This is a genomic window from Flavobacterium adhaerens (genome assembly GCF_040045115.1).
Classification (GTDB): Bacteria; Bacteroidota; Bacteroidia; order Flavobacteriales; family Flavobacteriaceae; genus Flavobacterium; species Flavobacterium adhaerens.
Genome location: NZ_JBDLZX010000001.1, coordinates 419,508 through 477,178, shown reverse-complemented (window position 1 = coordinate 477,178; position 57,671 = coordinate 419,508). Strand labels below are relative to the sequence as shown.

General features: G+C 33.2%; 43 protein-coding genes, 1 tRNA gene and 1 pseudogene (1 of these 45 only partly in view). 21 read left to right on the top strand and 24 right to left on the bottom strand.

The features are described from left to right. The 5 genes from ABEB18_RS02005 to ABEB18_RS01985 all read left to right on the top strand — a co-directional run. Window positions 1–389, top strand: partial view of an outer membrane beta-barrel protein gene (locus ABEB18_RS02005; RefSeq protein WP_348797331.1) — the 3' portion only. Its footprint begins 313 nt before the window's first position; the window shows 389 of its 702 coding nt (coding positions 314–702); its start codon lies off the left edge, out of view; it ends in the stop codon at window positions 387–389. Window positions 390–512: 123 nt separating this feature from the next. Beyond that, window positions 513–1,244 (top strand): outer membrane beta-barrel protein, encoded by a 732-nt coding sequence (locus tag ABEB18_RS02000; RefSeq protein ID WP_348797330.1) that lies wholly within the window; start codon window positions 513–515, stop codon window positions 1,242–1,244. 41 nt (window positions 1,245–1,285) lie between these two features. After that, window positions 1,286–3,250, top strand: a complete 1,965-nt coding sequence (locus ABEB18_RS01995; RefSeq protein ID WP_348797329.1) for a T9SS type A sorting domain-containing protein — start codon at window positions 1,286–1,288, stop codon at window positions 3,248–3,250. Window positions 3,251–3,295: 45 nt separating this feature from the next. Further along, on the top strand, window positions 3,296–13,162 hold the full coding sequence (locus ABEB18_RS01990) for a SpvB/TcaC N-terminal domain-containing protein (RefSeq protein WP_348797328.1): 9,867 nt from the start codon (window positions 3,296–3,298) through the stop codon (window positions 13,160–13,162). A gap of 1 nt (window position 13,163) precedes the next feature. After that, the gene (locus ABEB18_RS01985) at window positions 13,164–13,850 is read left to right on the top strand and encodes a hypothetical protein (protein ID WP_348797327.1); all 687 of its coding nucleotides are present in this window, start codon (window positions 13,164–13,166) and stop codon (window positions 13,848–13,850) included. 37 nt (window positions 13,851–13,887) lie between these two features. Here the strand turns inward: ABEB18_RS01985 and ABEB18_RS01980 are convergent, their stop codons facing one another. Then, window positions 13,888–14,223, bottom strand: a complete 336-nt coding sequence (locus ABEB18_RS01980) for a helix-turn-helix domain-containing protein (protein WP_298656251.1) — start codon at window positions 14,221–14,223, stop codon at window positions 13,888–13,890. A 799-nt stretch (window positions 14,224–15,022) separates the two neighbouring features. Here ABEB18_RS01980 and ABEB18_RS17450 point away from each other — a divergent pair. Continuing rightward, a pseudogene (locus ABEB18_RS17450) lies at window positions 15,023–15,346 on the top strand (RHS repeat domain-containing protein); the annotation flags it as partial. Between the two features lie 677 nt (window positions 15,347–16,023). Here the strand turns inward: ABEB18_RS17450 and ABEB18_RS17445 are convergent. Then, a complete protein-coding gene (locus ABEB18_RS17445) occupies window positions 16,024–16,341 on the bottom strand; it encodes an Arm DNA-binding domain-containing protein (protein ID WP_369077086.1) in 318 nt (105 codons plus the stop codon). 1,067 nt (window positions 16,342–17,408) lie between these two features. Between ABEB18_RS17445 and ABEB18_RS01970 the strand changes: the two genes are divergently transcribed. The 3 genes from ABEB18_RS01970 to ABEB18_RS01960 are packed head-to-tail and all read left to right on the top strand — an operon-like array spanning window position 17,409 to window position 18,788. Further along, window positions 17,409–18,167, top strand: a complete 759-nt coding sequence (locus tag ABEB18_RS01970) for a hypothetical protein (RefSeq protein ID WP_348797325.1) — start codon at window positions 17,409–17,411, stop codon at window positions 18,165–18,167. Beyond that, window positions 18,167–18,559 (top strand): DUF5675 family protein, encoded by a 393-nt coding sequence (locus tag ABEB18_RS01965; protein ID WP_348797324.1) that lies wholly within the window; start codon window positions 18,167–18,169, stop codon window positions 18,557–18,559. The genes ABEB18_RS01970 and ABEB18_RS01965 overlap by 1 nt, the downstream gene beginning before the upstream one ends. A gap of 10 nt (window positions 18,560–18,569) precedes the next feature. After that, a complete protein-coding gene (locus ABEB18_RS01960; RefSeq protein WP_348797323.1) occupies window positions 18,570–18,788 on the top strand; it encodes a hypothetical protein in 219 nt (72 codons plus the stop codon). Between the two features lie 243 nt (window positions 18,789–19,031). Here ABEB18_RS01960 and ABEB18_RS01955 read toward each other — a convergent pair whose 3' ends face one another. Then, on the bottom strand, window positions 19,032–19,211 hold the full coding sequence (locus tag ABEB18_RS01955) for a hypothetical protein (RefSeq protein WP_348797322.1): 180 nt from the start codon (window positions 19,209–19,211) through the stop codon (window positions 19,032–19,034). 29 nt (window positions 19,212–19,240) lie between these two features. Then, the gene (locus tag ABEB18_RS01950; protein ID WP_348797321.1) at window positions 19,241–19,663 is read right to left on the bottom strand and encodes a DUF6943 family protein; all 423 of its coding nucleotides are present in this window, start codon (window positions 19,661–19,663) and stop codon (window positions 19,241–19,243) included. A gap of 1,735 nt (window positions 19,664–21,398) precedes the next feature. Here ABEB18_RS01950 and ABEB18_RS01945 point away from each other — a divergent pair. Together ABEB18_RS01945 and ABEB18_RS01940 are read left to right on the top strand one after the other, a co-directional pair. Then, window positions 21,399–22,127, top strand: a complete 729-nt coding sequence (locus tag ABEB18_RS01945; RefSeq protein ID WP_348797320.1) for a DUF6088 family protein — start codon at window positions 21,399–21,401, stop codon at window positions 22,125–22,127. Further along, complete coding sequence (locus ABEB18_RS01940; protein WP_348797319.1) at window positions 22,127–23,110, top strand: nucleotidyl transferase AbiEii/AbiGii toxin family protein; 984 nt, start codon at window positions 22,127–22,129, stop codon at window positions 23,108–23,110. Before ABEB18_RS01945 ends, ABEB18_RS01940 begins: the two co-directional genes overlap by 1 nt. Window positions 23,111–23,181: 71 nt before the next feature. On the opposite strand, the gene ABEB18_RS01935 is transcribed toward ABEB18_RS01940, so the two are convergent. From ABEB18_RS01935 to ABEB18_RS01865, 15 genes are all read right to left on the bottom strand, one after another. Then, complete coding sequence (locus tag ABEB18_RS01935; RefSeq protein WP_348797318.1) at window positions 23,182–24,858, bottom strand: ATP-binding protein; 1,677 nt, start codon at window positions 24,856–24,858, stop codon at window positions 23,182–23,184. Beyond that, complete coding sequence (locus ABEB18_RS01930) at window positions 24,858–26,075, bottom strand: DUF4297 family anti-phage-associated protein (RefSeq protein ID WP_348797317.1); 1,218 nt, start codon at window positions 26,073–26,075, stop codon at window positions 24,858–24,860. The genes ABEB18_RS01935 and ABEB18_RS01930 overlap by 1 nt, the downstream gene beginning before the upstream one ends. Before the next feature lie 100 nt (window positions 26,076–26,175). After that, window positions 26,176–26,844: a P-loop NTPase family protein gene (locus ABEB18_RS01925; protein ID WP_348797316.1), complete on the bottom strand. Its 669-nt coding sequence runs from the start codon at window positions 26,842–26,844 to the stop codon at window positions 26,176–26,178. Continuing rightward, on the bottom strand, window positions 26,774–27,664 hold the full coding sequence (locus ABEB18_RS01920; RefSeq protein ID WP_348797315.1) for a transcriptional regulator: 891 nt from the start codon (window positions 27,662–27,664) through the stop codon (window positions 26,774–26,776). Before ABEB18_RS01920 ends, ABEB18_RS01925 begins: the two co-directional genes overlap by 71 nt. Continuing rightward, window positions 27,661–27,966, bottom strand: a complete 306-nt coding sequence (locus ABEB18_RS01915; protein WP_348797314.1) for a helix-turn-helix domain-containing protein — start codon at window positions 27,964–27,966, stop codon at window positions 27,661–27,663. The genes ABEB18_RS01920 and ABEB18_RS01915 overlap by 4 nt, the downstream gene beginning before the upstream one ends. A 207-nt stretch (window positions 27,967–28,173) precedes the next feature. Next, window positions 28,174–29,661 (bottom strand): hypothetical protein, encoded by a 1,488-nt coding sequence (locus ABEB18_RS01910; protein WP_348797313.1) that lies wholly within the window; start codon window positions 29,659–29,661, stop codon window positions 28,174–28,176. Window positions 29,662–29,968: 307 nt separating this feature from the next. Beyond that, entirely contained in the window at window positions 29,969–30,814 is an 846-nt protein-coding gene (locus tag ABEB18_RS01905) for a DUF3943 domain-containing protein (protein ID WP_348797312.1), read from the bottom strand. Window positions 30,815–30,934: 120 nt separating this feature from the next. Beyond that, window positions 30,935–32,956: a heavy metal translocating P-type ATPase gene (locus tag ABEB18_RS01900; RefSeq protein WP_348797311.1), complete on the bottom strand. Its 2,022-nt coding sequence runs from the start codon at window positions 32,954–32,956 to the stop codon at window positions 30,935–30,937. Window positions 32,957–32,998: 42 nt separating this feature from the next. After that, on the bottom strand, window positions 32,999–33,712 hold the full coding sequence (locus tag ABEB18_RS01895) for a hypothetical protein (RefSeq protein WP_348797310.1): 714 nt from the start codon (window positions 33,710–33,712) through the stop codon (window positions 32,999–33,001). A gap of 133 nt (window positions 33,713–33,845) precedes the next feature. Next, window positions 33,846–34,982 (bottom strand): chromate efflux transporter, encoded by a 1,137-nt coding sequence (gene chrA / locus ABEB18_RS01890; protein ID WP_348797309.1) that lies wholly within the window; start codon window positions 34,980–34,982, stop codon window positions 33,846–33,848. A gap of 54 nt (window positions 34,983–35,036) precedes the next feature. After that, complete coding sequence (locus tag ABEB18_RS01885) at window positions 35,037–35,369, bottom strand: YnfA family protein (protein ID WP_348797308.1); 333 nt, start codon at window positions 35,367–35,369, stop codon at window positions 35,037–35,039. Further along, complete coding sequence (locus tag ABEB18_RS01880; protein ID WP_348797307.1) at window positions 35,366–35,983, bottom strand: class I SAM-dependent methyltransferase; 618 nt, start codon at window positions 35,981–35,983, stop codon at window positions 35,366–35,368. The genes ABEB18_RS01885 and ABEB18_RS01880 overlap by 4 nt, the downstream gene beginning before the upstream one ends. Before the next feature lie 10 nt (window positions 35,984–35,993). Then, window positions 35,994–37,262 (bottom strand): efflux RND transporter periplasmic adaptor subunit, encoded by a 1,269-nt coding sequence (locus tag ABEB18_RS01875; protein WP_348797306.1) that lies wholly within the window; start codon window positions 37,260–37,262, stop codon window positions 35,994–35,996. An 11-nt stretch (window positions 37,263–37,273) separates the two neighbouring features. Next, entirely contained in the window at window positions 37,274–41,593 is a 4,320-nt protein-coding gene (locus ABEB18_RS01870; protein ID WP_348797305.1) for a CusA/CzcA family heavy metal efflux RND transporter, read from the bottom strand. Window positions 41,594–41,690: 97 nt separating this feature from the next. Next, entirely contained in the window at window positions 41,691–42,017 is a 327-nt protein-coding gene (locus tag ABEB18_RS01865) for a DUF6660 family protein (protein ID WP_348797304.1), read from the bottom strand. 296 nt (window positions 42,018–42,313) lie between these two features. Between ABEB18_RS01865 and ABEB18_RS01860 the strand changes: the two genes are divergently transcribed. From ABEB18_RS01860 to ABEB18_RS01850, 3 genes are read left to right on the top strand one after another with little or no spacing between them, the layout of a single operon-like run. Next, window positions 42,314–43,513, top strand: coding sequence for a di-heme oxidoredictase family protein (locus ABEB18_RS01860; RefSeq protein ID WP_348797303.1), 1,200 nt, complete (start codon window positions 42,314–42,316; stop codon window positions 43,511–43,513). A 2-nt stretch (window positions 43,514–43,515) separates the two neighbouring features. Further along, window positions 43,516–43,956 carry a Rieske (2Fe-2S) protein gene (locus ABEB18_RS01855; protein WP_348797302.1) on the top strand — a complete coding sequence of 147 codons (441 nt, stop codon included), beginning with the start codon at window positions 43,516–43,518 and terminating at the stop codon, window positions 43,954–43,956. Continuing rightward, a complete protein-coding gene (locus ABEB18_RS01850) occupies window positions 43,953–45,185 on the top strand; it encodes a hypothetical protein (protein WP_348797301.1) in 1,233 nt (410 codons plus the stop codon). Before ABEB18_RS01855 ends, ABEB18_RS01850 begins: the two co-directional genes overlap by 4 nt. 20 nt (window positions 45,186–45,205) lie before the next feature. On the opposite strand, the gene ABEB18_RS01845 is transcribed toward ABEB18_RS01850, so the two are convergent. The 3 genes from ABEB18_RS01845 to ABEB18_RS01835 form a co-directional block, all read right to left on the bottom strand. Beyond that, entirely contained in the window at window positions 45,206–45,553 is a 348-nt protein-coding gene (locus tag ABEB18_RS01845) for a hypothetical protein (RefSeq protein WP_348797300.1), read from the bottom strand. Window positions 45,554–45,642: 89 nt separating this feature from the next. Then, on the bottom strand, window positions 45,643–46,893 hold the full coding sequence (locus ABEB18_RS01840) for a site-specific integrase (protein WP_348797299.1): 1,251 nt from the start codon (window positions 46,891–46,893) through the stop codon (window positions 45,643–45,645). Between the two features lie 272 nt (window positions 46,894–47,165). After that, a tRNA-Ser gene (locus ABEB18_RS01835) sits at window positions 47,166–47,250 on the bottom strand. 345 nt (window positions 47,251–47,595) lie between these two features. Between ABEB18_RS01835 and ABEB18_RS01830 the strand changes: the two genes are divergently transcribed. The 4 genes from ABEB18_RS01830 (at window position 47,596) to ABEB18_RS01815 (ending at window position 51,240) form a co-directional block, all read left to right on the top strand. Further along, entirely contained in the window at window positions 47,596–48,435 is an 840-nt protein-coding gene (locus ABEB18_RS01830; protein ID WP_348797298.1) for a Cof-type HAD-IIB family hydrolase, read from the top strand. A 111-nt stretch (window positions 48,436–48,546) separates the two neighbouring features. Further along, the gene (locus ABEB18_RS01825) at window positions 48,547–49,137 is read left to right on the top strand and encodes a DUF502 domain-containing protein (RefSeq protein ID WP_348797297.1); all 591 of its coding nucleotides are present in this window, start codon (window positions 48,547–48,549) and stop codon (window positions 49,135–49,137) included. A gap of 147 nt (window positions 49,138–49,284) precedes the next feature. Beyond that, window positions 49,285–50,241, top strand: a complete 957-nt coding sequence (locus tag ABEB18_RS01820; protein ID WP_348797296.1) for a phosphoribosylaminoimidazolesuccinocarboxamide synthase — start codon at window positions 49,285–49,287, stop codon at window positions 50,239–50,241. A 147-nt stretch (window positions 50,242–50,388) separates the two neighbouring features. Continuing rightward, on the top strand, window positions 50,389–51,240 hold the full coding sequence (locus ABEB18_RS01815) for a CvfB family protein (protein ID WP_348797295.1): 852 nt from the start codon (window positions 50,389–50,391) through the stop codon (window positions 51,238–51,240). A gap of 701 nt (window positions 51,241–51,941) precedes the next feature. On the opposite strand, the gene ABEB18_RS01810 is transcribed toward ABEB18_RS01815, so the two are convergent. After that, complete coding sequence (locus ABEB18_RS01810) at window positions 51,942–52,790, bottom strand: DUF3943 domain-containing protein (protein WP_348797294.1); 849 nt, start codon at window positions 52,788–52,790, stop codon at window positions 51,942–51,944. A 306-nt stretch (window positions 52,791–53,096) separates the two neighbouring features. Here ABEB18_RS01810 and mnmE point away from each other — a divergent pair, with 306 nt between their 5' ends. From mnmE to ABEB18_RS01795, 3 genes are all read left to right on the top strand, one after another. Then, window positions 53,097–54,497, top strand: a complete 1,401-nt coding sequence (mnmE, locus tag ABEB18_RS01805) for a tRNA uridine-5-carboxymethylaminomethyl(34) synthesis GTPase MnmE (protein WP_348797293.1) — start codon at window positions 53,097–53,099, stop codon at window positions 54,495–54,497. Between the two features lie 238 nt (window positions 54,498–54,735). Continuing rightward, a complete protein-coding gene (locus ABEB18_RS01800; RefSeq protein WP_348797292.1) occupies window positions 54,736–55,995 on the top strand; it encodes an NAD(P)/FAD-dependent oxidoreductase in 1,260 nt (419 codons plus the stop codon). Window positions 55,996–56,120: 125 nt separating this feature from the next. Further along, window positions 56,121–56,537, top strand: coding sequence for a hypothetical protein (locus tag ABEB18_RS01795; protein WP_348797291.1), 417 nt, complete (start codon window positions 56,121–56,123; stop codon window positions 56,535–56,537). Between the two features lie 67 nt (window positions 56,538–56,604). Here the strand turns inward: ABEB18_RS01795 and ABEB18_RS01790 are convergent, their stop codons facing one another. Continuing rightward, entirely contained in the window at window positions 56,605–57,345 is a 741-nt protein-coding gene (locus ABEB18_RS01790) for an acyl-[acyl-carrier-protein] thioesterase (RefSeq protein WP_348797290.1), read from the bottom strand. Between the last annotated feature and the right edge of the window lie 326 nt (window positions 57,346–57,671).

Genomic DNA, 57,671 nt, shown 5'->3' with positions numbered 1-57,671 from the left:
AATTCGAATTAGGATTTCATTATTCCTATATTCAATTAGGCGCTACCTATCGTATTTATCCTTATGAAGGACTCAATATTGGTATTGGCGCTTTTTACGGCATCAATCTTTCTCCCAATGACATCACCTATAAGTCTAACGACGCTAATGGTATGTATGATGTGGCAACGCGTCAATTTTATAAAGATGGTTTAGACGGAGTTGGTGATTTGTCGCTTTGTTTCAGTTTAGGATACGAACTCCACAAAAGTGTTCATTTTGACCTCAGATATTATTTAGGCGTTACCGATATGGTCAAGAGTAATGCCGCTTCCTTTCAATTTATCGAAAATCAGAACAAGAGCAGCGTTTTGTGTTTATCGGTAGGTTATAGTTTTCACCAATGGTAATTAATAGGAAATGTACATAACCTAAAATAGACTCAACAAGAGGTATTACTGATATGCAGATCAAACGATAGTGTGCAAACGAAGCATTTACATAGGACCAACAAAAAAAACGAAAATCAATATATGAAAAAATATTTTACTCTTTTTATTTCTTTAACTGCATCTGTAGTCTTTGCCCAAAACGATCGTGAAATCACTTATGGTCTTTTTGCTGGAGGAATTTATTCATCGATGTCTAATTTGCCTGATGTTATTGTGCCTAAAGGAATTTATCAAGGATATAGTTTAGAAGAGAAAGCAAAGTTTGGAGGTACAGCTGGAATTTTTATCAATTGGAAGTATCCATATAACAATGTGAGTTTACTGACAGAAGTGTCATATTCTGGTCAAGGTACCGATTTAAATTATGAAGATATTGAAGGGTTGAAATACAAAATGGAATTCAATTACCAGTACATCAATCTTGGAGCGCAGTTCAAATATTATCCTATTGAAGGGTTATATGTGGGTATTGGCCCATATGTTGCCTTCAACTTTGCTGGGGATAATATCAAATACAGATCCAATGCACAAGAAGTTTTTGCTGATTCTGGAACTTATTTTGAATCGGATGCGAATGTCGAAAAAGTATTGAAGGAATCCTTAACAGGACGGAATTTTTTCTACGGGCAATTTTCAGTAGGATATGAATTTCGAAACAAATTATCCGTAGGAGCTCGCTATACTTTAGGATTAACAGATGCTTTGACTACCGAAGAAAACGGTCATAGGTATAGTGAAAACCAAAATAAAGTCAATAGCATTTCTTTAGTAATTGGGTATTCGTTCTATTTTGACGATTTAGGCAATTTCTAGAAAAAGAACGATAAATAATCCTCTTTAATCAACCAGTATATATGAAAAAGACGATTTTTAATTGGACAATGGTAACCTTGTTAGCTGTGACAACACCACTTTTTGCGCAAACAAAAGTATTGCCGGGCCAAGTTCAGGAGCCCTTATTTTGGTTAACACCAAAAGCCAATACAGATAAGTATTATTGGCAAACATTAACCCTAACCAAGGCCAAGTACCCGCAAAATTTGCAGCAAGGAAAGGAATTTAACAACAATCCAAGTATCGTTTTTGATAGCACTCAAGATTCCATCCAACTTATCCTGCCAAGTGCTGTAAAAAGAAAGCAGACCTTATTTATGGTGTATAAAGTCAAAGACAGTTTGAAAGAACAATTGTTGTACACTATTAGCGATACTAAAAAAGTAGTTTCAGCGGCAACCAATAAGCGTTTGGCCGATTTATATAGATACAATTATCAATCGTACAATAGTAAATTAAAACCTCAAAAGGCCAATATTTTATTCTTTCAGGAAAACCAAACAGATACGGTAGCAAAACCTTCTAAAATTACCATTGCACATCAAACAAATTTAGCTAAACTTCCACCAGATGAGTTACAAGGTACTTTGGGTGAAATACTAGTGTATGATCGGGTATTATCACAATTTGAAAGTCAAAAAATAGCGAGTTATTTGGCAATAAAATACGGAATTTCACTTTCGCAATTCAATTTTAAAAATTACCTCAATAGTGAGGGCACAACGATTTGGGATTATGAGAAGCATAAAAACCATTCGGGAAGCATTACTGCAGTAGGGAGAGACGATCAAAGTGGTCTTTTGCAACTCAAAAGCGGTAATATGTTTGAAGAAGGTTTGATGAGTTTTGAAATAAAAAGTGAATCGAATACCATTCCGAATAACTATTTTGCGTTTTGGAGTGACAATCAAAGAGGATTAAACCTTAAAAAACAAGAACAAGGAGAGCCAGTGGGAATTGACAGAGAATGGCAATTAGATTTTTACAATCCATCAGATTTGAGTTTAAATTGGGAATTCAATCCCAAGTTTATTAAAGGCGAATGTTTACAGAGCGACTATTATTGGTTATTAGTGGATTATAGTGGAGAAGGAAATTATGATATAGCCAGTTCTGAATATATAAAATTGGCGAGTACCACATCTAAAGAAAAAATCATTCTTAAAACTCTAGATTGGGATAAACAAAAATCGGGAAACCTAAAATTTACTTTAAAAGTTGCTCCTGAAATGTTTAGCCGTGTTACAATAGGCGAAGCCACTTGCGGGGTATTGGGTTCAGGACAATTGCAATATACCATAGAAGGAGGTGAAGCACCTTATACCATTACCCTAAAAAAAGAAGGCGAGCAAGTCATTGTAAAACAATGGAGTCAAACAGCAAAAAAAGCCAATCCAATAACGGTAAACTCAGGAACGTATGACTATATCGTAAAAGACGCTAAAGGAAGCATATATCAAGAAACTATTTTTATAGCTGATAAACAAGGTACAACTATCAATCTCAATAGTGAGTACACTCTAACCGATGGCAATGCACTATTACTAGATGGAAGCAAGGATTTGGCGATAGGCAATTATAGTTATCAATGGTTTTGCGAGGGCAATTTTATTGACAATACAGACCAACTTTTAATTGACCAAGCCGGGAATTACGAGCTTCGATTGACGAACGATCTGGGGTGTATTACCTCAAAAAAGATTTCGGTTCTATCTGATGGAAAAGAGCAAACGGATAGCAATGTAGTATTAGTATATCCAAATCCAACTCCAAACGGCCAGTTTTCAATTGCGATGCAATATCCAACTCAAACCAATGTAACCATAAGTATTTACAGTCCAACAGGAGTTTTACTAAAAGAAAAACTACTCAATCAAGTAGATACTCAGTTGTATCAGGATACAATTAAGTCTGCTTCGGGTATGTACCTGCTAAAAGTGCACTCTGATTTTGGAATCAAGATTTTTAAACTGATTGTAAAGTAAAAAATAGAGAAAAAAAATAGATTCTCCAAATTCGAAATCAAACCTATGAAAAATAAAACTGCTGTTATTGTCTTGATGCTTGGAGCTTGTCTGTTTGCAGCCAATTTAGGAAAAGAGACTATTAAAAAAGTGATTTCAAACACGGTTGACACGGTTATTTCTAATGAAGAAAAGAGATCAACAACCTTGGTTACTACAAAAAATAAAACGCTTGCCCATCAAAGCTTTTCAGCGGATATCAAAGAAGGTAGCATTGGTGTTTCATCAGAAAATGAAACCGATGATGCTTACGATAATGTATTTCACATCAACCTAAATACTTTGCCAGAAGCAGGCCAAACTGCTTATTTAGAATATGAATTGTATGGTTATGATCAGGCAGCTTCTATTTTACGAAGCATTAATAATCAGGCCAGTATTGGTGGACAATTTATATCTGAGAATGAATCGTGGAGTCATCAATCAGAGCCACTGGCCAATCAGTCACTTCGCAAAGGTGATAATGTGCTTTTGTTTACAGCCGATGAAAACCGAAAACAGCAGTATAAGATTAAGAACCTGCGTATAGTGTACAAGACCACTCCTGCAAAAAATAATTGGACTTTACTGCAATCGGGTGATAAATATTATGTAAAAGGTACCCAATTCAATACTTTTTACAAAAGGATAAACATTGGCGGAAAGGAAATTGATGTTACCCAACCCGAATTCGAATTGGTCTTGGATATTGACAAAAACACCCCATCAATTCCAGTTGAAAAAATAACCCAAAACGGGACGAAAATAAAAGAAACCCTATTACTGAGTCAATTTGAAAAAGTAACAGAATTTAGAACTTTAGACCTTGCATCAAAGAAAACGTATAAAACGATAAAAATAGCTGAAGCAGCCACTTTAAACTATGACCAATTTTCGGCAGATTTTCCGATTGGCGTACTAAAAAAGCAACTAAAAGTTTCGGTAAGTGGACTTCGAAAAATTGATGTGGCTCCTTTGAATGCGGCGATGGTCAATGTAACTGCTCTGTATTCGGGTTACCGATTGTTGCCACACGGAACCATTTTTGAAAAAGTAGTTACCCTTTCGCTTCCTTACGATACTAAAGCCATTCCAGAAGGCTATACCGAAAAAGATATTAATGTGTTTTATTTTGATGAACACAAACGTCTTTGGCAGCAGGTGATTAAAGATTCATTGGATATAAAACATGGCATCATCAAAGCCAAAACCACACATTTTACCGATTTTATCGCCGGAATTATCAAAATGCCCGAATCGCCTGATACTTCGGGATACACCCCCACAAGTATTAAAGATTTGAAAGCGGCAAGTCCACTTGTAGGCATCCAATCTATAGCGCCACCTTCGGCAAATGGTAGAGGAACCATGAGCACCGGATTTAGTATTACCATACCACAAGGAAGAAATGGTATGCAACCGAGTTTTAGTTTACAGTACGATAGCGATGGAGGGCATTCATGGGCAGGAACCGGCTGGGATATGTCGGCTCCAGCTGTCAGTATTGAAACCCGTTGGGGAGCGCCACGTTATGATGTAAATAAGGAAACCGAGAGTTATGCCATAGCTGGAGAACCTTTAATTCCAAACAGCCACCGAACTGAGTTTACAGAGCGTACCACTGACAAACAATTTTACCCAAGACGCGAGGGGGCTTTTCAGCAAATTATCCGCAAAGGATCATCTCCTAAAAATTATTATTGGGTAGTAAAAGACAAGAGTGGTGTAGCGAGTTACTATGGTGCCACCACAGTAGGATTAGAAAACAATGCTATTTTACAAGATGCCAATGGTAATATTGGGCATTGGGCCTTGTGTATGCAAATAGACTTAAAAGGCAATAAAGTTGAATACGAATACGACAAAACCGAAGGGGAATTGTATTTGAAAAAAGTGTATTACACTGGCTTTGGTGCTCAAAAAGGTAATTATTCGGTCACTTTTGTAAAAAACGGTGATTTAGGCGAAACCAACAGAGCCGATGTACAAGTATCGGCACGATTGGGATTTAAGCAAGTCAATGACCAACTGCTTAGAAAGATTGAAGTACGATACAAAAACGAAATGATTCGTTCTTATGAACTCCAATACAAAGAAGGTGCTTTCAAGAAAACCTTACTTGAATCGATATCTGAATACGATGCTAAAGGAACTCTATTTTACACCAACACGCTGGATTATTTTGATGATATTCGCAATAGTTCTGGGCAGTACAATCCGTTTGGGGGAGAGCAAATATGGAGTGTTCCAAATGATAATTTGTATAATAGTAATATTCCGCCTTTTGGAGATTTATTGTTTTCAGGAAAACATTCATTGGTTAGTAGTACTGAGGGGAGTAATGACGGAATCAGTTATAGAGTAGGTGTTGGTTTAGCGACTAATTCAGGAAGTTACAAAGGATTTACTGTAGGAGGTCATGGAGGTAATAGTTGGTCATCAACAGATACCGCAGCAATATTAGAAGATTTAGATGGTGATGGTTTGCCAGACAAAGTATTTAAAACCAAAAACGGAGTGTACTATCGTAAAAATTTAGCAGGTTCTGGACAGAATGGTTTTGGCGAAATGCATCAGATAAATATAAATGAATTGGGATACTCTAAATCATCATCCTTTAATTGGGGGGTAGATTTGAATTTGACTTATGGCAATATCGGATACAATCAGCAACGCTCAACCCAAAAAACAAAAGTTTATTTTATGGACTTTAATGGAGATGGATTGACTGATTATGTGCGAAACGGTCAAGTGTATTACAATCGTTTGGAAAACGGGATTCCGACTTTCAAAATTAGCAGTACTGGTACACCCTCACCAGTGGCGGGAGGCGGAAACATTTCGATTCCAGGTTATACTGGTATTTCAATACAAGAAATTGAAAAACAAAACCCACTTCATGATGTAGTAAGGATGTGGGTGGCACCTGCAAAAGGGATTATTTCGGTTTCGCATCAATACCAATTGATTGCACCAACAACAACCGAAAGAATAAAGGCAAGGGCAGAATATGTCACCAATGCAGGAAATGATAAGGCCGATGGGGTACAATTGTATTTTCAAAAAGGGAATCAATTGCTTTGGAAAGAAATAATTACCGCAAAAGATTATATTCAAAAAAGTAAACTGAATAATTCTATTTCAGTCGAAAAAGGTGAAAAGTTGTTTTTTAGAGTCAGTTCTATAAAAGACGGAAGTTTTGATGATATAGATTGGAACCCAATAATTTCATATTCACAGGTATCACATTATGATAGAGATAATAATGAGAATCTAGTAGTTTCGGATCTAGTGGTCAAAACAGATCAAAAAGATGCAAATCAATTTTCGTTAGCGTTGTATAACGCATCCACAGATTTTTTTAGTAGTTCTCAAGCGACCAAACCAATTGCAGTTGCTGGTAAAGTGTATTTGAAAGGAATTTTTACCAAACCCATAACTTCAGATCATATTCGATTGATAGTTACAAAAACGTATTTGGACAAATCCAATCCAGCGGTTATAGTGTTCGAAAAAACATTTTTAGGACACGAACTAGCAACCTTTGATTTAGCTACGGTGACTTTACCTGATTTCGAAGCAGAAACACAAGTGAGTATAACATTAGAGACAAAATCGAATATCAATTGGCAAAGCATATCCTTTTCACCAACTGTAATTGTTCCTGCCTATCAAGGAGGAGTAGCTGAAGAAGTTCCGATTGAAGTTTCGCATACTTTGTACAATAAAAGAGAAGGTAATTATGTAATTCCTGGAGTTCTACCTACAACAAAAGGTAAAGTCAATTTGAGTATTTTACCTCAAGATTTGGTTTTGTTACCATCTAATCCATTTGCAAATTATGATAAATATAATGGAGAAGTAGTCTTATCAGCTAAACAAAATAATATTTTGGTAGCTCGTAAGTATTATAAAATTATCGAGGGTAGCTTGGTAGAGATTAACAATACAGAAGATGCGGCTATTGTTTATCCCGAAGCAATTTTGAGTGAGCCAATTCAATTAGAAGTAACGGTTTCTAATCCAGAATCTCTTTTTCTTTTAAAAAATTATCCTAAGACTGACGCATTGCCAATTCAGATTTTAGTTACCGATTTAAAAGATGTTTTAGACATGACCGATGATGTGATTTGGACAGGTGTAAGCGATGATTTCTCTATTTACTGTCCGTTAAATGAGGATGAACGCAATTTAGGTTTGTATTATAGAAACTGGGGAGGATTTGTTATAAACGGAAATTTAGCTAGTGATATCATTGATGCAACACAATTAAAAAATTCTGATGCTTACACCACAGAACCTAATTTGAATAACAATAATCCTGATAATTTAGAAAATCAAGGTTATGAAATGGCAGATAATTATTTTGTTTCTTTAAACCCGACTTACATAAAAAATAAATGGGAAGGATTAGAATCAGGGATTTTTATTCAAGGCCAATTTATTGGAACTTCAAGATTAGGAGAAGATGATATTGCAGCCTACACCGATTTTTCACTACCGACTTTAATCGGTGGAAGCACTTCTGCTTTGGATATGGTAAATGAGAGTAAGAGTAAAAGTATATCTGGTGAAATTTCAGCAGGAAATGGAGGGGCAGGAAGTTTCGGGTATAGCAAATCGATTGATGGTAATTCGTATGTAACACAAACCATGAGTGATTTTAATGGAGATCGTTTTCCAGATTATATTCGTGGTGGAAATATCCAATTGACCGCTCCCGTTGGTAAAATTTCGGATGAAATAATAAATATTGGAGATCATTTTAGTCGTGCCTCTACTTCTTCTGAAGGAGCCAATTTTGGAGGAAGTTACAGACATGGCGAGGCTAAAACGGGATTATCATTTACAATTGCCAAGTCAAAATCACAAACGAATGCGGCAGATAAATCTGCAGATGATGAAGCATCAAAAGCCAAAGATCAATTGTCTGTAAATGCTTCTGAAGGGAGCGGTTCTGATCAATCAAAGCTAATGCATAGTGATATTAATGGAGATGGCTTACCTGATAGAATAACCGATGCCGGAGAAGTAATGTTGAGCACAGGCTATGGTTTTGTTGATGGAGGGAATTGGAATATGCAGAGTTTAAACAAAGGTTTTTCAACCGATTGGAGTGCTGGTTTAGGATATAGTATAAAACAGGGTTCCTTTTCTGGTGGTGTAAATTATGCTAGATCAGAGTCAGATGTTTACGAATCATTCTTGGATATTAATGGAGATGGGTTGGCTGATAAAATCAGCTATTTAAATGGAACAATGCGAGTTGCTTTCAATCAAGGGAGTTCTTTTGCGTCTCCTGTTACTTATCCTAAATTTTCAGAAATGAATTTAAACAAAGGGGTTAGTTATGGAATGAATGTAAATTCATCTTTTGAATTTTCGATCTGGTTCGTACGTATTGCTCCAACTTTGGGAGCAAATAAAGGATGGAGTACAAGTCGTACTGAAGGAACTTTTATGGATATCGATGGTGATGGTCATACAGATTATATCGTTTCTAAAAATGATGACCACCTTGTTGTGCGCCTATCCAACATCAAACGCACCAACAAACTCAAAAGCGTAACCAATGCCGCTGGAAACAGTTTTGTGGTGGATTACGAATTATTGAACCCATCGTATGAAAATCCTTCGGCTAAATGGGTACTAAAATCAGTAGATGTGTTTGATGGTCATACTGGTGATGGTTATGACCACGCTATAGCCCAATTCAGTTACGAAAATGGGTATTATGACCGTCGAGAACGTGAGTTTTATGGTTTTGGAAAAGTGACCCAAAAGCAAATTAATGTAGCCGATGATTCGGTATTTGCGACCACGGTACAGGAATTTTACAATCAGGATTACTTCCGTAAAAACCTTTTGAAATACAGTTATACCCTAGATAAAAATGGCAAACTGCGTCAGGAAACCGAAAACGAATACAGTTTGATTGATGCTAGTAATCAAGCCCTGATAGCCGAATCGGATTTGACTTCAGCGGTTTGTGATGCCAAACGCATTTTTATCGGACTCATTCATACTTCGCAAAAAGTGTATGAAGGCGGGAGTGATTATTTAGAAACGCACATCTTCAATACCTATGATGCCAACGGAAATATCATCAAATACGAAGATTTAGGTAACGGAACCACCAATGATAAAGTAACGGCAAAAATCAGTTACCACGAAAGTACCAGTCCGTATTTTGGTGGTATTCCAAAGCAATTGGAAGTCTATACTGTAGATGGTTTGCGCAGAAAACGTGCTACGACTATTGATAGCCAAACAGCCGAAGTAACGCAAATTAAAAATTACGCAGCAGCCGATAAAATTGCCATAACTGATATCACCTACGACTCCTACGGAAACCTTCAAAAAATAACGGGTCCGAGCAATCACAAAGACCAACGTATGACCTTGGACTATACTTATGATACCGACAACCATCAGTATATGACGACTATCAAAGATGCATTTGGGTATCAAAATACGATGGCCTACGATTACCGTTTTGGCGTACCAACGAAAACCACCGATCGCAACGACCAAAGTACTATTTATACTTTAGACGATAATGGTCGTCCAGCAACCATTAAAGGGCCTTATGAAATAGCCAATGGAAAAAGTTATACCATTGCCTACGACTATTTTCCGTTTGCGAAAGTGCCGTATGCTAAAACCCGTAATTACGATCCAGAACTCGATAAAGATATCGAAACCTACACCTATACCGATGGTTTAGGAAGAGCACTTCAGGTGAAAAAAACTGCCAGTTTGTTTGCCCAAGCCGGAGCGGCCGATAAAGAAGCGCATATTGTTTCAGGGAAAATTGTGTATGATGGACTCGGTAGACCCATTGAAAATTACGATCCCACCACAACCACAACATTGGATGCGACTTTTAGCACAGCAGTTTCAAATATTACCCCTACTAAGACTGATTACGATGAAGTAGGACGTGCTGTAAAAGTGACCTTGCCTGATGGGAGCAGTACTACAACGGCCTTTAAAATTGAAGATTATGATGGTGTTACCGTGCTGAAAACCACCCAAACCGATGCTTTAAATAAAACAACAACAACCTATACCGATGCCAGTGGCCAAAACCTAGCCAGTAAACAAAACGATTTACTCACCAAATTTGAAACCAATGCTTTGGGTGAGATGGTCAAAGTGACCGATGCCATGAACCATGAAACTTTGAGCACCTACGATTGGTTGGGACGTCGTACCGAGTACACCCATCCCGATGCCGGAACTAGTACCATGGTGTATGATTTGGCTAACAATTTGATTTCACGCACTACGCAAGATTTAAAAAATACCATGCCAGACGGCGGTGCGATACAATATGAGTACAACTACAACCGTTTGGAAAGTATCAACTATCCTAAAAACCCACAAAACAACGTGCAGTACAACTACGGAAATGCCGATGGAACCGCCAATCGAAGAGGTCGTTTGTGGTTTGTACAAGATGCCAGTGGAGGACAAGAGTTCTTTTACGGCAAACTTGGAGAAGTCGAAAAAGAAATCCGTACCCTAAGAATCACGCCAACCGATATACAAACCTACATTTCGATGTACGAGTACGATACGTGGAACCGCATTCAGAAAATGACCTATCCCGATGGTGAGGTAGTTGACTATACGTATAACCGCGCTGGAAATTTATCCAGCATGCAAGGCACCAAAGAAGGGCATACCTACGATTACATCAAACAACTGAGTTATGACGAGTTTGAACAGCGCAAGTATTTAAAATACGGCAACGATACTGAAACCAATTATACCTACGATGCCGTTATGCGAAGATTACAGCAATTGCAGGTAAAAAGCGGTACACGACAAGTAATGAACAACAGTTATAGTTATGACCTTGTTGGAAATGTGTTGGGCATCAAAAATACCGCTCCAATTGTAAACAATACGTTGGGCGGAACATCAAACCATGAATACCAATACGATGATTTTTACAGGTTGAAGTCTGCGAAAGCCATCTATCAGGGCGAGTTTACAAAAGCCAGTTATGAGCTGAATATGAGCTACAACAAAATGCACAACATCACCAAAAAAGATTTAGTGCATACCGTAAACAACGAACAAAAAGGCTATGTGTTGGATTACAATTATGACAACGAATTGCACCCCAATGCACCCAACAAAATAACCGAGATAGGGAAAACAGAACCAAGAGAATACGTGTACGACGGCAACGGAAATCCAACCAGTTATTCGGAAGAAAAGAGTTTTAGAAAAATGACCTGGGATGAAGAAAACCGCTTGTCAGGAATTAACGACAACGGAAGGATTCATCAATTTACCTATGATGCAGCAGGAGAACGTGTAATAAAAAGCTCAGGCGATTCTCAAAATGTTGCCATTAATGGTCAGACTGCTGCAACAATTGTACATACCGATGATTATACCGGTTATGTATCTCCCTATTTTGTAATAAGCAAAGGAAAGTTCACCAAACATTATTTTGAAGGTGCAGGAAGAATTGTAAGCAAGTTAGGAAATGGTTCATTTGCACAGCCATTGAAATTAACCGCAGGAGGCGTAAATTATGGTAAACTTACCGCCGAGCAACAAAAAGCCCTGGACAATTATGTAAAAACTTTAGGAGTTCCTCCAGGACCGCCAACGCAGCATGGAATTTATGCAACTCCGGAGTTTACAGGCGATCCATATCCGAGTGAGGTACTCAAACCAGTAGAAGAAAATCAGGAACCACCTGAGGGATGGCCTCGTAACCCTGTTTTTAATGCACCTGGAGATGTGCCGGGACCGCCAGTACAATTTGGTCCTCCAGTAGAACCTGAAACTGTAAAACCTAGTGAAGGTTTTACCGGAATTGGCTTGCCGGAGAATGATATTTTTTATTTTCACCCTGATCATTTGGGAAGTACTTCGTATATTACAGCCAAAAACGGAAGCATAAGCCAACATGTGGAATACATTGCTTTTGGAGAGGTTTTGTTTGAAGAACATAGTTCTAGCTTTTCTAGTCCGTATTTGTTTAATGGGAAGGAATTGGATAGGGAGACGAATCTTAGTTACTACGGGGCTAGGTATTTAGATATGAAGACTAGTTTGTGGTTGAGTATTGACCCGCTGGCGGAGAAGTTCCCAGCTTGGTCTCCGTACTGTTTTGTTATGAATAACCCACTTCGTCTAGTTGATCCAGATGGTAGAGCTCCAATGGATATTATTGTATTATCTATGAATAATACTGAATTAAGAAGAATAAAAACAGACGGTGCAGATATCTATATGAAAGTTAATGAGAGTGCATTTAATAAAGCAAGTTCTAGTTTTACATCTGATAATAAGGATTATAATACTATGCTTTCTGTTTATTCTTTAAGAAATCAAGAAAGAACAACGGGTAGAACAGATTTAATTTCTGAACAAACTGGTAATAGTATAAGTGTTACAGGCTCTATGCGGGAAGGTAGCACAAAAATAGGTGATGTTACAGTTAATACTCAAGTAGATTTTGATAACGGCTCTAGCTTCACTTTAGATAGCTTTTCAGGCGTTGCAGGTGGCTTTGGTAATGGAGCTCCTGAAAACGGCAATTATACCGTTAATAATTATCAAGATAGAAGTGAAAATGGCTGGTATAATAAAGGAATGAATAGTGATGGTGTAGGGTTCAGTTTTAATTTAAACCCTCAATTTGATACTGGAAGAAGTCTTTTAAGAATACATCCTGATGGTAATAATGAAGGAACTCTAGGTTGTATAGGATTAAGTGGTAATGGTACGGAATTAACTAGATTTAGTAATGCAGTACAAGGCTTTTTACAAAACAGTTCATCTATTCCAACAACAATAAACATTACAAATAATCCTAATAATAATGGAAGAAGTGGAATTAAAATACCTAATGTAAATGAATAATATGAAAATTTTATTAGGGTTACTTTCGATATCAACTTTGTCTTGTAAAAAGTCTGACAATATTGTAAAGAATGTAAACACAGTACAAATAGAGAATAAAAAAGATACTGTTTTAGATATAAAAAAAGATACTACTTTAATTCTAAAAGATAAATTAAAAGCAATTCAAGAATTAAATCAAATTGTACCAGATACAACAATAAATAATAAATTATTGTTATCTAATTATTCGTCTTTACCTGAATTTTACCCTAAATATAAAAGCATTGAAGCAATAGAAAGAATAAGGGAAAGTCCAGTAATAATCTTTAGCGATAAATTTAATATAGAGTATTTAATAGTTTATCAATATGAAGGAAGTACAGAAAACTCTTTTGATTGTTTTGAAATTGGTTATTTAAAAAATGAAAAAGCATTAAGTAAGGTAAATATTTACAACACTTTAGAAGATAGTTTTAAAACAGAAACTAATTTAGGATTAGGTGTTACGTTTGAAGAAATAACATCTATTAAAGGTTCTAATTATAAAAAAACAGAAAAAGAAGATTTAATAATTATATCTTATAGAAATACTAATTTTGAAACTTCTACATTTTTACAACGATACAATATGCCTGGTTATTTTATGGAATTTACTTTGAAAGAAAATAAAGTAATAAAAATAAAATTTGGTTTTGATTATCCTTAAATAGCAATAAAGCCCTCATTTGAGGGCTTTACTATTTTTACAAACTATTCAATTTAGTAGCTTTAATAAAATTATCTACGGTAAGCAGTAAGCATTGTTTATCTTTTTCGGGTAGGCTTTCAATATCTGCCATTCTTTTAAACATTACAGGGTCTTTAAATATATTTTGGTTTTCTGCTTCTCCCATTAAAAAACTAACGGTAGTTCCTAGCGATTGGGCTAACTTCTTAACTACATCAATAGAAGGCTTTACTTCGTCACGTTCGTACTTCCCAATAATAGAGTGATGTACTTCTATTTGTCGTGCTATCTCTGCTTGTGAAAAGTTTTTTGCTTCTCTAGCTTCTTTAAGTTTTTTTCCAAAAGTATCCATAGTCTGCGTATTTATGGTATTAAAAGCGTGTTTATACTGCTTTATAGTGCAAATTTAATATAAAAAATGGTATATAAAAATAAGTTATTATTTGTATCAATAATAAAATAACCCCGATCGCTCGGATATGCTCAACGATAGGGCGGAAATTCTTACCCGATGGCTCGGATATATCAACGCAACGATAGCGCAGATTTGCAATCTGTGCCCACAAAGAAAATCAAAAAAAACACTTCTATTACGGAGTGGCTTTGTTGTTTTATAAAATAGATTAAATTTTTCTTTTAGCAATAAAGGCATCAATAACAGAGAAGATATGGTTTTTGTCTGTTTCTTCAAACTTAGACACCTCTAAAATACGGCTACTGGATATGTGAGTCCGTACTTTGTAATTAACAAAGGAAAATTCACCAAGCACTATTTTGAAGGCGCTGGCAGAATCGTGAGCAAACTCGGTAACGGTGCCTTTGCACAACCGTTGGGAATCACCGCAGGAGGGGTCAATTACACCCAGCTAACAGCAGCCCAACAACGCGCTTTGGACAATTACGTAAAAAACTTGGGCGTGCCACCGGGGCCACCGACTCAGCAAGGTATTTATGCCACCCCGGAATACACTGGAGAGGCGTACCCAACCGATATATTACAAGCGGTAGAAGAAAACCAAGAACCACCCGAAGGCTGGCCACGCAACCCTGTTTTCAACGAACCGGGCGGTGTACCCGGTCCACCAGTACAATTTGGTCCCCCAGTACAACCTGAAACCGTACAGCCTAGCGAAGGCTACACCGGCACCGGCATGCCCGAAAATGATATTTTTTATTTTCATCCTGATCATCTCGGCAGTACTTCGTATATTACCACCAAAAACGGAAGTATTAGCCAACATGTGGAGTATATTGCTTTTGGGGAGGTTTTGTTTGAGGAGCATTCATCATCGTTTTCTTCGCCTTATTTATTTAATGGGAAGGAGCTGGATCGGGAGACGAATTTGAGCTATTATGGGGCTAGGTATTTGGATATGAAGACGAGTTTGTGGTTGAACGTGGATCCTTTGAAGGAGAAATATCCTAATTTTGGTGCTTACACATATTGTTTTAATAGTCCTTTACGTTTTGTTGACCCAACTGGTATGGAGGGAGAAGATGGTATTAACTCAACAGTTAAGTTACCAACTCCAAAAGAAGTCTATAAAACAGTATTAAGTTATTTACCAAAAGAGCAACGCAAAAAGATAGAAAAAATAGTTAGAATGATTGAGAAAAAAGTTGGAAATATAGATTATTCAAAATTAGCAATTGGAATTGAAAACACTGTGGGTTTTGAATCTTCAGCGGGTATTAAGACTGAGGGTAGTGCTATATCTGGAAATATTATCTTTTTGGGAGGTGAAGATGCAGGTTATGTATATGGTTATCGAGGAGGTGAAGTAGGAATTGGAGGTGAAACATCACTTAGTACTGGAGTTAATGCAAGTACATCATATTATGTAGCTTATAACCATTCGGGAAAAGGTGGTCATAAGACTTTTGATGGTGATTATTCATACAAACGCATTGGAGCTGGAGTTGATTCAGGATTGATTACAAATATAGTTGGAGTAAATGCGGGAGTTGGAATGTCTCTTACTTATGGAAGAGGTTCTGATTGGGAATTATATTCTTATGGAGGATCAATAGGAGTGTCGGCTGGATTTTCTACTAGTATTACAGGAAGTTATACTCAGGGGACAGGTAAAGTGAATTTTATAGATCGATCAAATGTAGGTAAGCCAAAGTCTTTTTATGAGACATTAGGAAGTTATTGGAAAATTCTATCAAGTTCTTTTATTTTGTTGTTGTGGTCCTGGAAGATTGGCACTAACATCCGTTTTGTTTCATTCAAACTGAATAATTCATTCTTCAGATTTTCAGAAGTAATTTTGATGTCTTTTTTGAATAATCTTTTTTCAGCTTCCAAAACTTGATTTTTCAAATAATCCAGATGGCTATTTATTGTTCTTGCTTCTTCATTAGTACCCTTGACTTTAGAGCATTCTCCCGACCATTTTTCGGGATTTACATATTTGTTGGTACTAAATTCAAATCGTTTGCTTTGGATTGTTACTCTCGTGTAAATAGGACAGATGCCCTCATTGTTGGTTTTTGATCTCTTTATGTAAAAGAGAACGGATACTGTAGTGTCATAAGTGGTAACCTTTTAGTTATTATTAAATTTAAATTTTCTAATAATTACAAACAAGATGTACATATTTTGAATATGTATTGAACAGCTTGTTGTACAGGTGGTTTTCGAGATAGGTGTCACTAGAATTTTTTATAATTAAGTGACACCTCGAAAGACACCAAAACTTTGAGATTAAATGAATAATTTGAATATCCTGTAAAAGAAAAAACCCACTAAATCGTTGAATTTAGTGGGTTTTGTAACCATTTGCTTTTCAGCTCGCGGAGAAAGAGGGAATTGTATTCCGTTTCTAAGCAACTGATATATAGATTTTTAATATCTACTCGAAAACTAGGGTCTCTATTATGCACCTGCTTTTTGCATTGCAAAACTTCGATTAACTTATAGTACAAATATAGAGATAATTAAGGACTTAAAGAAGCAATTTTAAAGAAAACAATATCAAATAATGAACTAGTTAATAGTGAGGTTAGTGAATCTGTAAAGGTTTATTTTAGTAACCTTAATTAACCAAAAATCAAATGAGCGACTTGTTCATATTTTAATCCTGCATAGGAACAAAACTCATCGATAGTTAAGAACTCATTTTCGAGCTTGTTGAGGTCAGTTTTTACTTTTTGCATTAATCTGGTACTTTGACGATAACTCTTTCCTGTTATGCGCTGTATGTCCTTTGGATAGATGCAAATCCTCTGTTTTTCTATTTTCATACATTATCTATGCCTTTGACTAGGCTTTGATTAGCTTAAACTTGCTGATAAGCAATGTTTAAGGTTAAACAAAAATAACAATTTTTGAAATATAATTTTCATTTGTGAATGATGCTTATAAATAGGTATTTATGCCTATTTAAGCCATTTGTGTCGCTTAGTGACATACGGAACTGTGCTTGCTTTTTTCTTCTGTTTTATTGGCTAAAATTTGTTCTCGAAATCAATCGGAAGATGTTGCAACAGGATGATGATTTAGACAATTTATTAATCTAAATTTTAGGAATTATGGCAAGACAGAAAGGCATAATTAAATTGAAAGGTACTATCGGAGATATTACTTTTTACAAAACCAAAGATGGTCATTTGGCACGTGAAAAAGGCGGAATAGATGCGAGCAGAATTGCGAGCGATCCTGCATTTCAAAGAACACGTGAAAATGGTTCTGAATTTGGACGTGCGGGAAAAGCCGGAAAGATTTTAAGAACGGCTTTTAGAGCTGTTCTAATCAATTCTGCGGATAGCAGAATGGTAAGCCGACTAACTCAACAAATGGTAAAGGTTATCCAAGCTGATACCACTAGCGTTAGAGGATTACGAAACGTAATTGATGGGGAAGCCGAGCTTTTGGCAGGTTTTGAGTTCAATATTCAAGGAAAACTAGGGACTAGTTTATTTGCTCCTTTTGTAGCGACAATTAACCGTGTAACGGGAGATATTACTGTCGATTTAGCTTCGTTTGCCCCATTGAATATGATTTCTGCACCAAGTGGAACAACACATTATAAAATCATTTCTGCAGGTGCAGAAATTGATTTTGAGGCCGAAACATTCGTTGTTTCCAATTCAGAAACGGCTATTTTGCCTTGGGATATCAATCCAACGGTTGCGATTAATCATTCGAATCCTGTTACACCGGCTAGTACAAAGCCTTTGTTTTTGGCTTTGGGATTGGAGTTTTACCAAGAGGTAAATGGACAAATGTATGCGTTGAAAAATGGTTCTTACAACCCATTGTCTATTGTGAAAGTAGACAGCGGTGTATAATGGTTTTATCGATAACTAGAACTTATTTCCCTGATGGAACGAACGGTAAACTCGAATGCGAGGGCAAATTCATCTGTAACACGATTGAATTACCTTGGAAAAACAACGAAACGAAAGTTTCCTGCATTCCGGAGGGGAAATATTTTATAAAAAAGCGATACAGCAAGAAATTTCAATGGCATTTGGAAATAACTAATGTAAAAAATAGAAGTTTTATTCTATTTCATCCTGCCAATAATGCTTTAAAAGAATTGAATGGTTGTATTGCTCCGGTAACGAAACTTTCTGGACCTGGTTTGGGTCTTATGTCCCGAAAAGCTTTTACTAAAATAAAGAACTTGGTTTACAAAGCTTTAGAATATGAAAGTGTAACATTAATTATTAAATCATAAAATTCTAATTATGAATGTAGTAAAAAGAGCGAAAGCTCCAACTCCAAAGTTTTTCAAAGTGCTTCGAAATGTGGGTTTGGGATTGGTCGCTGTTGGCGGAACAATTTTGACTGCGCCTGTGGCTTTGCCCGTTATTGTCACTTCGGTAGCAGGTTATTTGGCAGTTGCTGGAGGTGTTATTTCGGCAGTTAGCCAATTGACAACCGAAAAAGCCGATGGATCAAAGTAATTCAACTGTAATGGGTACCGCTAGCGGTACATTTTTGAGTGTTTTACCGAATTTACATTCGGAAGATGTTCTGAAAACGATAATTCTAGCCACTCTTGGGGCAATAGTCAGTTTTTTAATATCTTTGATACTCAAAATTTTCATTAAGAAGCACAAAACATAGTTTAACTCTCGTTGTGGTGACCTTTGGGTTAAACTAAAAATGCCCTTTCCGATGGATTGGGCATTTTTTTTGTAAAAAAATTAATTTTCTTCGAAAAGGTTCAAAGTAATTTCTTCAATTACTACTTCGGCAAATGAACAATACAGATTATTGTATTTTGCGCTGTCAATTGCCTTATGTCTACTGTCGAATACTCCAAAAACAACTCTTGATGCTTTGGATTTCCAAATGTCGGTTTGATACAAAATAAATAGTTTCATTTATGAAGATTTAGAGTTAGAAATTGGTTTTATTTTTTGGAATAGCGATACAGAATCACTCTTCTTAAATCATTGATGAGGTTGATGTTCTCGTGAAATTGTTTTTCCTTTTTTTCTAAAAGTTTGAGGGCTGTGATGTTTTTTTGATGCTCTTCGTGTTCCTGCATTATTGCACTTGCTTTTGGATTAAATTCTTTTGAAAAATCCGGAAGGCGTAAAAACGGAATGACAGAACCAACTAAATATGGATGCCAAAACTTAGTTTTCCATAAGCTGTAAGCCACAAAATAAATATTTTCGCAATCTTCCTCGTTTTGAAAAATGACCACAAAACTGTTTGTAAATGGCTCTTTTTGGGGCTTTCCGCTGTTCATCCCTTTGTTCAATATGAATAAATGAGGCTTTGTATAAGCGGTATCTTTTTGGTGGGTTTTAATGATAAAATTTGGCATACTTTCGGTTTTTAAGATAATGTGCCTCGCTGAACTCGCCACACATATAATTTTTTAAAAGAAAAAAGGAAAAAAAAGAAAGTCGTCTCTCAAGTGGAGGTTTCAAGAAAAGCAAGTTTTTTCAAGAAAATACTACCCGGCTTTATAGAATAAAGTTGTTCGGAAGTGAGGTTTTGATTTTACAGAAAATATTGAAGCGAAACGAAAACGTAGGGTGGAGATTTTATTGAAAACCGAAGGCTTGAACTTTCTTTTCTTGAAACTGGAACTTATCTTTACTTTCTTTTTATTTATTTTTTTATTTTACTCGTGACCGATGGATTTCTTATGAAATAGGATCTAAAAAAACTTGATTCGGAAGATGGGAGTTCTTCAGAAAGGGTATGGATTTTCAAAACAGAAAAAGAAATATAAAATCCATTCCGATTATTTTTCTGGTTTGAAAATCCATACTCTTTCCTGGACTTGATTTTGTGGGTGTAATAAATTGCTTTATCCAAATCTTGATTTTTAGAAATGAACTCAAAAAGCAATTTATTACACTTACAAAAACAATGAAAAAATAATTCCTAGTGCGATGAGGCAGTAGCGCAGGCAAGTGTGTGGTTTTTTATTTGCTTACCGAGGTTTGTCTGATTGTTTTTTTATGATGGCTTGATGCCTAAAATAGTATTTAGTTTGCAGAATTTAGTATTCAGAAAAGTACGTGCTTGAAAGTTACTATGGCATCGGGCCATCGTGAAAACAATTATTTCGATAGTACCTGGCAAATAAAAAACCACACTCTTGCTGTCTTTTTGGTTTTATGGGTAGAAAAATGGCTTTATCCATAGGCAAATCAACTGCAGATTAAAGCCATTTTTCTACTTATAAAAGCAATGCAAACACTACCGATTTAAACACAAAGTTGCTAAAAACAGTGACCGTGAAAGTTCTTGAAAGTAAGTAATTCCGTAAACGTCCTATGAAATAGCGAACGTTATTAAAGACAGTGGCGAAGGACGGTTTTTTTTATTGCTGGCAGGTGCGAGGGAGCAATGAAAAAAGTTGTCCTGGAGCCACTGGCTAGCGCGTTGGGTGCGGGGCTGTTTTACATAAATGATATTATAACTTCATTGCAAAAACCAAAAAACAATATAAACGCTTTGTGATGAATTATAATACTCAATTATGTAACACAGCTTTGGGAAAGTTTTTGTTGCCCTACCATTAAATTTTCTTTGGAAAGACAAACGTTCTAGGGCGTACAAAAACTTTTGGAGCGTTGGCAAAGGAGTGGCTTATGAAATGTAAAACTTCTTTTTATTAACTAGACCTATCTATTGCTATAAAATTTATAGAAATATTATAGAGAATTAGTAGTGTAATAAGGTTTTTAACGGAAAATTTGTTTTTTGGTTTTTATACAACGTATATTTGCCAAGTCATTTCCCTAGGGAAAAGGACCTGGTCGGCCACAACACCTTAGTTGTGGCATTTTTTTTATACCATAATTAAAATAATATTCTCGTTATTACAAATGGAATTAGTGAAATGAAGCAAGCAAAGAATTGATGCTAGGAATACTTGGACTAGGAGCGATTTTTGTGAAGCTGAATGAGATAATGATTATAGAGATATATCTATTGTTGCTTATAGGGATCTCTTTATTGATGTTTACAGAGATATTAATGTCAGGTAAAGTATAGAAAAAACTTGACATTTAAATATATATTAACTACCTTTGTTACTGATTATGAAAGTAACAGATAAAATAACAGCTAAAATAAATCGAATAGATACTGGTGATGTATTCGGATATGATACTCTTGGATTAACTTCTGATGAAGTTATTGCTGGTGCTAAAGCATTAAGCAGATTAGTTGATAAAGGTATTATTAGAAGAGCTAGAAAAGGGTATTATTATAAGCCAAAAGTTTCTGCATTTGGTGAACAAAAACCAAGAGAAGATGTTTTACTTGCTCTTTATCTATTTGATAAAAATAAACAAGTTGCTTATGTTACCGGAACTAGATTGTATAATAGATTGGGCTTAACTACTCAAATTTCTAATTCCATACGAGTTGCTTCATTAGATAAGCAAGTAAAAGGCAAGGTTGGTAATATGGTGGTAAAACCTGCTAAAAGTTATGTAAAAGTTACTTCTGATAACATCAAATATTTGGAAATTTTAGATGTTATGAAAGATTTGAATACTATACCCGATTTACAAAAAAGTGATGGACTTCTTTATTTAAAAAAAGTAATCTATGATTTTGATACTACTCAAATAACTAAGCTTGTGAACTATGGTCGTTCTTATCCTCCAAAAGTTAGGGCTTTGCTTGGAGCGCTTTTAGAAGCTATGAATACTAGTGCTGTTGTCTATGGAATTTTAAAAAAATCAATTAATCCGTCTAGCAGTTATGAATATGGTATTAGTTCTACATTACTTTCTACTGCTAACTCCTGGAATATAGTATAATGAATTTGCATTTAGATAAAGACAATTTTGAAGGTGCCATTGTTGCCACTGCAGAACATTTTAAAATTCCTGAAATTTTTATTGAGAAAGATTATTGGGTTACTTATGCTTTGCATCAATTGTTTCATTCTGAAGTAAAGGATTTGATTGTTTTTAAAGGAGGTACTTCTTTATCGAAATGCTATAAAGTTATTGAACGATTTTCAGAAGATATCGATATGGTTGTTGTTAAAACAGCTACTGATACAGGAAATGATTTAAAGCGAAAATTGAAAGCAGTTACGGATGTAGTTGATAACTCTATTATTGACGTTGTAGCTAATGATCCTAATACTAAAAAGCTGGGAAGTTTGAGGAAAATCGTTTATTCTTATCCAAAAGTAGGAGTGAAAGGAGTTTTTGGAGAAGTTAGAGAAAATATAACTTTGGAAGTTTCTCATTTGGGCAATTTTGAACCCAACAACATAAAACCGGTTTGTACTTTTATTGCAGATTTTATTAAAACCACGCCTAACTTAGCATTAATCCAACAATTTGGATTAGAAGATTTTGAAGTCAAAACGCTAGCCATTGAGCGTACTTTTTGTGAAAAGATAATTAGTTTGGTTCGGTTTTCTTATACTGAAAATCCATTAGATGATTTATCGAAGAAAGTCCGTCATATTTATGATTTGTATCATTTAATGCAACTTGAAGAGATAAAAAACTTTGTGAATTCTACTAAATTTGATGCAATGTTATTACAAGTTGGCATCGACGATGACAAAGCTATTCCTAATGATAAAAACTGGTTGTACCAACATCCAAAAGATGCACTTATTTTTAGCGAAACTGCTATGGTTTGGAATGAACTAAAGAAAGTTTATACTACTTCTTTTAAAGAATTGGTAACGGGTAAGCTTCCAACTGAAAATGTTGTTTTTGAAACTTTGGTATTTCTTTCTAACCGTATTGAGAAAATAGAATGGAGTATTGAGAAATAGCCTTTTTTTATAATTAACCTTTGGCAAAAACCTGCTTTTATTGCCAAAGATTAATTGTGTGTTATAATATCTTATTTATACCATTCCTCTTTAATTTTGTCAATATCCATATCTTTCCATTCTTCTTTCCATAATTCCCAATACGGAATATCATTTGAAGAAGGTTCATTCGTGCATCTGTCTATTTGAACAATTGATGGTAAAATAACGGATTCTCCAATTAATAAAGCTTCGCCTTGTTTTAGTGATGGCATTTTTTCAATTAATGAACCTAAACTATCGGGAAGTAATTTTTTTACATAACCTTGGTCAACGGGATTAGTCAATCTCATCGCAATGAAATTATTACATTGTGAAAATATAGTTTCTGATATTTCTGAAGGTCTTTGACTAGCTAATAACAAAGTAACTCCATATTTTCTGCCTTCTTTTGCAATTCTTTCAATTGATTTTTTTGAAGATCTATATTTTACTAAATCGCTATTGGGAACATATTTGTGTGCTTCCTCATAAACTAAAAGTATTGGAATGTCATTATTGATTTTTTCATTTGGATTAATATCGTTTCTCAATCTTTTATAGATATAACCATATTCAAATACAATCCTTGAAATTAAAGAAACTGTAATACTTAATACTTCAAAAGGTACTCCACTTAAATCAATTACTGTAACATTCGATTTGGAAGTTTCATTAAATCCTATAAGTTGTTTTATAGTTTCTTGAAAAGTAATCTTTTTTGATTTTTCACCTATTAAAAAATCTAATCTTTTATCATTTATTTTATTTTCAAGTCTATTAACAAAATTGGTTAATTTACCATACAAACTTCCTTGTGTAGTTTTTTCTTGCCCTTTTTTTGCTCCGGAAACGTATTCTTCACCGGTTCCAATTAATTCCGTGTTTTTATCAATTGCATATTTTAAAATGTTATTTATGTCAAAAAATAATGGAGAGTCAAAATGAATTTTGCTTTTTTCATCTTCTAGACCTACAAAATTTGATTTTCTTTCCGCTACAACAGATTCTTTAAAAATATATCTCTGGTTGTGATCATTTGCTTCTGTATCTATAAAAAACTCTTCTAGTTCTTCACTATTCAGCATCCAATATGGTAAAGTCAGGTTTTTAATATCAATAAAATTAGCATTAGGAAAAGCTGATTTATATTCGGAATGAATGTCAAAAATTATTACGTGTGAATTATTTAAACTAAAATCTCCGCTTTTAGAATTAACAGCCGTTTGTATGATAGTAGATAATGTATGAGATTTACCTGAACCTGTTGAACCAACTATTGCAATATGCTTATTGAAAAATTTATTGCCATTTACTGGAATTCTAATGTTTGCATTTGAAGATAATGAGCAAAAAGTAAATTGTTCTTTATCCTCTACAGATTCGATATAGATTTTCTTGATTTCCTCTTCTGTTGCTGGTTCGACTTTTTTGGGAGGAATGGTTAAATCGTCACCACCTCTTGTAAATTTACCATTTTTTATTATTCCCAATGGACTTGCTTCGATAATATGTGTTCTAACAGCTTCATTATTTTTCTCTGAAACATCAATCGAGAAATTTTCAATAATTGCCATTAATATAGCATTGTCATTTCCATAAATTTTGAGATAAGAACCAACTCTCAAAGATTCGTTGGCTATCCTGAAATCTTCAAGTTTGTCAACCTTGATTTTTACTTTGTTTGGGAATACTGCAATTACTTCAGCATTTAATTTGTCTTCTACCATTAGATTATATTTTTGATATCGTTAATTTCTTCTATTTGAATTTGTAAATGCTTGATACTTGCATTTGAAGTTGAAAAATATGGCGTGTCGTAATAGAAATGATAAACTTCTTTGGTTTTAGAAATTTCATTAAAGACTGATTCGATGTGTTTTAAATCATCCATTATTTTAATTTTAATTCCATTATGAAAAGTAGCTTTTTCTATAATTGATTTTGGGTTGAAACTTGATCCATTAAAATCAAAACCATCTTTAAATTTAAAATTCTCACTAATAAGTTCCGTTTTTAATTCAACTATTTCAGAATTTGATAATCCAAATATGTGTATGTATGGACAAAAAGAATCTGGATTTAATTTTGAAAGTTGTGAATATTTTTTACTAATTAAATGAATTATAGATTTTAAATCACTTCGCAAATAATTGTTTGAACTCACTTCTATTAGAAAGAATCTTTCAAATGGAGAATTATTATAATCACTGAAATATTTAGCTCTAACATCCGATAGTAATTTCTTTTTACCTTTAAATTGAATAAACCATTTATGAAAAAGTACTTGTTTAGAATTTATTTGTGTTAAAAAGTCTTTTTTTGTTATTCTTCGATTGGCTAAATCATTCTCTTTGGCAAGATTGCTAATAATTTTTAATGCGTTGTTATAGTAGAAATTTTCAGCTTCAAAATCGTCGCAATTGAAATTGTTTTGATTTTTTAAAGAAGTGAAAATTTCTTTAAGTTGTTCTTCATAAGACTTTGCATTAATTTCAATTTCTAAAGTTTCTAAAAACGACATTAATTCTGTATCACTTATTTTTAAGTCTTCATAGTGTTTGTATTCAATCTTATCTTTTTTATAAGTCAGTAAACTCGACTTTAGAAAATCTAATGTTATTGAAGATGGAAATCTTTCGTGTCCTGATTTAAAATGACCGAAGTATAAATATTTTATTCTCTTCTCTTTTCCAATTAAAACTTGCTTAAAATGGTTAAGCATAAGCCGTATTGGTTTGGCAATAGCTGAATGATTATATTCAGTTTTAGCGTGGTATTTACATTGTATTGCTATTTCTTCGGTTGCATTTTTTACATCAACATCCTCAATGCCTTCAACTATAATTTCGTGTGAGTCATCATCTAATTGCAATAATTTAAGTATAGCTAGATCAAATTGATAAAAATATCCTTTAATTGTATCAGTCGCTGTTCTGTCTGTCATTGTTTTTTAAAGGAGTTACGATTAATTGTATAAGTTTACCAAATTAGCAAATAATTCTGATTAATATTGTTTGTCTACTTTTGACTTATTAACCTACTTATCAAACTCTTTTATCCATAATATTTCTTTCAAACCCAATCAAATTAAGCATTTCTCTTAACCTGCTACGTACTCGATTTCCATAAACATTCTCAATTTCAGAAGCTGAAAGATTAGTGGTTATATGCGTTTGGATTTTTTTAGCGGTAAAAAGATCATACCGGCTTAATAGAATTTCTGCCATTACATTGCATTCGTTTCCGTAGTATTTTAGGTTGTTTTCAGTTCCTAGATCGTCAAAGCATATTGTTTTGGGTTCAGATTCATATAGTTTACCCTTGCTGTATTTGTGAATGATTTGGTAACCGTCCTGGATAAATTCAAAACTAATGTCTCGGCAGGGTTTTACCAAAAATTTGTGTTCGGCAGGAGTGAGGTGTTTCATTAAATTCATTAATGAAGTTTTGCCACAGCCGACAGGACCTGAAAGTAAAATTCCTTTTTTTAGATTAATGTTGTATTGAAAGCAAGTTGCTTCGTCTTTGACGAAATAAGCTATGAGTTTGTAAATTATGGGATAATCGCTTTCAAGGATTTTGAAATGATTACCGTATAATTCAATGCCTTTCTTTTCAAGCCAAAGGATTATTTCAGTGTAGCTATAATGGCTCGGAATAGTCTTTGTCTGTTCCTGTGTTGAGTTGTTTTGCTCTGTTGGATTGTTGTTCATTTGAAATGAATTTGGGTGCGTTTAATATCCAATTTTGTGCTGATGCCTGCCAATCGACCATCGGGGTTTTGCCACCGACTAACCATCCATTGCTAGAAAAATAATTAAAAAATTTGATAGCTTCAATTTCCGGAAAGTGTTGTTCGAGAAAATAAGATTTGACTTCTTCGATTATTGGATTGAGATTTATCGACTGTGTTCGGGAAGGCAAATTGGAATTTTCAATTTCAACTTTTTCTTTTTTGGCGGAACTTTTTTCTTTTTCTTCGGTACCAACAATTTTTAAAAATTCATCGTCGATTTCATTTTTTTTTGCTTGCTCGTCCAAGTTTACAATCTTTAAATCGTTTGAAATGTTTGGTATGTTTGTATTGTTTATATAAGATACTAGCGCTTGTTCACTACCTGTCTGATTACTTGTATCACTAGCAGTATAATGCTTGTTCACTACTTGTTCATTGACTAGTTCAAAAGCAGGTTCGTTTTTTGGTATTGTTGTTTTTTCGTTTTTTGGGATTGGTTTCAAATCATCCGAAAAATTGAATAGGTACACGTGGCTTCCTTTGAATGGATTATAAGATGGCTCATAGTTAATATATCCTAGAGAATGCAAGTTTTTAAGGCATTTGTGATAGGTTGCTTTGGAACTGATTTTGCTTATCCGCATTACCTCATCACGTGAAATACTAATTGGATTTTTGAAGCGGTTGCAATTCCAAAATTGGAACAGGGCTATATACAAACTTACGTGAGTTGGATTGAGTGTTTTGTCGATAGCCACTTTCTCAAAAAATCCTGTGAGATGCTTTATGTAATTCATCTCACTAGCCATTTAGGATTGAATAAAGTTACTGAAGCTTCCACTTTGTTTGCTTCTAATAGTTTATCTAAATCAGCACTTGAATAATATAGAATTCCGCCAATTTTGGTATAGGTAATTGTTCCGTTTACACGAAGGTTTTGTAAAGTACCTGGGGAAATGTTTAACAGCTTTCTGACTTCATTGGATTTAAGCCATTGTTTTTGCTGTTGTGGTTTGATTTGTAGCATTTCTTTTAAATCTGCTAAAAGTAGCGTGCGGAATTCATTTAGATCTTCGCGAGTGATAACTTCGATTGCCATAGTGTTGTGGTTTTAAATATTTCGGACAAAGAGAAATAATTAAGTAATACCAAAACAGTTACGGGGGTTACGGAACCCCCAACAAACCTCAACAAAATAAGGCAATCACGGTAAAAAAGTTTTTTATTTATGTGTTTTAGAATACTATTCTAATACATTTATGTCTAAATTTACCTAATGGATATCAAATAGGATAATTTCATATTTTTAGTTTTTGGTAAGTCCTAGTAATTCGATTATTTTTTCCCGAAGTACATTTTTAGTAGTATTTTCTACATTATAATATTTCACTTTTATACTATCGACAGAAATTTTTTCGGTATTGTTTGTTTTGAAATTTTCTGAAATAAATCTAAAAACTTCTGTTTGGTTTTTATGCTTTATAATTCCTGTTTCCATCAATAATCCAAAAAAGCAACTTAATTGTGCCACTGATAAACCGGTTAGTAGTTTTATTTTTTCATCGTTGTTTGTAACGTTTGGAAATAGATTGGTTTCGAGTTTGATTTTTTTGGTTAAATATTCTATTTCTTCTTCTATCCAATTGATAATTTGTTCTTTTAGGCAAGGTAAGTTTGGTTTGTATTTTAGGATGTTCCTGCTTTGCTTTTGATTGTAATTTTTGAGAAATTGGTTTAGAATATCTATTTTCTTGATATTGTTTTCCTGTGCTTTTAATTCTTCTAAAATTTCAGAAGTTAAGTATTTAAAAAACTGTAATGAATTGAAGTTTATATCGAACAGAAATTCTTTGATCGTTTCTTCAGACATATCTGAAAAATTAATTTGTTTGTAAAATGTCATTATAAATTCTGCACAATAATTGAATTCGTAGTAGGTTAATTTTTCCTGTATGTTTTTAGTTGAAATTTTTAATAATGGTTCATACGCTAGTTTCAATAAATGATTATTGAGGTTACTTCCTAATAATTGTAATTTGACTTTTTTGAATTTGTTTGTAATTTCAAATTCTTTGATTAAACTAGATTTGTACGGTATTTTACTATTTAAATTGAGATAATTACGATATTCTTTTTCGATAAAGCGTAGTAATTTTTCAAGATAAATATAGGCGATTTTTAGACAATCAATTTTATTATAATTATTGGAAAATTGATACAATTCAGATAAGTTTGTCGGATCGATTTCCTTAATTAATCGATGTGCTAAATTTTCAAGGGCGTGCTGTTTTCGATGAATGTGTTGTTCAATTTGTTTTCTTGATTTTAATTTGAAAACTTGTTCCTTATTTATTTTCTTGATTTTCTGATTTTCATTTTTGAGCGAATGATAACAATACAGAAAGAAACGTTTTTCTTGTGATAAGTCTTCGATTTCACATCTTTGTAAAAGGTATATAGTATTCTCGTTTTTGGAACACTGACGTAAACGGATTAGTTTTTTTGAAATGTTCAATTCATCCAATATTTTTGGAATAAATATTTCAAATTCTTCAGTAATATCAGCTTTTTCTAAATTTAACTTTGAACCTTTTGGATGCAGATTGTGTATCGGATTCTTGACACTATATTTTGTCGTGGTATCTTGCTTTAAAAAATCTATTTGGTAAATAAGGAAGCTTTCAGAAGGAAAATTTTCTAGAAAAGGTACTAAATCATTACTGAAAATAATCTTTGGATTTTTGATTTCTTTTAGTATTCTATCGTAGTTTTCTAAAATGTATTTTGGCTTCATATTTGGGGTTGAAGTATAGAACGTTGCATTGAAATTTATACTAATTTCGATTTTTTTCAAGTATTGTATAGCTTCACCAATTTTTATATTAACGAAGTTAAGTTGTTGACTAAGATTAAAAAATGAAAGTTATTTAACGCACTAAAAGAATTAATATTTTAATAACTTATATAAAATTAGTAGATTAAATCTTACCAAAAATCACAATTGATTAATCAATTGTGATGCTATAAATGAAAATAGCCAAACTAGATATTTTAGTTTGGCTATTTATTATTTTTGAACGCTTATAGTTTAAAATAAGGAATTAAAAACTTGCTGAAAAAGATACACCAAGAGTTGTGCTTTTGGTATATGGGTTGAATCCTACCGGAGCAATATTGAGTTGTGTTTTTACTTTTTGTTTGTAACCGCAACCATCAAGAATAGTATTGAGCGGATCCATCAAAAACAAAGAAGTTTTGCCTAAAAATCTTGAATTTAAAACTTTCGAATTATTTTTAAGAATAGTTTTCTTGGCATAGAAAAATCCTTCTCCCACTACAGAACCCAATACAGGTGTAACTATTAAATCCTGAACAGAAGGAACTTCTGCAAAAGCTTCAACTCCATATTCCCAAAAGAATGTTGACATTATAGCCGAATAGGTAAATGACTCGAAAATATTGAAGCCATTGCTTCTGGCTGTCATATAATATACACCTCCGAAATAAGGATGCATCACATAGTTTAAAAAGAAATTATCTTCGTCTATTACCGGACCTGCTTTAACGTTTTCTTTCCATTTAGCTCCAATTCCATTTTTCCTCATTTCTTCTTTGTCCCATTGGGTGAAGCTTTCGGGAAGTGACCATAAAATTCCATAAGCTACAATAGTAGTTCCAAAAACAATAGCAGTATTATAGCCTAATTTTCTATAGTCTCTTGTTAAAGGCGGATATACAATAGTATCATTAATTTGTAAAGTTTTATCATTTTCTTTGGTAATAATTTTAACCGAAGTATCGGTACTTTCTAATGTCTTGTTATTGTCATTAAAAACTATTGAAGATGTATCTAATAAAAATTGATCGTTATTATTTATTTTCAATTGTTGTGCAAATAGTGTCATTCCTAAGAATGTAAAAAGTAAGCTGTAAATATTTTTTTTCATTGTTTGAATTACTAGTATTGTAAAAAATTATTCGTTAATATTTTTATTTGTAATTAAAAAATTCCTGCTTAAATAGTTCTATTTAAGCAGGAAAGTGATTATTTTGAGGTTATTATTTTTTTAAAATTTCATCCTCTGAATTCTAATTGCGTTCAAGATAGCCAACATTGCCACACCGACATCTGCAAATACGGCTTCCCACATTGTGGCTAATCCTCCTGCACCAAGGACTAAAACAATTGCTTTTACGGCAAATGCCAAAACAATGTTCTGATAAACAATTTGTTTGGTCTTTTTACCGATACTTATAGCTGTGAATATTTTATAAGGTTGGTCGTTTTGAATAACAATATCTGCCGTTTCAATAGTGGCATCACTTCCTAAACCTCCCATTGCAATTCCGGCATCAGCAAGAGCAACAACAGGCGCATCATTAACACCGTCGCCAACAAAAGCAATTTTTAAGTTTTGAGATTTTAATTCCTCTACTTTCTCTACTTTGTTTTCGGGTAATAAATCCCCATAAGCCTGATCTATATTTAATTCTTTGGCAACAGCATCTACAACGGCTTGTTTGTCTCCCGAAAGCATAACTGTTTTTACATTAATGCTGTGCAAACTTTGAATGGCTTGTTTTGCATCCTCTTTGATTTCGTCAGCAATTAGAAAGTAGCCGGCATATTTTTGATTGATGGCAATAACGATTATTGTAAAAGGTGTATTGTCAATTTCAGCATCATAACTGATATTGAATTTCTTCATCAGTTTTACATTTCCTGCTAGAATTTCGTTTCCATCTACTTTTCCTTTTAGCCCGTGTCCTGCAATTTCTTCTACATCGGTAACGGTTGCATTTTTTTCAGAACCTTTGGCATATTCAATAATAGCTGTTCCGACAGGATGTGTTGATTTGGTTTCGAGTGCCGAAGTATATTTAATTAAATCGTCTTCGGAAATACCAACGGCTACAACTTTTTGAACTTTGAAAACACCTTTGGTCAGCGTTCCTGTTTTATCCATTACAACTACTTGAACAGATGCCATTATATCGAGAAAACTTGAACCTTTGAAAAGAATTCCGTTTTTACTAGCTGAACCGATTCCACCAAAATATCCTAACGGAATTGATATTACTAATGCACAAGGACAAGAAATAACCAAGAAAACTAATGCTCTGTACAACCAATCTCTAAATACATAATTATCAACAAAAAGTATTGGAAGTAAACAAATTGCAATTGCTAAAAACACCACTATTGGCGTGTATATTTTAGCAAATTTTCGAATAAATAATTCAGTAGGTGCTTTCTTGGCTGTGGCTTCCTGAACCATTTCCAATATTTTAGATAGTTTACTATCGGTATAAGCTGTCGTCACTTCGACTTGTATAACAGTATTTAGATTAATCATTCCGGCAAGAACGGTTTCTCCTTTTTGTTTCGTATCAGGTTTACTTTCCCCTGTTAAAGCAGATGTATTTAAAGAAGCACTATCTGAAATCAATTTTCCGTCAAGAGCTAATTTTTCTCCTGGTCGTAATTGGATGATTTCTCCAATGGTAATTTCTGATGCTTTTTTGGTAGTTTCGTTTCCTTCCTTGATTACTGTAGCCGAATCAGGTCTTTGATCCAATAATAATTTGATATTCTTTTTTGCTCTTTGCACTGCCAATGTTTGAAATACTTCTCCAATGGCATAAAACAACATTACAGCAACGCCTTCGGGATATTCGCCAATAGCAAATGCTCCAATAGTTGCAATACTCATTAATAAGAATTCTGAAAATATTTCGCCTTTGCGAATGCTTTCAAAAGCTTCTTTAATTACAGGAAAACCTACTGGAATATAGGCTACAATGTACCAAACAATTCTAACCCAACCTGTGAACCAAGTTTGTGGAAAATAGTTGTCAAAACCAATAGCAATAAGTAATAATGCAAAACTTATAATTGCCGGCAAGAACATTTGTAAGGTAGATTGGTTTGTTTGTGAATGGTCGTGACCATCATCGTCAGAATGGTTTTCTGGTTCATTGTGAGTAGAACAGCATCCCGTTTGTTTGTCTGTTTTACTATTTATTTTTTCTTCCAAGGTGCAACAAAGCTGTTTGCCGTTTGCATCGTATTTATGTTGATGTTCCATAACAGTTATTTTGTTTTATGTTAAACAGAATCAGTAAATTATTTAATCTACGTATAAAGTTAACGCATATTTGTACCTGCTGTTATCAAAGGGTTTACTGTTGTATTCTCCTTTAATCCCATCTTTATAATCTACATCTATAATAAACATACCTTTTGAATTTGGTATGGTGAAAAAACCATTTTTATCTGTTTTTACTTCTTCCGATTTACCTTTATCATTAGTAATTGATATTGATTTATTTGCAAATTCTTTATTATCGAGAACTAATTGGTAGTTTTCTTTTTTAACGATAATATCTATTTTGCTTGTTTCAAAATTTGCTAGTTGTGATTTTTTTACCTTTCCAACATTATAATTTACTTTTAAGTTTTCAAAAGGTCTAATAATTCCCAAGCCGTGTTTTGTCCAATCTTGAACTGCTCTTGAATTTTCTTTCATCATTATAGTGTAAATTCCATCGCTAGTTGGAACAAAACTTGCTTTGAAGCAATTGCTGTCTTTTTGCAAAATCAAATCTTGTTTTACTCCTTTTGCATCCAAATAATAGGCAGTAAACGATTCCATATTTTTAAAGAAATGTTCTTTGCTTTCTCTCAATCCCTTTTCAAATTCCCCAAAATATAAATATACCGTGGCTGTATCATTTACTTTGCCATTGCCTTTTACTTCAAGCCAATACGAATGTGCGTTTGCATTTATACAAAAACCTATCATTGTGCATAAAAGAATTATTTTTTTTGTTAACTTTTTCATTGTTCTTCGTTTAAAATGTTGTTTTTAAATTAATTATTTATTCTTTCTTCGAGTCTGCAACACAGCTTTTTGCCGTTTGTATCGTATGTATGTTGATGTTCTATAATACTATTTAATTCTACTTTTAAAGTAATCAGCTTCCTATTAGTGTGAGTGAATAACCAATTAATGAGCCTCCTAAAACTATAAAAGCACTGTTTATTTTCCGATGTCTAAATGTTATTGCAATACTTAAAACTGCAATGAAAATTGTCCTCCAATCTGTAATAGTTTCTTTTCCCATATCAAAACAAACTGCTACAATGATGGCAACGGAAGCAACATTCACTGCGTCAAGAAAAGCAGAGAATAGTGTTGAGTTTCGCATTTTCTTTACGATTGGATTTATCAATGCAACAAATGCAAATGAAGGCAGGAATATGGCAATTGTAGAAACAATTGCTCCCGACCAACTGTTGATCTGATAACCGATAAATGTTACCGAAGAAAAAACAGGTCCCGGAGTGAATTGTCCCACCGCAATGGCATCAATTAATTGTTGTCTTGTTAAAAGTCCTGTTGACACTAATTCGGTATCAAGGAATGCGAATAATACATAACCGCTTCCGTACAGTATGGAACCAATTTTCAGGAAAATCCAAAACAGGCTTGCATTGGTTGCAGAAAGCAGGGTTGTATTGGAGATTTGTAATAAAGTTAATGGTATAAAACTGTTGCTGTTGTTTTGCTTATTGTTTCGCAAATAAGCCAAAAGCAACGCAAAAATCCCTGCTCCAAACATCAGGTATATTTCGCTGATATTGAACAATGAACCAAATAAAACAAGCAGACCAATGATGATGAGTTCTGTTGATTTCAAAGATTTTTTTGCCAAAGGAAAAATTGCACCAAGAATTATAGCGATAATAGCAGGTTTTATTCCGTAAATAAAAGGTTGCACTTCGGGAAGTTGTCCGTATTGTTTGTATAGCCACGCAAAAATTCCTGTGATGAAAACAGCAGGTAAAATGAAACAAAGTCCTGCCATAATTAAACCTTTCCAACCGCCTTTTTCATATCCAATATGAATTGCCATTTCGGTACTGTTTGGTCCGGGAATCAAATTTGTAGCACCAATTAGATCAAGGAAATGCTGTTCTGTAAGCCATTGCCTTTTTTTTACTACTTCTTCCTGCATCATTGCGATATGCACGGCTGGACCACCAAAACCAATGATGCCCAATTTTAGAAAAAGTTTGGTTATGTCTATCAAATTTGCTTTATGTTCCATTTTTGTCAAAATTTTATTCTCTATCTAATTAAAATATTAGTTATCGAAATTTTGTTATTTTCGTGGCATAAATAAAATAACTGCTATACCAATGAGTATTATTGCAGTTCCTATCCAATCGTATTTGTCTGGTTTGAAATTGTCAATCTTCCAAGCCCACAATAGCGCCATAACGATGAAAATACCTCCATATACAACATAAGATTTTCCGAAAGAGGAAGTTTGCAAAGTCATTACGTATCCATATAAAGCAAGAATTATTGCTCCTGTAACACCATACCAAACGGATTTTTCTTCTTTCAGCCAAAGCCAAACAAGATAACCTCCGCCAATTTCACATAAACCTGCAAGAATAAAATAGACTGTAATTTTTATAATTGAAATCATATCGTTTTTTTAAATCCACAAAATTGAAAATTTTGAATTGTATCAAATGGAGTAATGTGATTTTCAGTAAAGCATTTTATAACTTCAAAGTTTTCTTTAAAAGTATTTTTCATCGAAATTTCAGAATATTGCTTTATTTCTAATCCGCTACATTTCAAAGGTCCATTTTCAGAAAAAGTTCCTAATAAGAAATTTCCATTCAGAGCGATTGTACTTTCAACTAAAGCTACATATTTGCTACTACTTATTTCATCTGTCAAAAAATGAAAAACAGCTCTGTCGTGCCAAAAATCAAATTTTATATCGGATTTGAATTCGGTTATGTCTGAAACAATCCAATGTATCAAATTGGCTTTTTCTCCTAATCTATTTTTAGCTTTTTCTAATGCTACTGCTGAAATATCCAAAACCCAAATGTTTTGATAGCCTTTTTCTAATAATGCATCTACGAAATTACTATCGCCACCACCAATATCAATGATATTGGCAGTTTTGGATAGGTTCAAGCTTTCTAAATAGTTAATTGAAGAAGTAGGATATTCTTGTGTCCAACTTACTTCGTTTGGATTTTTGGTTGTGAAAACATTTTCCCAATGTGATTTTTTATTTTCCATAATACAATTATTAATGTTCGTGTTCTCCGCCACCTTTCATAGCAGAAAGTAAATAAAATGCACCTTTTATTACAATTTTTGCATCGGCAGGAATTTCCTCAACAAATTTTACTTCGGTATATCCTAAATCGGTTGTTCCTGGTATAACTTCTATTGCTTTGAAATGAATTTCGTTGTGTCCTTCTTCTTCGCCTGCAGTTTCTTCAGAGTGTGCTTCGCCTTCTTTGTGCTCGTGAGCTTCAGGTTTTTTAGTTGTAGCTTTTTCTTGGTGTTCTTCCTGAATGTAAACAAAGTATTTTTCGCCATTTTTTACTACAGCATCTTTAGGCAGGGCAGGAACAGTAGCGTTTTTAATATTGATATTGGCAGAAACATACATTCCGGAAATTAAATCTTTGGAATCAGCCGGATTAATTTTGGCGTGAACTGCCACTGTTTTACTTTCATTTGAAAATGATTTATTAATACCAAATATTTTTCCTTTAATGGATTTATTGCCTTGGTTCGTTAGGATAAAGTCTATAGTTTGTCCAACAGCAATATCTCCTAAATCTTTTTCATAGACATTCAAATCCAAGTGCATTTGGCTATTATCGACCACTTCAAAAAGCGTTATTCCTGTTTCGGCAAATGCCCCTTTGGCAATGCTGATTTTTCCAACATAACCCGATATTGGCGAAACTATTGGCACCAAACTTGATCCACTTGTACTCATATTCAAAGCTTGCAATTTATTTTTTGATGCTTTTGCTCTCGCTCTTTCAACAGCTAATTTTGCTTTTACTTCCTGAAGTACTTTTCTAGGATTTACATCTTCGTCGCTTAATGTTTTCTGACGATTGTATTCTAATTGCAGGTATTCAATATTGGCAATAGCCGAATTATAATCTTCCTGCATTTCAACAACATCTAAGTTTTGAATGGTTGCTAATACCTTTCCTTTGTTTACATACGTGCCTTCAAGAACTAAAATATCCTTAACCGTTCCGCCAATTAAGGTAGAAACATTCGCCATATTTTGAGGTGGAACTGTAGTATAACCGTTGGCTTTTATTACCAAATTAAGGTTTCGGTTTTCTAAAGAACCTGTTTGAATACCAACCGTTTTGTATTGTACAGCAGTTAATGCTACTTCATTTTCTGATTTTTCTTCTTCGTGACCGGCTTCTTCGGTTTTCTTTTCTCCACAAGAAGTAAGAAGTAAGAGGCAAGAGGTAAGAAGTAAGAATGTGGTTTTAATCTTGATATTTGAAATTGTATTTATCTTTATATTTTTCATCGTTGGAATTATTAATTGTTAGAAATAGATGGGAATTGCAATTGAATAGCACTTTGATTGTACAAATTGGTCGCTTCGGCATTTTGTTTTTTGATATCGATAGCCTGATTCAAAAAACTGATGTATGACCAATAACTCATATCGCCATTGGCATAGCTTTTTTGAGCCGTAGCAATAATTTGTTCTGCATACTGTAAGCCTTCCTTTTGATAATATTCTAATGCTTTTTGTTGTTTTTCAAAATCATTTTTCAATTCCTGCATTTTCAATTTCAAAGCCAATTTATTTTTGTCTAATTCTAATTGTGATTGTGAAATACTAATGGCTGATGCTTTGGCTTTAGCTGAATTTACACCTCCAAATAAAGGAATTTGCAAACCTGCGGTAAATCCTTGAAAATAGGCTTTAGTATCAATTGTTTGTGCAAAATAACCCAATCCTAATTTTGGTGTTCTCAACGCTTTAAATGTGTTGGCTTCTTTTTCATAGACCGAAATTTGTTGCGTGTAATAATCCGTTACCAAAGTTTCTACTTTTGATTGGTTTTCATTCTTTTGAATTGAAAATTGCATTGGTGTTGCACTATCCGGCACAATATTGTCTTCGGTTTGAATGAAAAACTGCAATTGTTTTTGGTAAATGGCTAAATCAAATTCGAGTTGCGCTTGTTGGGTCTCAATTTCTTTTGATTTTGCTTTGGCACTGATTACTTCAATTTTTCCGCTTTCGCCTGTTTCAAAACGGAGTTCTGCATTCTTTAGAAACTTTGAATAAATGGCCAATAAGTCTGCATTTAGTTTTTGGATAGAAATACCATATAAATATTGATAGTAGGCGAGTGTTACTGCTTTTTCAATTTCATATTCCGATAATGCTTTTCGCTTTTCAGATAATTTTACCAATTCTTCCTGTAATTGTCGGTTGGCTTTTGTAATCCTTCCAATTGGGAAATATTGTTGTACTGAAACATTATGATCATAATCAGCACTATTGAATTGTCCGCCCTGGTATTGCACCTGCAAAGGATCAGCTTGAAATGCTGTCTTTTTCAACACCGTTTGTTTTTCAATTTCTTTATCGGCAATTTTTAAATCAATGTTATTGGTTTTTGCCATTTCGATTGCTTTTTGCAATGAAATAGATTGACCATTTTGAGCAAAAGAAAAACTGCTTATCAATAAAATAATTGAGGTAACGAATGTTGTTTTCATTTTTTTTCTTCCTTTAATTCCTTTTTCAAATAGTAAATAGAGAATAGGTAAAACGATTAATGTCAATAATGTGGCTGATATTAATCCGCCAATAACTACGGTTGCTAACGGTTTTTGTACTTCGGCACCACCACTTGTTGACAACGCCATTGGCATAAACCCTAAAGAAGCTACAGAAGCTGTCATTAAAACGGGGCGTAAACGTGTTTTTGTACCAATTAGAACCCTTTGCAGAGGATCGGTTATTCCTTCAGCTTTCAGCTGATTAAAATAGGAAATCAATACAATTCCGTTCAATACTGCGATTCCAAACAAGGCTATAAATCCAATTCCTGCCGAAATACTAAAGGGCATTCCTCGCATCCACAAGGCAAAAACACCACCAATAGCCGATAACGGAATAGCTGAAAATATTAATCCTGCTTGTTTGATACTATTGAAAGTAAAAAACAACAAAACCATTATTAAACCTAATGCAATAGGCACAGCTACGGAAAGTCTTTTGGAAGCTTCAATCAAGTTTTCAAATTGCCCACCGTAGGTTACATAATAACCCGCTGGAAGCTTGAAATTTTTGTCTAATTTTTGTTGAATTTCTTCGACAACACTTTGTATGTCCCTACCACGAACGTTTAGCCCAACGGTAATTCTGCGTTTACCATCTTCACGAGAAACCTGAACAGGACCTTGTTCGTAAGAAACGGTTGCTACTTGTGACAGCGGTACTTGCTGTCCGTTTGGTAGCGGAACAAATAGGTTACTTACATCGGTAATATCAGTTCTGCTATTAGCATCCATTCTTACTACTACATCAAATCTTTTGCTTTGTTCGTAGATTTTACCGGCACTTTCTCCTGCAAATGAAGAGCGGATGATTTGGTTGATATCCGTAATATTCAAACCATATAAGGCAATTTTATTGTAATCGTATTTTACCGTGATTTGCGGTAAGCCTGTTACTTTTTCCGCTTTTAAATCTCCAATACCTTCAATACTTTTTACTTTTGAAATCAATTCGTTTGCTTTGGCATCCAAAATTTCTAAATCATCCCCGAATATTTTAATGGCAATATCACTTCGGCTTCCTGTCATTAATTCGTTAAATCTCATTTGGATTGGCTGTGAAATTTCGATATTAGCACCTGGAATGGCTTCCATTTCTTCTTTCATTGCATTTGCTAGATCTTCCCAATTGTCATATTCGCCTGTCCATTCGCTTTTGTCTTTTAGAACGATAATTAAATCGCCACTTTCAATAGGCATTGGATCGGTTGGGATTTCGCCACTACCAATTTTGGCAACAATGGTTTTGATTTCCGGGAATTTTGCTTTTAGAATTTTTTCGTATTCTGTGGTTGTTTTTACCATTTGCGAAAGCGAACTTCCTGTCATAATAGTAGCATTAAGTGCTAAATCTCCTTCCTCAATTGTTGGAATGAATTCGCCACCCATATTTTGAAAAACAACTATTGCCAAAACAAATAATCCTAATGAAATTGCTAAAACGGCTTTTTTCAAGCGTAACGTTTTTTCTAAAAAAGGAGTATAAATTCCTTCGAACCAAGCCATCATTCTATCACTAAAATTTGCTTTGTGTTCTGTCTTTTTCGATAAGAACATTGCACTCATCATCGGCACATAAGTCAAAGAAAGTATAAAAGCTCCAATTACTGCAAATCCTACAGTCATTGCCATTGGTTTGAACATTTTTCCTTCTGTTCCAACTAATGCTAATATTGGCAGATAAACAATCAGAATAATTATTTCTCCAAAAGTTGCGCTATTTCGGATTTTTGAAGCTGATTTATATACTTCGCTATCCATTTCTTCTTGGGTTAAATCCTTTTGTCTTTTGAGTTTTTGTAAATGATGCATTGTAGCTTCAACAATAATTACTGCACCATCTACAATAATTCCAAAATCGATTGCCCCTAAACTCATTAGATTTCCGCTGACACCAAAAGCATTCATAAGTATAACGGCAAAAAGCATTGCCAATGGAATAACAGAGGCTACAATTAGTCCGGCACGAAGATTTCCAAGAAATAAGATCAGTACAAAAATTACGATTAATGCTCCCTCCAATAAGTTTTTGGTAACTGTACCAATAGCATTATCGACTAATTTTCCTCTGTCAATAAAGGCTTCGGCGACAACACCTTCAGGCAGGCTTTTGTTTATCTGAATCATTTTTTCTTTGATTCTATCGACAACAGCACTTGAATTTTCGCCTTTAAGCATAAGTGCCATTCCACAAACTATTTCTCCTTTACCATCTTTGGTAGAAGCACCATAACGTAATGCTACACCTTCGCGGACTTCTGCTACATTTCGAACTAAAATTGGCGAACCATTTTTATTTGTAACGACAACATTCTCTAAATCCTTGATACCGCTAGCCATTCCAACCCCACGAATAAAATAAGAATATTGGTCTTTCTCAATATAAGCTCCTCCTGTATTTTGGTTGTTTTTTTCTAAAGCATTAAAAATATCGGTAATGGTAACTCCTAAACTGTTTAGTTTGTTGGGATTAATTGCCACTTCATATTGTTTTAATTTTCCTCCCCAAGTGCTTACTTCGGCAACACCTTCAACACCTTGTAATTGTGGAGTAATAATCCAATCCTGAATGGTTCGTAATTTTACGGCATCGTATTTATCTTCATAACCTTTTTTGGCATATACATCATATTGGTATATTTCTCCAAGACCTGTAGAAATTGGACCTAATTCGGGAGACCCGGCATAAGCCGGAATGTTTTCTTCAGCTTGTTTTAAGCGCTGAAATATTTGCTCTCTTGCCCAATAAATATCTACATCATCTTTGAATACTACTGTTACAACTGATAATCCGAAACGTGAGATACTACGCAATTCGATTACTTTAGGAATGGTTTTTACAGCTTGTTCAAGCGGATAGGTTATTAATTGCTCTACTTCCTGACTTGCTAATGTTGGTGCAGTAGTAATAATCTGTACCTGATTATTGGTAACATCCGGCAAGGCATCTAGTGGTAAATTTTTAATAGAATAACTTCCCCAAGCTATAAGTACAAGGGTGAATAAGAGTATAATGAACTTGTTCTTTATACTAAATTGTATGATTTTGTCTAACATTGAAAATATTATAATGAATTAGAAATGAGCAAATAGAATATTTGCCATTATTTGTGGAAAGCCCACAACTTTCTAACCCGAAATTACTCGGGCATCATTATGCTATTTGAGGCGGTTGCCAAATACTTCCGTAGAAATTGGAAGAAAAAATGGATTTGTAAGTAGGTAATTGTGTTTTGATACCTTCCAAACGAATTGGAAAGTCAATAATTATAGATTGAGAGTAACTTGCCATTTGTGAACCACAACAACTGCAAATACAAAATGGCGAACACAAATCTTTTTCTTTATCGTGAGAATGTTTTTCGTGGTTTGAAGCAAACTCTGTTTGAGTATGTGTAGCACTATTGACTTCCATATCTGCACAAGGCATACACGAAAGTATTAGAAAAACAATTGATAATATGATGTTTGTAAGTTTCACTGCTGTAAAAGTAGCAAATAATTATTTAAAATGAATATTAAAATAGTGCATAATCTTTGCCACTATTCCTAATATCAAGATTGAGCACACTAGAGTTATCATTATAACACGAATAACAGTGTATGCTGTAATTGGTTTTTTCTTTACAATCTTTTTCTTTTTTATTTTTTGTGTTTTTGCCATTTGATATTTAATTATTTAACAAATGTAATAGAATTACACTTTAAAATATTTCTCAATATGTATTACTGTTCTAAATATTTATTTAGTTTTGCCTAAAAATAATATTTATAGTAATGAAAAATAAATTTTCGAAAACACTTTTAATAATAGGCTCTCTTTTTATTGGATTAACATCCTGTGAGTCAACCTACACAGATATCCCCGCTGACGAGAAAGTTTTAGATGGAACTGTAGAAGGATTAACACAAGAAGAATTAGCTCGTTTTTTAAAAGGTGACAAGGCATTTAATGAGGTATTCACTCGAGAAACAGGACTTGGTCCTACATTTGTTGCGACAAGTTGTATCAGTTGTCACGCCGGTGACGGTAAAGGACATCCTTTTACAACACTTGTCCGTTTTGGACAAATTGATGAAACAGGGAATTTATTTCTTCATAAAGGTGGACCACAATTACAAAACAGAGGGTTACCTGGATTCATTCCTGAACAAATCCCTACCGGAGCTACTTTTTCAAAATTTACACCACCTGCAAATACTGGCTTAGGATTCATCCAATTTGTTACTGATGCTGATATCTTAGCAATGGCAGATCCTAATGACAGTAATGGTGATGGAATTTCAGGGATTCCAAACTGGATAGACATCCCTGATTTTGTAATACCTTTTTCAAGTGCAATTTCTCAAAACGGAAAGTATATAGGTCGTTATGGTAAAAAAGCATCAGCTCATAGTTTATTGCATCAAACAGCAAACGCCTACAATCAAGATATGGGGATAACATCCGTATTCCGACCTATTGATACTTATACCAATCTGGAAATTGACCCTGAAGTAGCTACAAGTACCGTAAATGACGTTGTTTTTTATTTGCAAACATTAAAAGCTCCTGTGCAACGCAATCCAAATGATGCTGTTGTAAAACAGGGTGCAACTGTTTTTAATCAAATCAATTGTACTGGTTGTCATAAATCTGAATTAAAGACAGGATATTCGCCTATTAAAGCCCTTTCCAACAAAACCTTTGCACCTTATACCGATTTACTTTTACACGATATGGGAACAGGTTTAGATGATAGTTATACTGAAGGAAGTGCCAAAACTTTTGAATGGAAAACACCTGCACTTTGGGGAATTGGTCTTTCTGAAAACTCACAAGGGGGTAATTATTTCCTAATGCACGATGGAAGAGCAAGAAGTATTGAAGAAGCAATAATTATGCACGGCGGTGAAGCAAAAAATAGTAAAAATGCGTTTGAAAATCTTTCACAATCCGATAAAAATGCAGTATTAAAATTTATAAAATCATTGTAATTATGAATAGAAAAGAATTTTTAAAAGCCTGTGGTTTTGGCTGTCTTGCAGGATTAGCAGGCGCATCATTGTTACAAAGTTGCAGTTCTTCCCAAGTTCATTCAAAGGAAATTAAAGGGTCGGATATTTTAGTTCCTATTTCTGATTTTGAAATAAAAAAAGACCGGGAAACAACGTATAAAAAATATATCATTATTCAAAATGAGCTATTAAAATCGCCTATTTGTATCTATCGATTTGGTGCTACTGATTATACAGCTATCCTAATGGCTTGTACACATCAAGGAGCAGAATTACAAGTTTTTGGAGACAAGCTTCAGTGTTCGGCTCACGGAAGTGAATTTAGCAATAGAGGTATTTTAGAAAGCGGACCTGCAGATGAAGACTTGAGAAAATTTCCAATAGTAATTGAAAACAACATTTTAAAAATATCCCTGAAATGAGATTAAAACCAACTTATATTTCCCTTTTTGTATTTCTGTTTAGTTTAACTTCTTTTGCTCAAATTGATCCGAGTTTATTAAAAAGAATCCCAAAAGATACTGTGAAAAACATTCTGAATATGGATGCTTTATACAATAGACCTGCATTGAATATCAATAAAACACCAATATCTATTGGGGGTTATTTAGAAATGAATTGGCAAAAAATGACAACGGATGGAATTTCAGAAGGACATCAATTTCAAGCAAGAAGATTATCTATTTTTATGTCATCAGCCATTAGTAAACGAGTAAAATTTTTAAGTGAAATAGAATTCGAGGATGGAGGGAAAGAAATTGCCATAGAATTTGCCTCTGTAGATGTAGAGTTTCATCCGTTGGTTAATTTAAGAGCTGGAATAATTTTAAATCCAATAGGTTCTTTTAATCAAAATCACGATGGACCAAAATGGGAATTTACAGACCGACCTATATCATCAACTCAAATGTTGCCCGCTACTTTTAGTAATGCCGGAGCTGGTTTTTTTGGAAAAAAATATACTCAAAATTGGATGTTTGGTTATGAGCTTTATTTATCTGGAAACTTTGATGACTCTATAATTGAAAATGCTGAAAACAAAACATTTTTACCTGAAGCAAAGAAAAATCCCGAACGATTCGAAGAAATAAATAGTGGTGAACCTTTATTTACAGGGAAGTTGGCTGTTAGAAATAATAAAATAGGGGAGCTTGGAGTATCTTATATGAAAGGAATTTATAATAAGTTTCAAGAGGATGGAATTGTTATTGATGAGAAAAGACGTGTCTCTGTTTTTGCTTTAGATTTTAATACAACGATTCCAAAAACAAAAACATTTATCACAACGGAATTTGCCTGGATTAATGTTGATGTTCCCGAAACCTATTCTCAACAATTTGGGAATAAGCAGTATGGTGGATTTATGGATATTGTGCAACCTATTTTAAAGAAAACTATTTTAGGCTGGGAAAATGCTGTATTGAATGTTGCCTGTCGTTTAGAATATGTAGACTGGAATGTTGGAACTTTTAATGAAACAGGTGGAAATATAGGGGAAGATCTTTGGAGTGTAATGCCTGCAATTAGTTTTAGACCAACTTCCCAAACAGTGATTCGATTTAATTATCGTTATCAAAAACAACGAGATATTTTTGGAAATCCGCCTGCTATAACAGACGGAATGAGTTTGGGGATTTCTTCTTATTTTTAGAAATAAGCATTTTCATATTATTAATTCTTATTTATTGGGAAGATTGAAACTTTATATCTTCCCAATCTTTTATTTTGAAAAAAACCTTTAATGATTAAAGCATCTTCATCTATGTCTATATTTTGATACGGTGTTAAAAAAACTGTCGGATAAAAATTCACATCAAAATCCTTAAAAATAATAACTATACATTCTCGATTATAATTATTGAAAGATATTATCACATCACTATAAACATTCGTGTTTCTTCTTCCTGTTCTAAAATTACATTTGCTTTTTAAATGAATATTTGAATGATTTACACGTAGATTATTATTATCTATAAATTCTCTTAGTACATCTAATTCGGGTGAAAAGTTATCGGGCATTTTAATTTAGTTTTGTTATTGCAATAATAAACTATATCTATAAGTATATTCTGTAAAAATATAATAATTTTTATAAATCATATACGATTTTAATTATTAACTGTTTTTAGTTCTTTTGGCAGATTTATAGAATTAAATTTTTCTTTTAATATCCTCATATCCTCACTTACTTTTTTATCAAGAACCTTTGCATAATGCTGAGTGGTACGAAGATTTTTATGTCCAAGCATTTTACTTACACTTTCAATCGGAACACCATTTGTGAGCGTTACAGTCGTTGCAAAAGTATGTCGGGCAATGTGGAAGGTTAATTCTTTTTCAATCTCGCAAACGCCCGCTATTTCTTTTAAATAGGCATTCATTTTTTGATTACTCAAAATGGGAAGTAGTTTATCTTGATTATTGCTTTGAGGGTGGTCTTCGTATTTATCAATAATCATTTGAGTAACTGGAAGTATTGGAATTTTGGAAGCTGATTCGGTTTTTTGTCTGTGGGTAAATATCCATTTCTCACCATCAATGCCGATGCTTATATGCGATTTTGTTAAGTTTTTGACATCAATGTATGCCAAGCCTGTAAAACAGCTAAAAAGGAAGATATCGCGTACTAGTGATAATCTTTCAGTTTTTAAATCTTTATTAATGATACTTTGAATTTCGTCTTCAGATAAATAAACCCGTTCCACTTCCTTAACTTTCGATTTATAGTTTGCAAACGGATTTTTGTCTAACCAATCATTGGCCAAACACAGCTTGATTATTTTATTGAAATTTTTGAGATATTTCACAGCTGTATTATTGGCGCAGTTCCTAACACTTCTTAACCAAAATTCATAATCAGTTACAAAGGCGTGATCTATTTTGTTTATCTCAATATCCGAAACTTTATATTTCCATTGCAAGAATTCAATGGTATGGCTCAACGAAGTTTTATAACGTTCTAATGTTCCTGGTGCATATTCTTTGCCTACCAATTCTTTTATTTTGTTATTGTGGTCCTGGAAGATAGGAATTAGCATTCGTTGGCGTTGTTCCGTTCCTAATAATTTTTCTTTGAAATTTTCAATCGATAGATTCTCATTTCGGTGAATTAATTCCATTTGTGCATTGAAAACTTTCGTTTTCATCAAATCAAGGTAACTATTAATTGAACGTGCTTCTTCGGTTGTGCCTTTCATTTTAGATAGTTCTGAAGACCATTTGGATTTTTCGACAAACTTCTTAGTACTAAATTCTAATCGTTTTCCATCAACAGTTAAGCGCACATAAATTGGGAGTAGTCCTGTTGCATTGGCTTTTGTGCTTTTAGCATAAAAATGCAAAGTGATTTTTGTTTTCATAGTGGTGACCTTTTAATTAGTATTCAATTTAGATTCTAAATCAATATCAAACAAGATGTTCAAATACTAAACCTGTTGTTGAACAAGTGATTGAACAAGTTGTTTGAAACTTTTAAGAGGTTTAGCGAGACCCTAATTTTTGAAATTTTTAGGGTCTCGATTTTATCTCTTAAGAAATAAGATTAAATGAATATTTTGAATAGTGCATAAAAGAAAAAACCCCGTAAATCATAAGATTTACGAGGTTTTGATTGCCTTTGCTTTTCAGCTCGCGGAGAAAGAGGGATTCGAACCCCCGGACCTGTTACAGTCAACAGTTTTCAAGACTGCCGCATTCGACCGCTCTGCCATTTCTCCAGTATATCGCTATCATTTTCTGATTGCGAGTGCAAATATAGAAGGTTTTTTTAGAAAAAAAAAACTTTTTTACATCAACTATGAGTGTATTTTTTATTAATAAAATCAACAGCTTAACAATCATTGGTTTATTGAATAAAAAATTTCTAGATCACTTCATTAGGGATACTTACTTCTCAACTTTTGAGACTGATTGGATTGGTAATATGTCTAAATTATAAATAAAAACACCATTTTGAGAGTAATTAAGTTAAGATATAGATATAATAAAGTTAAAAACGATTGATTACAATGTGACTTTTTGGGTATGTTCCTGAAATGGAATAAATTTGAAAAAGATTAAAAATGAAAATGAATACAATGTTGAAAAAAAAAATTAAAGTGGTGATAAGTGATTTAGATGGGACTCTGCTTAATTCAGATCATGTAGTTTCCAATTACACCAAAGCAGTTTTTAAAGAATTACACAAACAAAATTATTTAATTATTGTAGCTACTGGTCGCCATCATATTGATGCAATGGCTATAATTGATAAGTTGGATTTCCCAGTTTATTTAGTAACCTCTAATGGCGCAAGAATACATTCTCCTCAAAAAGAACTTTTGTATTCATTGAATATGAATGGCGAATCCGTAAAAGCTGTTTTGTCTTTAGGTATAGATCCTGAGATCACAACAGTTTTATTTAGAGAAACTGTTTGGCAAACTTCCAAAGTAAATAAAAAATTGAACGATTTCCAGAAAGATTTAGCATATCCTCCTCAGGTTGTCGATTTTAGTACTTTAGATGATTACAATGCAATCAAAATATTTTTTACCCATGACGATCATCAAAAATTACTGAAACTAAGAGAGCAAATTTTACAGTATTATCCAAATGAGTTTAGTTCTGCATTTAGTTTGCCAATTTGTTTGGAATTTATGGATAGATCGGTAGATAAAAGCGTTGCTATTTCTAAAATATTAGAAAAAGAAGGTTTTGTTTTTGACGAAACTATTGCCTTTGGTGATGGTTTTAATGATGAAAAAATGCTAAGTGCTTCAGGATTAGGATTGATAATGGGGAATGCTCCTGAGAGTCTAAAAAATAAATTATCTCATTTAAAAGTAATTGCAGACAATAATGAAGATGGTGTAGCAAAATTTATTTTGACCAATATATTAGAAAAGGAATTTGTTGTTTAGAACAGTTGTATTTAGTTTGAAGAAATTTTGCTGTTTTAACAAAAAAAAACTACTTTTAACAATTTAATTAATTAAAAATCACCCTATTGTGTTTTGTTAAAATGTTAATTTATGAGCGGAGTTTGGGATAAAATAGAAAAAAAACTTGTTTCAGGACTAGTATTATTGTTGCCAATATTGGTGTTTATAGCTGTTTTACAAAAATTTTGGAGCTTTTTCCAAAAATACGGAGATAAAGTAGCAAAGCTATTTCATCTCGATAAAATATTAGGAGAAGTTGCTAAAGATCTTTTAGGTGGATTCTTTTTGTTGTTATTGATTTATTTAAGTGGATATTTAGTAACGTTAGCGTTTTTTAAATCTTTTAGCGATTGGATAGATGATAAATTAATGGTTTTTATCCCTGGTTATGAAAAACAAAAAAAGATTGCAGAAGCAAAACTAAACAGTCGAACTTCAACAGAAAAGCCAATACATGTTCCAATTTTATTCAAGATGGGTGATTATTGGCAACCTGGTTACTTAATAGACGAAAGTGATGACGGAAATGTAGTGGTATATTTACCAGTCGCTCCAAAAAAAGATAGTGGCCAAATTTATATAGCAACTCTAAATGATATAAAAAGATTGTCAGAAACAACAATTGGAGAGTTGGATAATTCAATTAAAAATTTAGGAAAAGGAATGTTAGATTTTAAATAAATTTGTTTTTTAAATAAAATCAAGGGTTTTCTATAGAAAGAATTCCCTTTTTTTATTTTTATTAGTACTCTTGTCATTTTCATTGTGTAACTCATTGAAATAGTTTTAAATTTGCAACCATATAAATCAACAATACAACATAGCATAATGGGTAATACAATCACAACTACCAATTTTAATTTTCCAAATCAAAAATCAGTATATAGAGGAAAAGTTAGGGAAGTTTACAATATAAACGATGATTTACTTGTAATGATTGCCACCGATAGGCTTTCGGCTTTTGATGTGGTTTTACCAAAAGGGATACCTTATAAAGGGCAAATCTTAAATCAAATTGCAACAAAATTTATGGAATTGACCCAAGATATCGTTCCAAACTGGTTGATAGCAACTCCAGATCCAAGTGTAGCTGTTGGTCATTTATGTCAGCCATTCAAAGTCGAAATGGTGATTCGTGGGTATTTGTCTGGACATGCCGCTCGAGAATATGCCGCTGGTAAAAGACAACTTTGCGGTGTGACTATGGCAGAAGGTTTAAAAGAAAATGATAAATTCCCTGAGCCAATAATTACGCCAACAACCAAGGCAGATAATGGTTCGCACGATGAAGATATTTCACGTGAAGATATTTTAGCAAAAGGAATTGTTTCTGAAGAAGATTATTTGGTTTTAGAAAAATATACTCGAGCATTGTTTCAAAGAGGAACAGAGATTGCAGCTAGTAGAGGTTTGATTTTGGTAGATACTAAATATGAGTTTGGTAAAACCAAAGATGGAGAAATTGTTTTGATTGATGAAATACATACTCCAGATTCTTCTCGATATTTTTATTCTGAAGGTTATCAGGAAAGACAAGAAAAAGGAGAAGAACAAAAGCAATTGTCAAAAGAATTTGTTCGTCGTTGGTTAATTGAAAATGGTTTTCAAGGGAAAGAAGGACAACAAATACCTGAGATGACAGATGCTTACATCGAAACGGTTTCGGATAGGTATATCGAATTATTCGAAAATATTATTGGCGAAAAATTTGTTAAGGCTGATATTAGTGACATCAACAATCGTATCGAAAAAAATGTTTTAGCATTCTTAGACGAAAATAAATAATTTTTTAAAAAATAGTTTCAAGCCATAATTCAAATCTCGATTTATGGCTTTTTTTATTGTATTTGTAAAAGATCATCTTAAGGATCTTGCTGTAATCTTTGTACATTTGCAATCTAAAATGTCTAAAAGACAAAGAATTTAAACAAAATGATTGAAATAGGAAAATATAATACATTAACTATATTACGAGATACCAAAGTTGGTTTGTTTTTGGGAAATCCAGAAAAAGATCCAGAAGGTGTGCATGATATTCTTTTGCCTAATAAATATGTTCCAAATGTTTTTGAGATAGGGGAGGAGATAACCGTTTTTGCTTATCTGGATCATGAGCAAAGGCCTATTGCTACAACTTTGGAACCTTATATCTTATTGAATGAATTTGCACTTTTGCGTGTAAATTATATTAACCAAATTGGTGCTTTTATGGATTGGGGGATGGAAAAAGATATTCTGGTTCCGTTCAAAGAACAAGCACGACCAATGGAAAAAGGCAAACGCTATTTGGTTTATTTATACTTGGATAAGAAGACAAATCGTTTGGTTGCATCCAGCAAATTAAATCAATTTTTAAAGAATGATATTCTTACTGTAGAAAAAGGAGAAGAAGTTGATTTGATCGTTTCTCATATAACAGAGCTTGGAATTAATGTTATCATAAATGAAAAACATAAAGGGCTTTTGTATAAAGATGAAGTTTACGATGATTCGATTCGAACAGGAGATCGTATGCGAGGTTTTATAAAAAATATCAGGCCTGATAATAAAATAGATGTTGCTTTACAAGTGCAAGGATATCAAAGCATAGAGCCTAATGCCGAAAAAATTCTTGATGAATTAAGAGCAAGTAGAGGTTTCTTGCGTCTAAATGACGATTCGCATCCAGAGGATATAAAAACAGTACTCAAAATGAGTAAGAAAACTTTTAAAAAAGCTATTGGAGCTCTTTATAAGGAAAAACTAATTGAAATAAAAGACGACGGTATCTACTTGGTTAAATAAAAAAAAGAAAGACTAATTAATATTAACTAGTCTTTCTCTTTTATTTTTGTTTACAGCCTATAGCTGAAACAAAATAAACTCTTTTTTCATTCAAAAAGTAAGTTCTATCCCATCCTAATACTATGAGTATATTTATACCAGTATTAATGTTTACTAATTACTTTTATGAATGGTTGTCTATAAGTCTAAGTCTTTGATTAAATAAGCTAAAGCAAATTTCACATTACGACCATTGGTTATATATACATTGAAAGTTTACATTCTTTATACAATTCATTATGTCTCTCAATAATGTTATTGGGATGTAAAGCTTTTCCTGAACCCTTAGGTGTTACTTTTTAGCGATTGCTTTTTTTGATCAATCACTTCTCTTATTGGCTTGTATTTTGAAATAGTCTTTTTGAAAATTATATAATTTAAAAACATCAAAATAAAAGCGACAACAATTTCTAAATTACTCAAAAAAATCGTTTTTATAAGTTAATAAATAAGTGAACAATCTGTGCTAATCATTAATGTTAACTAATGATAGTTTTATTGGTAATGGGTTGACTAGCAGATTTAAAATTAAGAATTATTTCTAGTAAGAGATGTTAAAAATCAATTTATTTTTAAATTTTAACGCTTCTCTTTGGAGTTTTTTTTTGAATGAAAGAAATAATTTAATAAAATAAAAGCTACTGTATTAAAATATATATAATTTAGAATTGCATATTAAAATTTAATCCCCAAATTGCCTTGTTTGCTCCTTGATCGAAACCTACAGGGGCAAGGTTTAATTGTGTTTGGGTTCTTTCTTTGTAGCCGAAACTGTCCAATAAAGTATTGAATGGGTCAATTAATAATAACGATGTGTATCCTAAAAATCTAGATTTCAAAACTCTTCTGTCGTGTCTCAAAATGCTTTTTTTGGCATAAAAGAAACCTTCACCCACAACAGATCCCAGTACAGGAGTGATGATAAGGTCTTGAATCGAAGGGACTTCAGCAAATGCTTCTATACCATATTCCCAAAAAAATGTTGACATGATAGCCGAATAACCAAAAGATTCTAATATTGTAAAACCGCTACTTCTAGCAGTCATATAGTAAACTCCTCCAGAATAAGGATGGGTTATGTAGTTAAGAACCCAATCGTCGTCGTCCCAAACAGGACCGGCTTTTACGTTCTCTTTCCATTTCCATAAAATTCCTTTTTCTTTGATTTCTTCTTTATCCCAATTACTTACGCTTTCTGGCAATGCCCATAATATTCCAAATGAGATTACAGCAGCTCCTAAATACATAGAGGAACCAAGTCCTAATCTTTTCCAGTCTCTTTGTGTAGGAGGATAAACGGCCCCACTTTTTAAAGTTAGAGTGCTATCGGTATATTTTAGCATATCAAAATTGTACTCTTGCTCTATTTGAGCATCTGAATAAGCTATAGAGTTTTGGGTAAGAAATTGTGGGATTTGAGGTTTTAGAGTGTCTTCTGTTTGTTGGCCAAAAAAAATATTTGTTGAAAATAAAACCAATAAAGTGTATAAAACGGTTTTTGATAGACTCATTTTAGATATTATAAACGATTGAATGGATCCAAGTTTGTGATCCGAAATTTTGATTTATGTCTGATTTGTGATTAATGAATTAATACTTGACTTAAGTATATTCAAAAAAATGATGGCGCAAATATAGGTAATTAATTAGGATAGATTTTAGTTTTTTTAAGGATAATCTTAAATTAATGATTGTGTAATCTACTAATGAAATTTCAATAATAGAACAGCTAACAGAAGTATCTTGTAAACCTTCGGATATATTAAAAACGTAAAAGACTTAATAGTTTTGCTTACTTTTGCATAAATTTTCAAGATATGATTCAAAACGATTCCATTGTAGCCTTAGCCACTCCATCTGGTGCGGGAGCCATTGCCATTATTCGTGTTTCGGGTGAAGATGCTATTGTGATAGCCAATTCAGTTTTTAAATCCATTAAAAATAAAGATTTAACAAAACAGAAAACACACACTTTGCATTTAGGACATATTGTGGATAATGAAAAAACATTGGATCAGGTTTTGGTTTCTATTTTTAAAAATCCAAATTCCTATACAGGGGAGAACACTGTCGAAATTTCTTGTCACGGTTCGACTTATATTCAGCAACAAATCATTCAATTGTTATTGCGAAAAGGTTGCCGAATGGCCGATCCTGGAGAGTTTACTTTACGAGCTTTTTTGAATGGGAAATTAGATTTGTCTCAAGCCGAAGCAGTTGCAGATTTGATTTCTTCGGATAATGAAGCTTCGCACCAAATTGCCATGCAGCAAATGCGTGGCGGTTTCTCTAACGAAATTGCCAAACTTAGGGAAGAGCTCCTAAATTTTGCTTCTTTGATTGAACTCGAATTGGATTTTGCCGAAGAAGATGTAGAATTTGCTGATAGAACTCAGTTTAACGAACTTATTAACCGAATCGAATTTGTTTTAAAACGTTTGATTGATTCGTTTGCTGTGGGTAATGTGATTAAAAACGGAATTCCAGTTGCTATTGTAGGTGAACCAAATGTAGGGAAATCGACTCTGTTGAATGCCCTTTTAAATGAAGAACGAGCCATAGTTTCGGACATTGCTGGTACAACCCGAGATACCATTGAAGACGAATTGGTTATTGGCGGAATAGGTTTTCGATTTATTGACACAGCAGGAATTCGAGACACTATAGATGTGGTGGAAAGCATCGGAATTCAGAAAACTTTTGAAAAAATAGAACAAGCACAAGTAGTACTTTATCTGTTTGAGAGTTTAAAGTTTAAGGTTCAAAGCTCTGAATATATTATTGAAATTGAAAAAATTAAAAACAAATACCCTTTAAAACCTTTAATTGTAGTTATTAATAAAATTGATTTGTTGACTGAAGATGAAATTACCGCAATTTCTCAACAACTTAAAATATTAAACATTACACTTCAAACTATTTCAGCCAAACAAAATATTGGTGTTGATGATTTGAAAAATAAGCTGTTATCATTTGTAAATACTGGAGCTTTACGAAATAATGAAACTATCGTCACAAACACAAGACATTATGATTCATTACTAAAAGCTTTAGAGGAAATACAAAAAGTGAAGTTTGGTCTTGAAACCAACTTATCCAGCGACCTGATGGCTCTTGATATTCGTGAGGCTTTGTATCATTTTGGAATGATAACTGGTCAAGTTACTAATGATGAATTACTTGGGAATATTTTTGCTAATTTCTGTATCGGGAAGTAAATCTGTTTTCTTTATATTTTCTTCTACAGTTAAATTATGAGATTTACGTTTGTAGAGCCACAAAAATTAAAAAAATTCTTAAGCAATTAAGGAGTTTTTTTTATAGTATTTTGAGTTTACTATTTTTTTACAAAAAGCAAACAGTTTTCAAGTTAATCTTGTGAAAACCAAGTCAATATTTTATCTTTGAGAATCACTGATAGTTTAATTTTAAATTAAACCTTATAAAATTGTCAATATGAAAATAGTAATTATAGGTGGGGGATTTGCAGGTATAAATTTTGCCAAAGAACTTGCCAATTATAAGGGAATCGAAGTGATTCTTGTAGATAAAAATAACTATAATTTCTTTCCACCTCTTATATATCAAGTAGCTACGGCTTTTTTAGAACCTTCTAGTATTAGTTATCCTTTTAGGAAATTTTTTGCAGGTAAAAAAAACCTGCAATTTCGTTTAGGAGAATTAATCAAAGTTGTTCCTTCTGAAAACAAAGTAATTCTCAATAACGGTGAATTGGATTATGATCATTTGGTTTTTGCAACTGGTGCCGAAACGAATTTCTTTGGTATGGAAAATGTCAAAAAAAATGCAATCCCAATGAAAACACTCAATGATGCCATCGAGATGCGAAATGCATTATTGAAAAATCTTGAAAAAGCAGCCATTTGCAAAGATATTCGAAAACGAAGAACTTTATTGACAATAGTTGTAGCTGGTGGAGGCCCAACAGGTGTTGAAGTTTCTGGAATGTTTGCTGAAATGCGTAAAAGTATTTTGTTGAAAGAGTATCCAGAGCTTGAAACCACAGCAAGTAATATTTATTTAGTAGATGGTGGCGAATCATTATTGTCTCCCATGAGCGAAGATTCCCAAAACGACACTCTTGATGCTGTAACAAAGCTTGGAGTAATTGTTAAGTTAAATACTCGTGTGATTGATTACAAAGATGATATAGTGTATTTTGCAGATGGAAATACAATAAAGACAAAGAATTTAATTTGGGCAGCTGGTGTTTCGGCAAAAGTTTTCGAAGGAATACCGTCCGAAAGTTATGGCGGAGGTAAGCGAATGATCACCGATGGTTATCAAAAGATAGCTGCTACTGAAAATATTTATGCTATTGGAGATACTTCAATACAGTTTGATGATGTAGCGTTTCCAAAAGGACATCCTCAACTGGCACAAGTTGCAATTCAGCAAGGGGTTAATTTGGCTAATAATTTTAAATTATTACTTCAAAACAAAGCGTTAAAGCCGTTCAGATATAAGGATAAAGGTTCAATGGCTATTATTGGTAAAAATAAAGCAGTAGTCGATTTGCCAAAACCCAAAATGCATTTCAAAGGTTTTTTGGCTTGGATGATTTGGCTGTTTGTACATTTAATGTCATTGATTACCTATCGCAATAGATTGAATACTTTTTACCATTGGATGATCGCTTATTTGTCAAAAGATCAATCTTTGCGAATGATTATTAGACCAGATAAAAAATCCTAGAACGATTGTTTTTCTGTTTACATAATTTTAAGAAAGGGTTATAACATTGCCACTTCTTTGAGTATTTGTTAAATTTTAGCTCTATATTGCTTTATAATTTTAATAGAATTAATAAAAGCAATATTATGAGAAAGTACATTTTATTATTGAGTTTTGTAATAACAACAGCTTCATTTGCACAGAATATTATATCCAAAAATGAAAATGCAAATGTTGCTCAATATGAATTATTAAAAAAGGTCAACGAATATTATCCTGATATTTCATTAAGCGAAAAGGTTGTTAATTTTTATATTGAGGATAAAATAATAGATACCAAACAAAACTTTGATATTAAAGGAACAAAATTTACAACCTATACGTTGAGTATTGATCCAGATAATAAAAAAGTTTCATTTGAATTTGTGTCTAAAGAAGATGGTAGAATTTTTGGTGAAATTAATGTTTTTAAAGGAAATTATCTTAGAACGACTTATAATGAAAAATTGTCTCAAATTGATGTTATGATGAATGGGAAAAGTGTTTATCAAAACAAACTTTAATCATTGTAGGTTTAATAGTCAAAATTGATACAAATAAAAATAGCTTCGAAAATGATCGAAGCTATTTTTATTTCCAGTTAACTTGTAAAGCATAACACGTTTTATCGTCTTTGGTGATGCTAAAAACTACATCTTTTTCGTTGACGCATTCATGTATTATCACTTTATCTTTTAATGAAAGTTCTTTGAGGAAATTCATTTCTAGGCTTTCAATTTGCTGTGACATAATTTTAGTCTCCTCAACAAGGTCTAAACACCATTCTAAGTATTTTACATTGTTGACATGATTTACAATATCGATGTCTGATAAAGAGACTGTTTTTTCGAAAATTATTTCTTTTTCCGAAGGCAGATTTATTTTTGAAAACCCTATTTGGGTAGCTCTCATTTCTGGATACAACTCAAAATGTTCGTAAGGGAGTGCTAATGGTTCTGGTCTGCGGATTTTGGTATTGAAAACCGCCCAAAATGTTTCGACACCAACAATTTTTTTTCCATTGACAGACATTTCTAATGCTCTTACAGAACGTGAATTTTCTAATGAATTTATCCAAGTTTTTACCGTTACAACATCACGCCATTTGGGTAAATCTGATATTTCGATTCGCATTCTACTCATAACCCAAGCTTGGTCAAATTCCTGCATATCAGTAAAACTAATACCTCCAACTTCGGAGTGGGCAGCAGCGGTTAATTGCAATAAATTACACAACTCCGTATATTTTAAATAACCATTCGGATTGCATTGCGTAAAATTGATTTCCCAGTCTTTACTTAAAACTGATGTGAAATTGGGAGATATTGGCATATAAATAATTATGAATTATGAATTATGAATTATGACTTATGAATTATGACTTATGAATTATGACTTATGAATTATGACTTATGACTTATGAATTATGAATTATGAATTATGAATTATGAATTATGAATTATGAATTATGAATTATGAATTATGAATTATGAATTATGAATTATGACTTATGACTTATGACTTATGACTTATGACTTATGAATTATGAATTATGAATTATGACTTATGACTTATGACTTATGAATTATGAATTATGAATTATGAATTATGAATTATGAATTATGAATTATGAATTGCGATTTATGACTTATGATTTA

What these genes read in the sequence shown, in the direction of transcription:
- ABEB18_RS02000 (WP_348797330.1), top strand. Translation starts at nt 513, where the DNA reads ATGAAAAAATATTTTACTCTTTTTATTTCTTTAACTGCATCTGTAGTC.
- ABEB18_RS01995 (WP_348797329.1), top strand. Translation starts at nt 1,286, where the DNA reads ATGAAAAAGACGATTTTTAATTGGACAATGGTAACCTTGTTAGCTGTG.
- ABEB18_RS01990 (WP_348797328.1), top strand. Translation starts at nt 3,296, where the DNA reads ATGAAAAATAAAACTGCTGTTATTGTCTTGATGCTTGGAGCTTGTCTG.
- ABEB18_RS01985 (WP_348797327.1), top strand. Translation starts at nt 13,164, where the DNA reads ATGAAAATTTTATTAGGGTTACTTTCGATATCAACTTTGTCTTGTAAA.
- ABEB18_RS01980 (WP_298656251.1), bottom strand. Translation starts at nt 14,223, where the DNA reads ATGGATACTTTTGGAAAAAAACTTAAAGAAGCTAGAGAAGCAAAAAAC.
- ABEB18_RS01970 (WP_348797325.1), top strand. Translation starts at nt 17,409, where the DNA reads ATGGCAAGACAGAAAGGCATAATTAAATTGAAAGGTACTATCGGAGAT.
- ABEB18_RS01965 (WP_348797324.1), top strand. Translation starts at nt 18,167, where the DNA reads ATGGTTTTATCGATAACTAGAACTTATTTCCCTGATGGAACGAACGGT.
- ABEB18_RS01960 (WP_348797323.1), top strand. Translation starts at nt 18,570, where the DNA reads ATGAATGTAGTAAAAAGAGCGAAAGCTCCAACTCCAAAGTTTTTCAAA.
- ABEB18_RS01955 (WP_348797322.1), bottom strand. Translation starts at nt 19,211, where the DNA reads ATGAAACTATTTATTTTGTATCAAACCGACATTTGGAAATCCAAAGCA.
- ABEB18_RS01950 (WP_348797321.1), bottom strand. Translation starts at nt 19,663, where the DNA reads ATGCCAAATTTTATCATTAAAACCCACCAAAAAGATACCGCTTATACA.
- ABEB18_RS01945 (WP_348797320.1), top strand. Translation starts at nt 21,399, where the DNA reads ATGAAAGTAACAGATAAAATAACAGCTAAAATAAATCGAATAGATACT.
- ABEB18_RS01940 (WP_348797319.1), top strand. Translation starts at nt 22,127, where the DNA reads ATGAATTTGCATTTAGATAAAGACAATTTTGAAGGTGCCATTGTTGCC.
- ABEB18_RS01935 (WP_348797318.1), bottom strand. Translation starts at nt 24,858, where the DNA reads ATGGTAGAAGACAAATTAAATGCTGAAGTAATTGCAGTATTCCCAAAC.
- ABEB18_RS01930 (WP_348797317.1), bottom strand. Translation starts at nt 26,075, where the DNA reads ATGACAGACAGAACAGCGACTGATACAATTAAAGGATATTTTTATCAA.
- ABEB18_RS01925 (WP_348797316.1), bottom strand. Translation starts at nt 26,844, where the DNA reads ATGAACAACAATCCAACAGAGCAAAACAACTCAACACAGGAACAGACA.
- ABEB18_RS01920 (WP_348797315.1), bottom strand. Translation starts at nt 27,664, where the DNA reads ATGAATTACATAAAGCATCTCACAGGATTTTTTGAGAAAGTGGCTATC.
- ABEB18_RS01915 (WP_348797314.1), bottom strand. Translation starts at nt 27,966, where the DNA reads ATGGCAATCGAAGTTATCACTCGCGAAGATCTAAATGAATTCCGCACG.
- ABEB18_RS01910 (WP_348797313.1), bottom strand. Translation starts at nt 29,661, where the DNA reads ATGAAGCCAAAATACATTTTAGAAAACTACGATAGAATACTAAAAGAA.
- ABEB18_RS01905 (WP_348797312.1), bottom strand. Translation starts at nt 30,814, where the DNA reads ATGAAAAAAAATATTTACAGCTTACTTTTTACATTCTTAGGAATGACA.
- ABEB18_RS01900 (WP_348797311.1), bottom strand. Translation starts at nt 32,956, where the DNA reads ATGGAACATCAACATAAATACGATGCAAACGGCAAACAGCTTTGTTGC.
- ABEB18_RS01895 (WP_348797310.1), bottom strand. Translation starts at nt 33,712, where the DNA reads ATGAAAAAGTTAACAAAAAAAATAATTCTTTTATGCACAATGATAGGT.
- chrA (WP_348797309.1), bottom strand. Translation starts at nt 34,982, where the DNA reads ATGGAACATAAAGCAAATTTGATAGACATAACCAAACTTTTTCTAAAA.
- ABEB18_RS01885 (WP_348797308.1), bottom strand. Translation starts at nt 35,369, where the DNA reads ATGATTTCAATTATAAAAATTACAGTCTATTTTATTCTTGCAGGTTTA.
- ABEB18_RS01880 (WP_348797307.1), bottom strand. Translation starts at nt 35,983, where the DNA reads ATGGAAAATAAAAAATCACATTGGGAAAATGTTTTCACAACCAAAAAT.
- ABEB18_RS01875 (WP_348797306.1), bottom strand. Translation starts at nt 37,262, where the DNA reads ATGAAAAATATAAAGATAAATACAATTTCAAATATCAAGATTAAAACC.
- ABEB18_RS01870 (WP_348797305.1), bottom strand. Translation starts at nt 41,593, where the DNA reads ATGTTAGACAAAATCATACAATTTAGTATAAAGAACAAGTTCATTATA.
- ABEB18_RS01860 (WP_348797303.1), top strand. Translation starts at nt 42,314, where the DNA reads ATGAAAAATAAATTTTCGAAAACACTTTTAATAATAGGCTCTCTTTTT.
- ABEB18_RS01855 (WP_348797302.1), top strand. Translation starts at nt 43,516, where the DNA reads ATGAATAGAAAAGAATTTTTAAAAGCCTGTGGTTTTGGCTGTCTTGCA.
- ABEB18_RS01850 (WP_348797301.1), top strand. Translation starts at nt 43,953, where the DNA reads ATGAGATTAAAACCAACTTATATTTCCCTTTTTGTATTTCTGTTTAGT.
- ABEB18_RS01845 (WP_348797300.1), bottom strand. Translation starts at nt 45,553, where the DNA reads ATGCCCGATAACTTTTCACCCGAATTAGATGTACTAAGAGAATTTATA.
- ABEB18_RS01840 (WP_348797299.1), bottom strand. Translation starts at nt 46,893, where the DNA reads ATGAAAACAAAAATCACTTTGCATTTTTATGCTAAAAGCACAAAAGCC.
- ABEB18_RS01830 (WP_348797298.1), top strand. Translation starts at nt 47,596, where the DNA reads ATGAAAATGAATACAATGTTGAAAAAAAAAATTAAAGTGGTGATAAGT.
- ABEB18_RS01825 (WP_348797297.1), top strand. Translation starts at nt 48,547, where the DNA reads ATGAGCGGAGTTTGGGATAAAATAGAAAAAAAACTTGTTTCAGGACTA.
- ABEB18_RS01820 (WP_348797296.1), top strand. Translation starts at nt 49,285, where the DNA reads ATGGGTAATACAATCACAACTACCAATTTTAATTTTCCAAATCAAAAA.
- ABEB18_RS01815 (WP_348797295.1), top strand. Translation starts at nt 50,389, where the DNA reads ATGATTGAAATAGGAAAATATAATACATTAACTATATTACGAGATACC.
- ABEB18_RS01810 (WP_348797294.1), bottom strand. Translation starts at nt 52,790, where the DNA reads ATGAGTCTATCAAAAACCGTTTTATACACTTTATTGGTTTTATTTTCA.
- mnmE (WP_348797293.1), top strand. Translation starts at nt 53,097, where the DNA reads ATGATTCAAAACGATTCCATTGTAGCCTTAGCCACTCCATCTGGTGCG.
- ABEB18_RS01800 (WP_348797292.1), top strand. Translation starts at nt 54,736, where the DNA reads ATGAAAATAGTAATTATAGGTGGGGGATTTGCAGGTATAAATTTTGCC.
- ABEB18_RS01795 (WP_348797291.1), top strand. Translation starts at nt 56,121, where the DNA reads ATGAGAAAGTACATTTTATTATTGAGTTTTGTAATAACAACAGCTTCA.
- ABEB18_RS01790 (WP_348797290.1), bottom strand. Translation starts at nt 57,345, where the DNA reads ATGCCAATATCTCCCAATTTCACATCAGTTTTAAGTAAAGACTGGGAA.